The following is a 57,671-nucleotide window of genomic DNA, read 5'->3' as shown; positions in this document are numbered from 1 at the left end:
ACCAAAATCAGCTTTGGCGATGGTCGTCTGACGGCAACTGTTGTGGAAGAATTAGAACATGGTGGTCGGATTGTGACGTTTAAGTATGAAGGAATCTTTTTAGAAATTTTAGAATCTCTTGGAGAAATGCCTTTGCCGCCGTACATCAAAGAGCGTTTAGAAGATCCTGATCGGTATCAAACCGTCTATGCCAAAGAAAATGGGTCTGCAGCAGCCCCTACAGCAGGTTTGCACTTTACGCAGGAACTACTTGCTAAAATTCAGTCAAAGGGCGTGAAGCTTGTTTATTTGACCTTACACGTCGGATTAGGAACTTTCCGTCCCGTTAGTGTGGATAATATTTCAGAACATGAAATGCATAGTGAATTTTATCGTTTAACAGAAGAAGCCGCCGCTCAACTGAATAACGTTCGTAAAAACGGAGGGAAAATTGTTGCAGTAGGAACAACATCGATTCGTACGTTAGAAACAATCGGAACCAAGTTTGATGGACAAATCAAAGCAGATAGTGGCTGGACAGATATTTTTATTACGCCAGGATATGAATTTAAAGTCGTACAAGCTTTCTCAACGAATTTTCATTTGCCTAAGTCAACCTTAGTAATGTTAGTCAGTGCATTCGCTGGTAAAGAATTAACACTTGCGGCGTATCAGCATGCAATTGATGAACGTTATCGGTTCTTTAGTTTTGGAGACGCAATGTTTGTGAAGTGATACAAAATAAACGTCTAACAAAAAACTCATTCTATCTCTAAGTGAAGTGAGTAGGAAATAAGTGCAATCTGGTTCGCAGATTGTGCTTGTCCTATTTGTTCAAACTTAGAAATGAATGAGTTTTTTATTTTTTGGATTCGAGGTAGTAGCAATTATAAACCGCTTAAAAGTAATGTTTGGGATAATTCTCTTTTACGGACTGATCTTGGTAAGAAACAACGAATTTCATCTTCGTTGAAACCAATCTGTAATCTTTTTTCATCAATCATAATTGGACGACGAAGTAGTCCAGGATTATTTTGGATAAGTTCTAATAATACGTGCAAAGGGAGCTCATTAATATCTGTATCTAACTTTTGGAAGACTTTAGAACGAATCGAAATGATATCTTCTGTTCCTTCTTCCGTAAGGATTAATATATTTTTTAGTTCATCTAATGTAATAGGAGTAGTGCCAAAATTCTTTTCTTCAAATGGAATATCATGATCGATCAGCCATCTCCGTGCTTTTCTACATGATGTACAGCTATTTGTTGTATACAATTTTAACATAAATTTCAGATCCTTTCGAAAATATTGGTACATACCTCTTAATAACTATAATATACTAAAAGTAAAAGATTCACAAAATAAATGCTTACGAAATAGCTGTTTGTTTTTATCAAAAGGTAAATATAAATGAAAATTCACAAACTTTTGTTATTTTTGTGGGTCATTTCAATACCAATTGTGACATTAAGAAATCGGGCTTGTTATGTAAAGGCTTTATTTTAATGAGCGATTAAAAATGTCGCTATTCCTTTGACAAAGAAATACTGGATTTCGAGAGGTTAATTGTTGGAAATCATCATTTTTATGTTGTTAGAAGTAATAATGAAATAAACTTATGATAGTATTTTTCCTACTTTTTTATTATGATTATAAAGAAGACAGAAAATGTCAAAGGAGAGGGATCGCTGATGGAAGAATTAACCTATAGTTACGCTACAACAATATCAGAAAGAATCCAGTGTTGGAAAGACTTGGATGTAGAATCCGAGGATTATTTAAGACAGTGGCAAGCACGTAAAAGTTTATTGAAAATAGCCGATTATGATAAAATAGTTCAACATTATCATGTAGATAAACGAACGTTTGGCATGGGACTATTACCTTTTACTGAAGAACGTGCGACATTATTAATGCCGACTGTTGAAAAAAGTGAGTGGTTCCAACTTCACAGACAGCTATTTTCAGTTGAAATCCCAATAAAAGAAATGACATTAGTCACTGCATTGCGTTTTCATTTGTATTATTACGAAGAACATATCCGAACTATTTTACAAAAATTTCCGTCGCTTCACATACCAGAAAAAGTAGTGACAGAGCTAGTCGATCAATTATCCAATGAGTTCTTTTTTATTGCGCAAAAAACATTAGTCTGGGATGTCCATCAGATGATTGAAGAATATCAGCTTCAAGCTGAATCTAAAGAAGCTGAGTTCACTAAATACATCGAAGAATTTCTTGGTGATAAGGAACGAACCTATCTTTTTTTTGGAGAATATCCTACACTGGCTAGAATTCTTGCGGTCAGGTTGACTTTTGCGTGTGAAGTAATCGAGGAGTTTATCTCTTCTGTAAACGCTTCATCAGACTCTTTAACTGAAACGTTTGCTATCTCTACGCCTATGGAACTCACTAAAATTGAACTCGGACAAGGAGATAGTCATAATCGTGGGAGAACAGTGATCCAGTTTCAAGTGCAAGATACACCGCTGATTTTTAAGTTTAAGAATCTAGAAATAGGAGAGCGTTTTAATGCTTTATTGACCTATCTTGAAAGCTTAGATTCAACGTTGTCCTTTTATAAAATCAAGCGAATCATTCGCCCGACATTTACCATTGAGGAAAAAGTCGCATATCAGGAATGTAAAAATGAAGGGAATGTGACTGATTTTTATCAAGAGTATGGCCAGTTACTGGCAATCGTCTATTGGTTAGGGGCAACGGATTTACATATGGAAAACGTGATTGCTCATGGGCCACATCCTGTGTTGATCGATGTTGAGACGTTGATTCGGCCTGAAATGTTCAGCTTGACTCAACCAATATCGAAACAAACGCGAATAGAAAAACAATCTGTACTTGTATCAGGTTTACTACCGCAAAAAAAACAATGGAAACGTGAATTGGAAATGGACGCGTTATCTGGTACCAAGCAAAAATTACCAAAAAAGGTCAGAAGATTGAGAAATGATCGTTCTAGCGATATTGCTTTTCAATTAGAAGAAGCCTATATGGACGGCGCCCAGAATATTCCGCGTCTAGCTGGAAAAGAAGTTGATTATCTACTTTACCGTCAGGTGATCCAAACGTCGTTTGAAAAAATGAATCAACTATTACTAAAAAACAAAGCTAAATTTATTGAACAAGTCAAAACATTATTAGCAAATACAACGATCCGACTCATATACAGAGATACACAACAGTATGGGAATTTATTGAATTTTACTTTACACACAGATTGTATGTCTAATTATATTGAACGTGAAAAGGTCATTGAAAGTCTATGGAGGAGCAAAATTGTTCCAGAACCATTGATTCCTTTCGAAATAAACGCGATGTTAGATCATGATGTGCCTTTAGTGACAGCTAACACCTCATCAACAACGATTGGCATAAACGGTCATGAGCTAGAGCATTTATTAATACAGACCCCGTTAGAAGATACGGTAAAGCATATGGAGCAGATAACAGAGAAAACCAGTCATTTTTCGTATCTGTTACTAAAGGAAAGTCTAGGTACTCTAGAATATAATACGCAAGAAATAGTGATTCCAACAGAAAACGGTTCAATTGACTCCTCATTATTACAAAAAGCGGCCGATATTGGTGATAAAATCGTTGATCAAATGATGATAGATCCAGAATATGGCGATGTAACTTGGATGTCTGTTTTTCCAGAATCGGATGATGAGATAGGAATCGTGTATCCTGGAACAGACCTTTATGAAGGCAGCGGGGGCATGTACCTGTTTTTAGTATATTTGAACTACTTTGTTCCAAAAAAGAGCTACCAAGAGATGATTGATTTATTGGAAAAAGAAATTTTTCTAATTGAAAACGAATCAAAGACTTACCAAAGTGCTTTCTTCGATGATGGAATGCGTCTGACCGTTGCATTTTATGTGACAAGACTGCTCAAGGATGACAAGCATCGTTTATACATGGAAAATAGCTTAGCAACGTTAGAAAAGTCTCAGATAGAAGAACAAAATAAATGGAATGAATGGATTTATGGTAAAGCTAGCTTATTAACAGTTTTAGCAGCGGTCTATCAAACATTCCAGGAGCAAAAAGCCTACGAACTACTTGTAAAATATGTACAAGCAGTGACTTGTGACGAGATGGATGACAATAGCTTTGCTCATGGTTATGCGGGAGTATGTTATGGTTTGAGTAGAGCAGACCAAGTTCTTAATGACAAGAAGACAAAAGAAAAACTAGCTTGGTATCAAGAGAAGTTTGAAGAAAGGCTTGAAAAAGACATAATTGTAACTAAATCATGGTGTCGAGGAACATTGGGCATTATGGAAGTAGGAAAAGTATTGAACATCACTTTTACGAAGGAAATTCTTGAAAATGTAGAGGATGATTGTTTATGCCATGGAAATTTTGGAAATAACGATAATTATTTAAATGATATTAATTTATTAATGGGTAATGTCATTAAATTAAAATCTGATCCAGAATGCATTCCCATTGGTCTTTTTTGCGGCTTAGCAGGGATAGGGTTTCAATTGTTAAGAGCGTATGACTCGTTCAATGTTCATTCCTTGTTATTCGTTAAGTGAAACAATCTGAAAAAAGAACTTTACTTATTCGTGAGAACGTTTTATAATTTATGTATTGAAGTAAGGGGAGGAATATTATCATGAGAAAATTATCTATTGAAAAAATGGAAACTACAAAAGATTCCAAAAAAGTTGATGTAGTAGTAGGAGCTTCGTTTGAAAGAAGTAAGAACTCTGAAGATACTATGGATAGATCAGAAACAATCGTTGCAAATACTGTGGGCGGTTGGTCTCGGTTAGTTTGTTGGCCATAAACATGAATAGATAAAAAAAGAACTAACTCTTGTTAGTTCTTTTTTTTATCTATTAAATTGATTTCTTTAAAATCATAATACAAATAGCTTCAGTACCAGATATAATTAATACAGCAAAATTCAAAATCCATGAATATGCTAATTCATTGTACGATGCAATATCGTAGAATAAGTTACTTAAAGCAAATAGTATAATTAAAGTGATAATAAAAGAAATAAAACTTGCTGCTGAAATAATTTTCTTTCCACGTTCGTCTTTTCCTTCTTTACTAAAGAAAAAGTAAACAGAATATACGATAAACACAATGGATAGTGCAATAACCACTAGGCTAGACCAGTGATTGACAGGCAAGTTATCAAAAAAAGATTTAAGTGATTCAGTCATAATTTATCCTTTCCTTCCGTTAGTCGGTTTCTTCGTCTGTTTGCTCGTCTTCGGTTAATTTCTTGAAAGTGAAAATCTGTTCAATCGGCACTTCGAAAACGTCTGCTATGTCGTGAGCCAGTAAAAGGGAAGGATTGTATCTATTTCTTTCTAGTTGAATAATTGTTTGTCTAGATACTCCCACTTTGTCAGCAAGTTCCTGTTGGGTCATGCGTTTCATGGCTCTGTAGACGTGAATGGAACTCTCAAAAGATGAGTTCTTCTTTTTTGGCATTGCAAATCCCTCCAATAGTCTAATTTATGTATTAAATAAAAAGCGCATAGTCAATATACCATATCTTACTTTCACTTACAAATATCATGCAGATAAAATATAGAGAAAAAAGCCAAGCTTCTCGATTAGCCTGGCTTTCGTTTCTGGAAGGAATCAGTGTATCGAATGAGTTTTTTTTACTTTTCGTTATACATGCAAAGTAATTAGTTGAATTTCTTGTTCATAAACCAAATCTTGTCTTCATTACATTTTCTACATTTCGTTGCTTAAATTTTTTTTTGATTAAACAATCTTTATATGTGTTTTTTGATTTATTTGGATGAATCATCCAACCTTTTACACATACTCACTATTTGTAAAGATGTTTTTATGATTTTTATACTCTACATAGACACACTGTTTTGAAAGGTGAATCCTGTTCTGCTAACAATTTTGTGTTTATTCGTTTCGTGCTTCGAGAAATTCTTCAATCCAACTGATTAATCCTCCTTCCTTCTACAAGTATAATAACACAAAAAGAAAGCGTTTTCAAATAAAAGAATTTTATTTTTCACTTTCTCTAATTATTTAATGGCTGAGTGACTAATCAAAAAAAGTGTGAAGAAAAAATAAAAAATTAGCCATATTTATTGAAGTTTGAAAAAAAAACATGGTATAGTGAATGTAGATACTATATTAATAGAAGGAAAAAATAAGAATGGGGGGATAGGATGGAAGCATACAAACAACCTATCGAGACAATTATCAAAGAAGTGAACACAAATAAAGAGCAAGGATTGACGGAACAAGAGGTAAAGAGACGCCTTAATGAACATGGCGCTAATAAGTTTCAGGAAGCTAAAAAAGAATCGATCCTGAAAAAGTTTCTTCACAGTTTATCTGATTTCACCACAATGATTTTATTAGTTGCAGCAGCTATTTCGTTTTATACAGCAATTGCTACGGATCATGGAGATTATTTTGAAGGGATTCTGATTATCGCAATTGTGATCATCAATGCGGTATTGGCCATTGTTCAAGAAGGAAATGCTGAAAAATCGTTAGCAGCATTGCAGGATATGAATAAGCAAAGCAGTTCTGTTTTACGTGATGGCAAAGTAGAGACCATCGATGCAGAAGATGTTGTTGTTGGCGATATACTTGTACTAGAATCAGGCTCGATGATTACAGCAGATGCTCGTTTGATTCAAGCATCGCAACTTAGAGTGGAAGAATCTGCCCTTACCGGGGAAAGTGAACCTATTGAAAAAGATTCAGAGTACATAGGGAAATCTGATGCACCAATCGGGGATCAAATCAATATGGTATTTAAAGGTTGTACGGTTTCAAACGGTCGTGGTCGAGCAATCGTTACAGCAACTGGTATGCAAACTGAAATGGGAAAAATCGCTGGATTATTGAACGATGACGTGACACAGCAGACACCGTTACAAAAACGTTTGAATCAGTTAGGTAAGCGTATCAGTTTCATTGCGTTAGGTGCTGCAGCATTAGTGTTTATCATTGGTGAATTACAAGGTGAGCCAATGTTGGAAATGTTCATGACAGCAGTATCGCTAGCAGTAGCAGCGGTACCTGAAACATTGATGGTGATTGTAACATTAACACTCGCTTATGGTGTGCAGAAAATGGCTAAAAAACATGCAATCATTCGCCGTTTGCCAGCTGTTGAAACACTTGGAACTGCAAACGTTATTTGTTCTGACAAAACAGGAACGTTAACACAAAATAAAATGCGTGTTAGACGTGTCTGGTCTCGTGGAGACGAAGTAACGGATACCGAAGATGCAATGACAGATGAAGCGATGGAAGTTTTAAAAATGGCTTCTTTATGTACGGATGTTATTGTGGACAAAGAAGGAGACGACTTGGTTATCCAAGGGAATCCAACGGAGGCTGCAATTGTACGCGCAGTGGAAGAAAATTATCATACAAAAGCTGAATTAGAAGAAAAATACCCAAGAATCGGTGAAATTCCATTTGATTCAGAGCGTAAAATGATGACAACAGTCCATAAAATGGGGAAAAAATATATCTCTGTAACCAAAGGTGCGTTTGATGTTTTATTGACACGTTTCCGTTTTGGCGATTTAGATCAAGCAGCTGTAGTGAACGACCGATTTGGAAAACGGGCATTACGCGTTATTGCAGTTGGTTATGCAATCTATGATGAAGAACCAACTGAAATCACTTCAGAGGCTTTAGAGAAGAATCTGCGACTGTTAGGATTGATCGGTATGATCGATCCGCCGAGACCGGAAAGTAAAGGTGCTATTGCTAGAGCTAAAAAGGCTGGGATCAAAACAGTTATGATCACAGGGGACCATGTAGTAACAGCAGGAGCGATTGCGAAAGAATTGGGGATTTTAACAGATAAGAGTGAAGCTTTGACAGGATCAGAGTTGCAAAAAATGTCTGATGAAGAACTAGATTCACGAGTGAAATCACTTTCTGTTTATGCTCGAGTAACACCAGAGGATAAAATTCGTATTGTTAAGTCTTGGCAACGTACAGGAGCAGTTGTTGCTATGACGGGTGATGGAGTCAACGATGCACCAGCTCTAAAAGCAAGTGATGTTGGATGTGCCATGGGTATTACAGGAACGGATGTCGCTCAAGGAGCTGCGGATATGATTTTAACGGATGATAATTTTGCAACCATCGTTGATGCAGTAGGGCAAGGCCGGGCCGTCTATCGAAATATTCGTAAAGCGGTAAACTTTTTACTGAGCTGTAATATCTCAGAAATATTCATTGTATTGATCGCGATGCTATTAGGCTGGGGTGCACCATTTACGGCGGTTCAATTATTATTTGTTAACGTTGTGGCAGATGGTCTTCCAGGGTTTGCTTTAGGGAAAGAGCCAGCTGAAAAAGGGATCATGGATGAAGCGCCAATTCCAAGAAATGAAGGAATATTTGCCCGTGGTTTATGGCAGAAAATTGGGATCAATGCGTTTGTCTTCACGGTGATCACCTTGTTTGGTTTTTACTTAGGTGCAAATGTTGATTCAGTGTCATACTTTTTCGAAGCAAGTCATGAAATTGGTCAAACTGTTGCATTCTTGATTTTAGCTTATTCATCGATTTTACATGTCTTTAATGTTAGAAGTACAGAATCGATTTTTAGAGTAAAATTATCAACGAATAAATCACTGTTTGAAATGGCTGTGTTGGCTGTTATTATTACGACAGTTATTGCTTTATTACCATTCACACAAGATCTGTTCGGATTAGTTCCAATTGGAATGAATCACTGGTTATTAGTAATGGGCTTATCGATCGTGCCAATTTTTGTAAATGAGATGATCAAATTCCATTATTCACCAGAAGAAGAAACTGAATAAAAATAGAATAACTGCAACGCTTGATGTACTGATTCCTTAATAGAATTTAGTACTTCAGGCGTTTTTTTTGTAAATATTTAATTATGTGAAAGGGCGCTGTGAAAAGACTATTGAAATTATTTACATAAAAGGCTTGCTAAAATGGTAAAGGAGTATTATAGTTGTTATCAAAATCAGTTGTTTTGATTTTTTAGCGATGTTTTTTTAAATTAATTATAACTAAACAACCGATATTTTTATTTGGATGCCCAAATAAAAATCTTAGGGGAGTAGCAACATAGTTTATCTATGTTTTTAGATCAACAGCAAGTGTGAAAACACTGGTCTAAGAATGAAATTGCGAGACCTAAGTGTAAGGGCCAAGTGTCGTTTCACTTAGGTCTCTTGTTTTATTTAAAAATGGAAATTTTGGTACTGTGTTTTCATGCTGAAGCTGAATAAATACTTTGGCTTTTAACAACATCTAGCTTCGCAAGCTAACTCTTGGGAAAGAGAACGAACCCTTTTAGTGATAAAAAATGTCACACATAAAGGTCTCTATTCTACTGTCAGAGTTATACAAGCCTGCCTAGCTTTTAAATTGGAGGAGAATCTTGTGGTAGAGAAGTCAAAAGTTTCGCATCATCAGAAATTGACGGCTGCTGGTCTTTTAGTAGCGATGGGTGTCGTTTATGGAGATATCGGAACAAGTCCGCTTTATGTGATGAAAGCGATCGTGGGAGACAATGGTGGTCTTCAAAATGTTTCAGAGAATTTCATTATTGGTGCGGTATCATTAATCTTTTGGACATTAACGATTTTAACAACAATCAAATATGTTGTGATTGCTTTGAATGCGGACAACCATGGTGAAGGGGGGATTTTCTCTTTATACACGCTTGTGCGCAAAAAAGGAAAATACTTGATTATTCCAGCCATGATTGGTGGTGCAGCGTTATTAGCCGATGGCGTATTGACACCTGCGGTAACGGTGACTACTGCAATTGAAGGATTGCGGGGAATACCAGTTTTCTTTGATCGGTTCGGGAGCAATCAAAACATTATCGTGATGATTACCTTAGTTATTATTCTTATCTTATTTTCTGTTCAGCGTTTCGGAACGGATGCGGTTGGAAAAGCTTTTGGGCCGATTATGTTTGCATGGTTTACATTTTTAGGTGTCATGGGGTTACTCAATTTTGGGCAAGATTGGACCGTTCTTCGTGCGTTGAATCCATACTATGCAATCCATCTGCTTTTTAGTCCTGAAAATAAACTAGGGATCTTTGTTTTAGGAAATGTATTTTTAGCCACAACAGGTGCAGAAGCACTGTATTCTGACTTAGGACATGTTGGTAAACACAATATACGTGCAAGTTGGCCGTATATCAAAATTTGTTTGATTTTAAACTATTTAGGACAAGCAGCGTGGATCTTGAACGCAAAAAATGATCCATCTATTTTAGCGATTGAAAACCTAAACCCATTTTTCCAAATGATGCCAAATAGTATTATGTTTATCGGTGTTGTTTTTGCTACAGTGGCAGCAGTAATTGCATCACAGGCCTTAATTTCAGGTTCATTTACTTTAGTTTCAGAAGCAATTAAATTAAAGTTGTTTCCAAGATTGAAAATTATTTATCCAGGTGCGAATATTGGTCAAATGTATATTCCAGCAGTCAATATGATGCTATGGATTGTCTGTTCATTGATCGTGATCACGTTTAGAACCTCTACGCATATGGAAGCAGCGTATGGTCTTTCAATCACTGTAACGATGCTGATGACAACTATTTTATTGATGTTTTATTTACTACAAAAAGGTGTACCAAAATGGGTTGCCTATCTGGTTACCTTATTCTTTGGAAGTATCGAATCGATTTTCTTTGTCTCAAGTATTGCGAAATTCTTCCATGGTGGTTATGTTGCTGTCGGAATCGCGTTGTTGATCTTAGCGGTAATGACGATATGGGAATGTGGCAATATTATCAAAGAGAAAACATCGGATACCGTTCCGCTTAAACAATATGTTGAACAATTACGGCAATTAAAAGACGATACAAGCGTTCCGAAATCTCAAACAAATGTTGTTTTCATGACACCAGATACGATTGGGGACGAGATTGGACGACAAATCATCTATTCAATTTTAGATAAACAACCAAAAAGAGCAAATGTCTATTGGTTTGTAAATGTTGAAGTAACCGACGAACCGTTTACGAAGGAGTATTCTGTGGATATGATGGGTACAGATTTTATTGTGCAAGTACAGCTTTACCTTGGTTTCCATGTGGCGCAAGAGGTCAATGTTTATATTCGACAAATCGTTCACGATTTAATGAAAGAAGGTCGTTTACCTAAACAACCACAGAAGTATTCATTGACACCAGGTCGTGAAGTCGGAGATTTCCAGTTTATTATTATTCGTGAAGAGCTATCTAAAGTGACGGAGTTAAAGAAATGGGACCGTCAAATCATGCAATTAAAATTGGCAATCAAAAAAAGAACGACAACGCCAGAAAACTGGTTTGGTTTGGAATATAGTGAAGTAAAATATGAATCTGTTCCGTTGATTATTGGTGATACGCGGAAGACTAGATTAAGGGAACGAAAAGGGTTATCCTAAATAAAAATAGCCTAAATTAAACGGCGAGAAAAAAGTAGCTCTTTCGAATAAAAGTCGAAATTGTCGGAGCTAAATGCTTTTTTCTCTGCCTTTTTTCATTCGATAGTTCCTATTCGCGCTATTTTTAAAGGACAAGTATAATAAGTAAAGAGAATAAAAATGAGGTGTAAAAGATGCTTGCAATAAATTTTTTTATATTATTTTTAATGATTGCGATTACGGCTTTTTTTGTCGCGAGTGAGTTTGCTCTAGTAAAAATTCGTATGTCTAGATTAGAACAATTGAAAAAAGAAAATGTCAAAAATGCTGAGTTGGCGATCCATGTGACACATCATTTGGATGCTTATTTATCTGCCAGTCAATTAGGTATAACTTTAACAGGATTGATTATTGGGTGGGTTGGCGAAGGTTCGGTAGCGACATTGTTGCATCCGCTGATAGGAAATTTACCAGTCAGCGCTGCGCTTAGTCGGACGGTCTCAGTGATTTTAGGATTTGCAATTGTCACATATGTGGATGTTGTGGTCGGTGAGTTACTGCCAAAAAGTTACAGTATTGCCCAAACTGAAAAGGTTGTTTTAGCCATTGTAAAACCTCTGCATTATTTTTATAAAGTGATGTATCCTTTTATTTGGTTGTTGAACCATTCTGCAGCGAAGCTTGGGAAAATATTAGGGATAAAATTAGTTTCAGAAGGCGAAGAAACATTGACGCAGGAAGAATTGTTATATGTAGCCGTTGATTCGTATAAAAAAGGGGAACTGACTAAAGAGGAATATCATTATATGGAAAATGTGTTCGAATTCGATGATACCCTTGCTAAAGAAATTCAGGTCGATCGCACCTCAATGGAGGTTTTTGAAGCAGATGAAACGGTGGCGCAGGCTATTCAACACTCTTTGAAAAGAGGACATACTCGCTATCCAGTCATTGAGGAATCGAAAGATAATGTATTGGGGTATGTAACGTTGCCCGCCTTAATCAAAGAATCGTTTATCAACGATCAAAGAAAAGTCGGCGAATTAGTAGAGGAGCCAATCATTGCTTTGGCTACTATCCCAATCAAAAGTTTGTTAACGATGATGCGAAAAGAAGGAAAACATATTGCGATTTTAAAAGACGAATATGGTGGAACAACAGGAATGGTCACGATTGAAGATATTTTAGAAGAGCTAGTTGGAGATATCAGGGATGAAACAGATTTAGAAAATGCGTTGATTGCAAAAGAAGCAGATAATTCTTATATCGTCTCAGGGAAAATCACGTTGGATGATTTTGAACGCTATTTCAATGTTAAAATACCATTGTTTGAAAACTCTGAAATGTCTACGATAGCAGGCTTTATCGTGGAGCAAAAAAACAATCAAATTGTTGTAGGAGATCAAATAAAAATCGATCGTTTTACTTTTGAAGTGATGGATTATGAGCATGCCCATATTGATTACTTTAAGGTAATAAAATCAGCCGAATAACAATAGTAACACACGGAGAAAAAATAAATTCTCCGTGTGTTTTTATCCATTTTTGTACTTGTTGAGAAAACCCAAAAAGATGATTGACGTAAAGTCGTTATTCAGCTAGGATTAAGGAAAGTGAAATCAGAAATGATTGACGTAGATGCACAAATCTTTTTAACGAATAAACAAAAATTAAAAAACGAACGGGTTTACATAACGTTTTATTATATGGAGGCAATTCATTGATAAATGTAACAGAAATAACGGAGAAAATGTCTCCGAATCAGAAAATCAATTATGATCGTGTTTTGCAAAAAGTGATTGCAGAATGGGAAAAATTGGAGGTTCGTCCAACTATTTTGCTTCACAGCTGTTGTGCGCCGTGCAGTACCTATTCGCTTGAGTATCTAACGAACTATGCGAATGTTACGATTTTTTTCGCTAACTCCAATATTCATCCAAGAGCAGAATATCAACGCCGCGAAATCGTGCAACAAAAATTTGTAGAGAAATTCAATGAGCAAACCAATAACCAAGTTCAGTTTTTAGCGGCACCTTACGAACCAAATAAATTCATTCAGATGGTGCAGGAAAATAAATTGACAGAAGAACCCGAAGGCGGACAAAGATGCTCTGCTTGTTTTCAAATGCGCTTAGACATTGTTGCGGAAAAAGCACAAGAATTAGGCTATGATTACTTTGGGAGTGCACTAACACTCTCTCCGAAAAAAAATAGCCAATTGATCAATGAAATTGGCATTGATATTCAAAAATTTTATGCAACCAATTATTTGCCTAGTGATTTCAAGAAGAATAACGGATATAAGCGTTCAATCGAGTTGTGTAAAGAATACGATGTATATCGTCAATGCTATTGTGGCTGTATGTTTGCGGCAACAAAACAAGGTGTTGACTTAAAAGTGGTGAATAAAGAAGCAAAAGAATTTTTAGTGGAGCAATCAAAACAGTAAAATAGAACAAGGATGGGAGAGCAATGCTTAACTCCGAGAAATAAGAGAGAGTTGTTTATTCTCCTACCGTTTACTCGGATTACTTGAGGCTGAGATATGACTGTAGAGTTATGTCCCAGCTTATTTTTTTTGAAAGATGCAACGCAAGTGTATAGTTTTAAACTATATAAACTGATAGAAAATAAATGTTATTCTATATTTCTTTCACGTGGTAAAGTAGATTCAATACCTTATAGGAGGAAAAGTATGAAAACATCTATTATCGGGTTTCCACGTGTGGGAGAGTTGAGAGAATTGAAATTTGCAACAGAAAAATATTTTAGAAAAGAAATCTCAGCAGACGAATTAGAAGCAAAAGGAAAAGAATTGCGTAACAAACATTGGCAATTGTTAGTCGATCAGGGAATCGATTTTATTCCAAGTGGTGATTTTTCATTTTTTGATACAACATTAGATGCTGCAGTCTTACTGAATATCGTACCAGAAAAATATCAAGCGCTGCAATTATCCCCTTTAGAGACTTACTTTGCGTTGGCTAGAGGCTATCAAGGAGAAGCGGGTGATGTTACAGCTTTAGCCATGAAAAAATGGTTCAACACTAATTATCATTATATGGTCCCAGAACTCGATGATGAGACAGAACTTAAGCTGGTTGGAGATAAGCTTTTCACCAACTTTAAGGAAGCAAAAGAAGCAGGGATCATTACTCGTCCAACTATAGTAGGTCCCTTTACGTTATTAAAATTAGCTACGTATCACGGATCAAAACAAGCACATGATTTTTATGAAGCAGCGATTATTGCCTATGCACAAATCTTTGATCAGTTAACAGAACTAGGAGGTGAATGGCTTCAAATCGATGAACCAGCTTTAGTTTTGGATCTATCACCTGCTGAAGTTAAACAATTTAAAGAATTGTACCAAAAATTATTAGCGAAAAAAGGCAACGTAAAAATAGTAGTGCAAACGTATTTTGGAGACGTCCGAGATGCGTATCAGGAATTGATTGAATTACCTTTTGATGGAATCGGCTTAGATTTTGTTGAAGGAAGGAAGACACTAAGTTTACTTGAGGAACATGGATTTCCAGAAGATAAAATATTATTCGCAGGAGTCGTAAATGGGAAAAATATCTGGAAAAACAACTATCAAGCTACGTTGGCATTACTTGAAAAAATACAATCATTTGGCAATAGTGTGTTAAACACATCTTGTTCACTGCTTCATGTTCCGTTTACGTTAGCCAATGAATCAGCATTGACCGAAGAGGTGACAAATTATTTTGCTTTTGCTGTAGAAAAATTAGCTGAACTGACTGATTTAAAGAAAATAGTTGAGAATAAAAAAGACAATCAAGAGCTGTTGGATGCTAACACTGCGCTATTCGAGCAAGAACGCTTTTCTAGAAATAAACAAGTAGCACAGCAAGTTGAATCATTAACTGAGAAGGATTTTATTCGTTTACCCATCTTAGCGGATCGTGCAGCGATTCAAAAGGATAAATTAACACTACCCATTTTACCGACGACGACGATTGGTTCATTCCCGCAAACAAATGAAGTCAAACAAAATCGGGCGAAATTTAAAAAAGGTGAAATTACTGAAATTGAATATACTGCTTTTAACCAAGCAAAAATTGCGGAATGTGTCGCTTTTCAAGAAAACATCGGGTTGGATGTTTTAGTTCACGGTGAATTTGAACGCAATGACATGGTTGAGTACTTTGGTGAAAGTTTAGCAGGTTATTTGTTTACTGAAAAAGCTTGGGTTCAATCGTATGGAACTCGTTGTGTAAAACCGCCAATCATCTGGGGGGACGTTTCACGCTCAAATCCAATCACAGTTGCTTATTCTAAGTATGCTCAAACTTTAACGGACAAACCGATGAAAGGAATGTTGACAGGTCCTGTAACGATTTTGAATTGGTCATTCCCTCGTGAAGATATCAGCTTAAGAGAATCAACGCTTCAGTTAGCATTAGCGATTCAAGAAGAAGTATTGGATTTAGAGGCTAACGGAATTGAAATTATTCAAATCGATGAAGCAGCTCTGCGGGAAAAATTGCCATTACGTCAAACAGATTGGCACTCTGAATATCTAGATTGGGCGATTCCCGCTTTCCGTCTCGTTCACAGCAAAGTACAGCCGACAACTCAAATTCATACACATATGTGTTATAGCGAATTTGCTGATATTATTCAGGATATCGATAATATGGATGCGGACGTTATTTCATTTGAAGCTTCTCGTTCAAATTTAGACATTTTAGATGCATTAAAAGCAATTGACTTTCAAACTCAAGTTGGACCAGGAGTATATGATATTCACTCTCCGCGTGTTCCTTCAGTGGAAGAAATCGAAGAAACCATTCACAATATTCTCAATAAATTACCGACTGAAAAAGTTTGGGTCAACCCTGACTGTGGTTTGAAAACAAGAGGAGTACTAGAAACGGAATCCAGCTTGAAAAATTTAGTACTTGCGGCAAAAAAGGTACGTGGAGGGATTTAGATGAGAACGGATATCTTGTTCAAAAAAAAGACCGTCTTTTCTTATGAAATTTTTCCGCCTAGACGAACAGCACCCATTGAAACGATTTACCATACATTGGATCGTATGAAAGGACAACAACCTGATTTTATCAGTGTGACGTTAGGTGCGGGGGGAACTGGTGAAAACTTGAGTACCGCAGAGATTGCTCAGAAAATACAAGAGGAACAATTTTTGCCAAGTGTGGCACATTTGCCTGCTGTGAATTTTTCAAAAGATGAGATTCTTATTATTTTGGAAGAACTAAAAGAAAAAAAGGTAGAAAACATTTTAGCTTTAAGAGGCGATATTTTACCAAACAAAGAGCCCAAGAAAGATTTTTCCTATGCCAGTGATCTGGTCGCGTTTATCCAAGAACAAGGAGATTTTAATATTATCGGTGCTTGCTATCCCGAAACGCATGGAGATGCAGAGAGTTCTGTTGAAGATATTCGGAACTTAAAACGCAAAGTTGATGCGGGTGCTAACCAGCTGATTACACAATTATTTTTTGATAATAACTATTTTTATACATTTAAAGAAAAGTGTGATATTGCCAATATCAATGTGCCGATTCAAGCTGGTATTATGCCTGTAGTGAATAGAAAGCAAATCGAGCGTATGATAAAGATGTCGAGTGTTACCTTACCAACAAAATTTTTAAAAATGATGGAACGCTACGAGCACAATCCAGAGGCTATTCGTGATGCAGGAATTGCCTATGCCATTAATCAAATTGTAGATTTAGTTGCCCAAGGAGCAGATGGAATCCATTTGTATACGATGAATAATCCTTATGTCGCACAAAAAATTAGAGACGCAACACGCAGTTTATTTAATGCTTAGTTGAAAAATATGAAATTCAAAGAACTATACAATTCACCTGCCTTAGATAGGTGAATTGTGTGGTTTTTTATATATTCAGATGTTAAATTTTTATTTTTTTGATACTTTAAGGGTTATTCGATTCTTTTTATTTACTTTGTTTTATTTTTTATAAAATAACAAAAACGAATTTTGTCATTTTTGTTTATTTAAAGATTAGATAATTGTCTTTTTCACCTTTTTCAAAACGTTTATTATATGTTTTTTTTGCAAAAATGTTTATATATGAGAATAAAGCCTTTTCAAGCTGGGTTTTTATTTTTTTATTTTACATATAGATTAGTTTGAGTTCTTAATAGAAATTAAGTTTCCTCATTTAGTAAAAAATATTACAAAGAAATTTTCATATACTTATTGACATAAAAATAACAAGTGGTTATAGTTTTATATAGATGAGAAAATTATTATTTTAGTATATTTTTTAATTAGTTGCTGAAAAGTATGAATTTTATTTTTTTACAATAGAAAGTAGCCGTTAAGAATATCCAACTAAATGAAAGGAGCATATATATGCCGAGAAAAACGCCTGTCAGAAAGAGTGTACGTACTAAAGACGAAAAGGCTAGGCAGAGTACTCCGGAAAAGCGTTCGCGTGGATATACAGAATCTAAGAGATTATATTCGGAAAAGGTGAGAGAGGGACAGCCTAGAAAAAAGCCAAGATTACGGCCGGTAGCGCAAAGCTCCCGCGGTAAATTTTCTGAAAACCCTAGAGGCTCAAGCTATCAAGAATCTCCTCGTCAAGTAAGACCTCGTCGAACAGCTCAAGAACGAAAGGTGAGGGAGAACTATAGAGGCAAGCTCTCAAATCAGGCTCCTAAAAGTCCAGGACTATTGGTATTTGCTTACCTAGGTAATCTGATTTTTTATGTTGTTATCATTGGCATTATTTTGATGTCTGTAATGTTTTCATTTAGCTCAAAGTCGACAGCATCGATTTTTGGTTATCGATTTTACACCGTTTTGACTAATTCTATGGTGCCACAAGAAAATGGACCAAAAGGTGGTTTTTACGCTGGAGATATTGTTATTGTTAAATTGATGGATGGCGATAAGGTAAAAAAAGATGATATTGTCACGTTTGGTGTGGGCGATGGTTCACGGTATCTGACTCATAGAGTAGTAGAACGCAAAGGTGAGTTAAATGGAGAAAAAGGAGATTACCTTATTACCAAAGGAGATGCCAATAAAACCAATGATCCACCCGTAGAAGCAGATCGAGTACTTGGAAAAGTAGTATTTGCAGTGCCAAAAGTAGGGAGCGTTATAGAATTTGCTCGTGAAGAATTTTGGGCTTGCTTGGTTTGTATTTTGTCATTATACGGCTTTTTCTTAGTGCTTAAAGCCTATTTATTTTCACCCAAAGAAGAACCTGTTAGGCGAAAAAACAGAAGACGCCCAGCATATGAACGATGATATTACCACTTTGCCTTATCTAATAAGGTAAAGTGAGAATATATATATTATATTTTTATAGGAGGATTATTTAAAATGAAAAAAAACAAAAAGAAAAAGCTGGTAGCTGCAGCGTGTCTAGCATTATTAGCTGCAGCTGCAGGTACCTTTGCGTGGATCAATTCTCAAGACCAACGAATTAACCGTGTGAAAACTGCCGCAATTAAAGATGGTAGTGTCAGTGTTGAAGAAAATTGGAAGCCAAAACCAATCGTTCCAGGTACGGATGCCACAAAAGAAGTAGCGGTTACGAATTCTGGTGATACTCCAGTGTTTGTGCGTGTTTCATACGAAGAAGTATTAAAACATTTAACAGAAAAAGGCGCTGTAACGAATCGTACGACAGGTTGGAAAGCGAATGAAGTCTTGTCTTTATCTGATGATATTCCAGTCGAATATGATGGAGAAAAGTATACGGGTCCAGAGAGCGACTACATAGATGTTACAGCTAAGGTAAAAGATGGCTCTGATGCCGCTTTACCAGCAGGTGTTAAAGTTTATGCAAAAGGTTCAGTTACTAAAGATCCTGTAACTGGTGCTGAAAATACAACATTCAGTTATTCTGCATTCTTTGAATACGCTAGTGGTAAATACCAAGCGATGGAAACAGAAGTATCTGTGGCAGGCGGAAATGCTGTTGGGTCACAAATCGAAGATTGGAACTTTGTGATGTCAAAAGCTGAATATTCAGTTTATAAAGGTGGCTATAGCAATATGGCAACAAACTGGGCTGCTTCTTCTTTAGAAGGTGCTTCAGCAGATGCGACTACAGCTAAAGCTTCACTTTTAGGTAGTGCAGGCAAAAAATATGATGTTGATTACGATTACACAAGTAAAGCTTTAGGGTTAGATGCACTTCCTGCAGTAACACCAGCAACAGATGGTGATCAAATTCCAGTTGCAAATTCAGAGAAAAAAGGCGTTCAAGCGGATAAAGTAGCTCTAGGAGTGAGTGGAATCAGAGTAGAATATGGTACAGATATGGTGACAACTGCTGCATTAGCTAAAGATAAATGGGCTTACAACAAAGAGGATGGCTATTTCTACTTCACGAGTCCAGTTATCTCAGGTGCGACAACACCGCATTTGTTGAAAAAACTAATTTTTACAAACGATATTGGAACAGAATATACAAATGCAACATATGATTTAATTGTAAAAATGGAAGCTATTCAAGCAACTAAAGAAGCGTTAACTGATAGCACTGGTTGGAACTTAAATGGAGCAGACGACTCAGAAACTAAAAAAATTACAGCTTATTTAGATGAACAAGCAGCAAGCTAAATTCTAGTTATGAAAAAGTAAAGGGAAGGGGATAAAAAGATGCAGCAATATCAAGTACAAAAACGTCTACTATTATTGGTTTTATACAGTTTATTAAGTGTTTTTATCACTTTCACAAGTGGAACGTTACTAGCTATTGCCAGTCAAACCCTTCCTCCAGGGGTGGTCATTGGCGATGAGACAGGAATATCTGCCTCTTCGGAAGGAGAATATTATGTTGATTTGCCGAATGTCTTACCTGGAGAAAGCTATGAAAAAACGATTACGATTCGTAGTCTGGATGTAAAAGAACCGTTTGAATTAGGAATCTTAGTAACCCCAGATAATAAAAAAGGGGTGATTGATTTTGACAAATCGATCACATTGACCTTGTCCATTGACGGAAAAAAAATTTATCAGGGACCGTTATTAGGGAATGGAGAATTTGATTGGACAGTTCAACCATTGATAGTAGGAACATGTGAATATGGTAAAGATCAAATTTTAACTGCAGTGTTCGAGGTTGATAAAGACTTGAACCAGGCAGATTATAAAGAAGAAAGCCAGTTGTTGTATCACTGGACTTTTGTCGCAACTAAAAATCAGACAAAAACGTCAGAGACTAAAGATAGTAGTACAGATCGACCAAGTAAACCAGCATCTAAAGGGATGTTCCCGATGACTGGCGAAGAAATTAAAAATTTGATTTATAAAACATTGGCAGGACTTTTATTGATGTTAATTGCAATTTTATTATGGAAAAAACGTAAAGAAGAACAAGAAAACGTAGAGTAGAGGAAGGGGGAGACAATTGAGTAGAAAGAAAAAATTGTTGAAAATAATCAATCAAAATAAACCTTTTTTGGCTGTATTTTCTGTATTTTTAAGCCTACTACTTGTAGTAGGAAGTACATACTCGTGGATTACCTATAGTGATGAAAAAATCAATCAAAGCAATCCTAATACTAAGAAACTATCCGCGGCAATCGATGAAGTCTTCACCCCAAATCTACAATGGGCGCAAGGGAAGACTACTGAAAAGAAATTGCTAGTGAGGAACAACGGACAAATGCCAGCCATCGTTCGGATATCTTTGTATGAATTTTTTGCCCAGTTTGAGCTTGATATGACTGATGGCGTTGGTAATGGTAACCAAAAAATTGTAAGTAGTTCAAGTGGATCAGATTTAACAATGGAAGATACTGCTACTTGGGAAAAAGGCAGTACATATAAGATTGCTTCTGAAACGTATTATGTAGCTTCAGAGGTTTACAAAGCCGATAAAAAAAACACAAGTACAGCTTATGTCTACAAAGGAACTCGACCGATCGAAGCACTGAAGTATTTAACGATTCAATTTAATGATAATGACATTTATGATGAAAATAATAAACCAATGCCTGAAACACAAAATTATTGGTATTATTCTGATGGGTATTTTTATTATTCAGAAGTATTGCAGCCAAAGGAAAAAACGACATTGCTTATCGAAAGTATTACGTTAGATCGAATGTTACCAAACAAGTATAAGAGTTCTTTATATCAGTTGATTCCAGTTATGGATGCTCACGATGTTACAAAATCTCTAATGGAGAACTGGAATATTCCTTCTAGTTCATATCTGGAAGCGATATATCGTGAAAAAGTTCATTAGGAGGGGATTCAAAATGAAATCAAAGAAAAAAGTTGTTCATTTTTTATGGATACTGCCTGTCCTTGCTGTGCTTTTACTTATTGGAAGTGTAACAGCATATGCAGCGATGATGATGAGTGAGGAGAAAGTTAATCTTTTTCAGGTTGGCAATCTTCAGACGAAAGTGAAAGAAGTTTTTACGGAGCCAACAACAATTAAGCCAAATGAATCAGTTACAAAGGAAGTATCAGTAGAAAATACAGGAACAGTAGATCAGTTTGTCCGAGTGATGCTTCAGCCTGAAATTCGTTTAGAAAATGGCGAAAGCACGCGATTATTACCCTCAAAGATTGGAGAAGAGGTTCTTTTAGAGCTGAATCTTACGGATTGGACATTAGGTGAAGATGGTTATTATTACTATTTAAATGTTTTAAAGTCAGGCACTCCCAATAATACTACTAAAAACTTATTCACTGAGGTCAAATTAAAACAAGATTTAGGACTAGAGTATCACAATGCAACTTTTAACTTATTAGTAAAAGTAGAAGCGATTAATTGTGCTAAATATGCTTATCGTGATGCATGGTGGCAAGGGTCTACACCTAGCAGTGGAGCGTTAGAGGCAATCGATAAAAAGTTAGCTGAACATGCGGAGTAAGGATAGGCACATGGAATAATTATTCCATGCATGCCTATTTCAATTCAACACTCATGAAATGAGTGTTTTCTAGGAAGAAATCATTGATTTGATAAGTTTTGAAAAGAAGGAGATAAAATGAAAAAGCAGAGACAGAAATTGAAGAGTAGAAAGAAAAAAATGAGTCTTTTTTTACTACTTGTTTTATTTGTTATTAGCGGCTATCTTTTTGTGGGGCAAGGTGATTTGAAGGCTTCTACTGTAGTAACTAAAAGAGATTTTAGGTTAAAAGCTGAAAATAGATGGAGTGGACTAGATAAAAAAAGTTATGCTGATCTAGAATGGGATAGTGTAAAGGGCTTGAGTAAGTCAGGATATCAACTATATCAATCGGAAGATGGCAATTCTTGGAGTGTACGTTCCCTAAATTATGGGAAACCAATAAAAGTTCTGAATATTTATCCAGATATAGCAGGATCTAACACACTGAAAAGCTGGATGGATGGTTTAAATTTAAAAAATTCTAGTGGCGAAAAATTAATTAATGTTAAGGCCGTAAGTCAAAACAACTACGGAACTAATCCCAATGGCTATCTAAAGGACGCAAAAGGCGAATTTCAATATGATGTTATCATGTTTGGTTCTTGGGATTACAATAATCATTTAGATATCTCGGTTACTGCAAAAAACGCAACACAAGAATTTATTGATTCTGGAAGAGGCGTTCTTTTTGGGCACGATACGATTACCCCTAATGATCGTGGTCATACTAATTTTAATAGCTTTGCGGGTCAATTAGGGTTTAAATTGCAAGCAAAGTCTTTTCAAATTGGAAGTACAAATGTAAAAATAACTAATAATGGCTATTTAATGAAATATCCGTACGAGCTACAGAATGATATGGAATTAAAAATTCCACTTACACATACGTGGGGGCAAGGGATTTTGCCTAACTCAAAAACAACTAAATGGTTAGAATTTGAAGCACCATTTAATTGGGATAAACCGGGGGATGGCAGTGCAGATCCAACCTTTTATCTAGCCACCACTAATAATCTTGGTATGATCCAAACGGGTCATAGTAATGGAACATCTACTTCTGATGAACGAAAAATCATAGCAAATACATTATACAATTTAGCTCAGGTTTCTTTTGAAACAACGGCACAAGATCAAACTGTTAAAGATGATCGAGCGCCAGCACTGGCAAATGCTGTACAGAAACCGGGTGGTAGCGTAGATAATTTTGACATTGAAATTGATAGTATGGATCAAGGGAAAGAGTATCAGTGGTATATCGAAGCAGATACGATATCCAGTGGCTTAAAAAAATCAGATGTCGTAAAAGAGACCATTATGAGTAATATAGCTGGCTATTTTTATAAAATCGACAACTCTGCGACTTCAACTTTAGCAGGGACTGTTGAAGGATATAAGGATGAATTCGGTCGGATTGGTTCTAGTAAATATGATATTTATGTGGCACCAACAGGAAGTACAAATCCAGCAGATCCAAATTATGATCCTACACAAGACGCGAACTTAGTCGACTATGATACCAAAGGGACAATTTCTGGCATCAATGGAATAACTGATTTGGAAAAATATATTCATATAGTATCAGTTGATCGTTCAAATAATGTGAGCAAAGTAAAAACAATTCAAATCAAGGATTTGATGAATGAGTTTCGTGTTTTTGAAAAGTATTTCGATACCGAAGGAACACAACTTCAGGCTGATTCATATCAAGATATTCCTAAAGACAGTAATTATGAAAAGATAGTTATGAACATTGATAATTATGTCATAGATAGTTATAAAATTGACGCTGGAACTGACGTAGCAACGGGTCCAGATGCTAAAGTATCTATTGAGAAGGTAAACAAAAACTATACCGTAACTTACTACTACAACAAGCTGATACAATTGAATGTTAGACAGATGATAGTATCAGGCAATAGTGAAGTAATTTCACCGAGTGACGGGTACGTTCAGATAGATAATGGAAAAATAGATAAAAATAGTAATCTATTTAATTTAGCGGTGACTTCAGGAAAAGATGGGGAAGATATTGATTACTCATCGGTAAAATTAGCTAAGAGTGGCGGCCATCATCAATTATTAGTAACCTTAATGGTCCCAGAATATTATCGTTTTAGTGGATATATAGCGACAACAAGTGATGTGCCACATGATAAAAAAGTGAAAAGAGACGGTGAAATTAAATTAGATATTACGGAAGATACGAATTATTGGCTGACAATTTACGTAGAACCAACTGTTGATTCTACTATTTCGCCAACACCATACAGTTGGAATTATAAGGAGAATCAATTAGGGAAAATTGAGAATAGTGGACAATAAGAGCAAGTTTATGAAATGCCAAGTAGAAAGCGTTGGATTCTTAAATCTAATAGAAAAGGAAGATTCTTTGTGTATTTACTATTAATTGCTCTTGGAATAATCATATTTATCCATAGCCTCTTGCTCATGACTATCATTCAAAAAAATACAGAGATGACAAAGAAAATTGCCCAACTTGAGAAGCGAAATTCTCTTTCAAAATCCAGCGGTCAGCGGCAATTTCCAAATGAGCGCAAGACTAAATTAACGAAACGAGGAAGTAGATAACGATGAATATAGGCTATGCTCGTGGAAACAAATTGAATCAGCAATTTGATGTTTTAGAATCGTACGAATTAGACGAAATTTTTTCAGATGACAATCATAGTTATGACGTATTCCAAGATCCTGACAGTAATTATCAGAGATTATTGGATTATACGGAACCAGGTGATTGTTTAGTCATTGCTTTTTTAGAAGTTATTTCCAGAGATTACCAGCAACTACTTGTTTTTTTTAATGAATTGGAAGATTTAGAGTTAGATTTAATTGTATTGACTTCACCAGAGCTGACGTTAAATGATTGGCGGGAAGTGCTTTCGTGGGTTAGTCGTAATGATCAGTTACTACATCCACGTTTAATCAAGCTAAACTTAAAGCCAGGAAAAAAGCAAACGAAAGAAACTTATTCTGTATTTACCAGAAATGCAGAAGCTAAACGAATCTATCGTGATGTCATGTGGCAATTAGTCGGTAAGAATAAACTACGAACGATTGCTAAACAAAAAGGCGTTCCAGTTGAGACGGTTTATCGAATCCAGCAAGAATTTAAACGAGTAAAATTAGCAGTTATCTTAGCAATGTGTTTCTTTTTGACAATTGCTACAATTAAAATTACTGAGAACTTTTCGGACAATATACTGATTCAAATCGTGGTCTGTGTTGTTTCAACAGTAGTTATTCTTTATAACACTTTATCAGATAGCGAACAGCAGTAATAGAAAATCAATTAAAAATAGTTTTGCTTTTTCCATTAATTCACTAGGAAAAAGCAAAACTATTTTAGTTTAAAACGTCATTTTTTCGATTCGGTCAAAGGCTTCTTTCAAAACTTCTATATTTTGTGTGGCTGCTAACCGTACATAATCGTCACCAGTTGTTTCACCAAAGGCTTTTCCAGGAATCATCAAGACATTCGTTTCCTTTAAGACTTCTTCAACAAATGGGACAGAAGTTAGGCCTGTTTTAGAAATGTTGATAAACGCATACATACTTCCTTTAATTGGGTGAAGCGAAAGAAATGAGATTTTGGCAATTCTTTCTTCCAGATACTCCAATCTTTCTTTAAAAACAGACACAACACTTGGTATTAATGTTTCAGAATGCTTTAAGGCATAGATTCCTGCTTGTTGGGAAGGACTTGGTGCAGAGTAAGTAATACTTTCGTTGATTAATTTTGCTGCATCATTGATATAATCAGGTGCAATCATATACCCGATCCGCCAACCAGTCATTGCAAATGCTTTTGAGAAACTACTGAACGTAATTGTATTTTCAGGAGCAAAAGTAGCCATTGGTATGAAATCATCATAGAAGCAAAAGGCCTCATATACCTCATCAGAGAGGATGTAAAAATCATTCTCGATAGCTAAATCAGCGATTGCTTTAAACGTTTCAGGAGAAAATACAGCGCCTGTTGGGTTATTTGGCGAATTGATAATAATCGCTTTTGTTTTATCAGTGATAGCTGCTTTCAATACATCGATATTGATTTGAAAACCATCTTCTTCATAAGTTGGAATAAAAACTGGTTTACCTCCAGCAAATAATACTTGGTCTTTATACGGCGAGAAATAAGGTTCGTGAATGATTACTTCATCATCAGGATCGAGTATTACTTGCAGTGTTAGGTACATACCATGTAATGCACCGACCGTTGCACGCACTTGGCTAGGTTCAAAGGACAGATCATATTGTTTTTGATAAAAATCTACTACGGTTTCAATAAAGGCTTGACTGCCACCGGATGCAGTGTATTTCGTATGACCATTTTTAACATCTGTAAAAGCCGCTTCAATGATTTTTTCATCTGTGATCAAATCGGGATCACCAATCGATAAATCTAGTAAATCAGGTACTTGTTTCGCTAAGGTGGCAATATCCATCAAGATATTCTCCGTAGGTTGTTGATGTTTTTTTGCAATGTTTGAACGATCCATGTTTTTACCTCCGATTTCTTTATTCATATACTATTTTTTAAGAGGACAAAACAAGCTTATTTATACTTGCTTTGTCCTCTTTCGACTGTTATAAAACTTTTCTTAAAAAATCTTGGGTTCTTGGATTTTTCGGTTCGCCAAAAATTTCTTCAGGTGTCCCTTCTTCCTGAATGATTCCAGCATCCATGAAAATCACACGATCGGCAACTTCACGTGCGAAGCCCATTTCATGTGTAACAACGACCATTGTCATGCCTTCAACTGCCAAAGCTTTCATAACGGCTAAAACTTCACCGACCATTTCTGGATCAAGTGCAGAGGTTGGTTCGTCGAATAACATGACATCAGGATTCATTGCTAAAGCACGAGCGATCGCTACCCGTTGCTGTTGTCCGCCAGATAAGCTTGAAGGGTAACTTTCGGCTTTTTCTTGTAAACCAACTTGTTCTAATAGAGCCAGTGCTTTTTCTTTCGCCATATCAGGTGCTTCTTTTTTTACTTTGACTGGACTGATTGTTAAATTGGCTAAAACGGTTTTATGTGGAAATAGATTGAAATTTTGGAATACCATACCCATTTTCTGGCGTAGAGCATCAATATCGGTATCTTTGTCCAATAAATTTTTCCCTTCAAATTCAATCGTTCCATCTGTTGGTTGTTCTAATAAGTTTAAGCATCGTAAGAAGGTACTTTTTCCACTACCAGAAGGCCCGATGATTACGACAACTTCTCCAGCTTTAACATCTAAGTCGATCCCTTTTAAGACTTCATTTTTTCCGAAGGTTTTGTGTAGATTTTTAATATTAATCACTAGTACTCATTCTCCTTTCAGCAACACCTAATAGGCGTGAAATGGTAAAGGTTAAAACAAAGTAAATCAATGATACTACTAAATAAGGTAAGAATGGTTTAAAGCTAGCTCCTTGAACATTGCCGGCTTGGAAAATCAATTCTGAAACACCTATAACTGAAACGACAGATGATTCTTTGATTACAGTTACAAATTCATTTCCTAAAGCAGGTAAGATATTTTTGATTGCTTGAGGTAAAATGATGTAACGCATTGCTTGTGGTTGGTTCATACCTAGAGAACGCGCAGCCTCTAGCTGACCTTTGTTGACTGCATTGATTCCAGCACGAACGATTTCAGCAACATAGGCACCACTGTTCAATGCAAGAGCAATACAGCCAGCAGCGATTTTCGATAAATCAAGCCCTAAAACACCCGTGCCAAAATAAACAATAAAGATTTGGACTAGTAATGGAGTACCACGAACATATTCAATATAGCAGATGGCGATACCACGTAAAATTTTTGATTTAGATAATTTCATCAAAGCAAGCAGTCCACCTAAAATAGCACCAAATAATACGCCCATAAAGGCTAAGAAAATCGTATAACCAGCACCGCTGATATAGAATTTACCATATTTTCCAAGGAAACTTTCATCATCTGTAAACATTAATTTGCCTGCTTCTTTCTTATAACCCTCAAGTAAATTGTTATCATTGATTGTTTCGATCGAAGCATTGACTTTTTGTTCTAAAACAGGTGCATTTTTAGGAATCGCAACGGCAGCATCTTTTTGGCCTTGTTCAAATGAAACGTCTGCAAACGTCAAGTCTTGATCACGATCAACGTAAGCTTCAGCAACTGGGCCTTCCAAAACAGCAGCCTCTACTTTTTTATTTTTTAAATTCATGATGATGTCTGGTACTTTTTGTAAAGAAGTAGGAATCGAACCGATAAGTTCCGTCTTAGCTAATTCTTCTTGTGTCGTTTGCTTTTGAACGCCAACTTTCACACCATCAAAATCTTTTGTTGATTGAAAGTTATCTTTATCCGCTTTTCTAACGACTACTTTTTGTTGGACGTTCATATACGGAGTTGAAAAATTAACTTCTTGCAGTCGTTCAGGTGTCGGTGCCATACCTGAAATGATTAAATCGATTTTACCTGTTTTCATTGCACCTAATAATGCATCAAAACCCAATTCTTCGATTTTTAATTTAACGCCCATATCATCTGCAATTTTTTGTGCAATTGAGATGTCAAAACCAACGATTTGGTCTTTACCGTCAACATCTGCGTGAAATTCATATGGTGCGTAATCAGCAGACAAACCAACAATCAGTTCCCCACGTTTCATGATGCTGTCATAAACTGGATCAGGTTCTTCAGCGATTACTGTAGTTACTGGGATAAAAGTCAGTAGTACCAGCAAGATCGGAATAATAAGTGCTAGGGTTTTTTTACATAATTTCATTTGTTCTTCTCCTTTATAATAGAGTAATAACAGTTGAGTATGCGCAACTGCTTGTATTCAATAAATATTCTAAAAAACGTGCATAAATGTATAAAAATTTATTGTTTTTGGATGTGTTTTATCATATCATAGATTAGGAGAAAGGAAAAGTGAATTTTATCAAAGAATTTATAAAATTTCACTTTTGCATAAAAATTAGTAAAAAATGAAAGGTTGGGACCAATGAATCAATCGTTGATAGTAAGAGGAGCGCCACAAGAATATGAATGCCGTGTTGGTGCGTGGGATGATTTAGAAGAACATTTAAATAGAAGAAAGCTTAAACGTGTGATGATATTACATGGAAAAGATTCGTGGGAAGCTGCCAAGCCATATTTTCCAACATTAATGACTATAGATACATACTTTGTATATTATGGAGGAGAATGCACGGATGAGAAAACAATAGAGCTGAAACAGCTTTTTGAACAAAAAGAACTGGAAGGTATCATTGCTGTAGGAGGCGGAAAAATTGCAGATTTAGGTAAAGCAGTAGCGAATCAATGTACTAAACCTATCTTGATTTTGCCAACCTTAGCAGCAACTTGTGCTGCGTATACACCGTTAAGTGTGATATACGAAAATAATGGTGCAATGAATCGCTATGATATTTTTGCGAATAGCAATGCCCTAGTTTTAATCGAGCCTAAGGTTCTCTTAGATTCACCGATCGAGCTGATGATCGCAGGAATTGGTGACACGATCGCTAAATGGTATGAAGCCGATGCGATGATCTCGCAATTAGCGGTACAGCCGATTGAAATCCAAGTCTCTGCTTTCGCAGCCAAAAAATGCAGAGATGTTTTACTCGCTGACAGCCAAGAAGCGCTAAAAGCAATGAAAGAGAAAGAAATCAATCAAGCTTTTTTAAATATTGTAGAAACAATTATCCTACTTGGAGGAATGGTGGGAGGCTTTGGTGACGATTATGGTCGGACATCTGGCGCTCACTCAATTCATGATGCACTCACTATTTTACCTGAAAGTCATCATCAATTACATGGCAATAAAGTCGCGTACGGTGTTCTGGTTCAATTGGTGATCGAAGATAAATGGAATGAAATCGAACAACTAATGCCATTTTACTCCAGTCTTGATTTACCAACTTCTTTAAAAGACATGAAAATGAACTTAACAGAGGATGATTATCAGCGAGTGGCGGAGCGAGCTGCTGAACCACATGAAACAATCCATTATATGAAAGAGAAAATTACACCAGAAGTTGTAAAAAAAGCAATGATCAAACTTGAAGCAATAAAATAAGAGAGACTAAAAAACAAAAGAACTGGAGATAAAAGAGTTTGAACTCTTATCTCCAGTTTTATTGTCTAAGGATATACTAAAGAAAGCCCGTAAAACCTTGCAAATACGAACAAAAAAAAGTATGATGAGGAAAGTGTAAATATACAAAAGAAAGTAGGAGAATGAATGACAGAACCAGCCATTCGTTATCGTTTAATAAAGAAAGAAAAACATACAGGTGCCCGTTTAGGAGAAATCATCACCCCTCACGGAACGTTTCCAACACCAATGTTTATGCCTGTAGGAACGTTAGCGACAGTAAAAACAATGTCACCAGAAGATTTGAAAGAAATGGGCGCAGGAGTGATCCTGAGCAATACGTATCATTTATGGCTTCGTCCGGGAGATGATCTGATTGCAGAAGCTGGTGGCTTACATAAATTTATGAATTGGGATCAACCAATTTTAACTGATTCTGGTGGTTTTCAAGTATTTTCATTAAGTGATATGCGTAAAATCACGGAGGAAGGTGTTCATTTTAGACACCATTTGAATGGGTCAAAACTATTTCTTTCACCAGAAAAAGCAATCAACATTCAAAATAATCTAGGCTCTGATATCATGATGAGTTTTGATGAATGTCCGCCGTTTGATGAAAGCTATGAGTATGTGAAGAAATCGATTGAGCGTACATCACGCTGGGCAGAACGTGGCTTAAAAGCGCATGCTAATCCAGATCGTCAAGGCTTATTTGGAATCATTCAAGGCGCAGGGTTTGAAGATCTACGTCGCCAAAGTGCAAAAGAGTTGATCAGCATGGACTTTCCAGGATATTCCATTGGTGGTTTATCTGTAGGGGAACCAAAAGCGGAGATGAACCGTGTACTAGATTTTACAACACCTTTGATTCCAGATAACAAGCCAAGATACCTAATGGGTGTGGGAACAGCAGATTCATTAATCGATGGTGTGATTCGTGGGATCGATATGTTTGACTGTGTCTTGCCAACTCGTATTGCTAGAAATGGAACGTGTATGACATCGAAAGGTCGTCTGGTTGTTAAAAATGCGCAATACGCAAGAGATTTCCGTCCCTTGGATGAGAAATGTGATTGCTACACTTGTAAAAACTATACGCGGGCTTATATTCGTCACTTGATCAAGGCTGACGAAACATTTGGGATTCGTTTAACGTCTTACCATAATTTATATTTCCTATTGAATTTAATGAAACAAGTTCGTCAAGCAATTATGGATGATAATTTATTGGAATTTAGAGAAGCCTTTTTTGAAGAATATGGTTTCAATAAAGAGAATGCGAAAAGTTTCTAAAAAAACGAACAAAAGACTAGTGTTGTAAAAGAAATTTTGTTACAGTAAACTAGTGATTATAGGATAGAGAGGTGAATAGATAATGGGCGGAGGACTTTCGTTTATTTTACCATTAATTCTTTTAGCAGGAATGATGTTTTTTATGACACGTTCGCAAAAGAAACAACAAAATGAACGTCAAACACTTTTGGATGCAATGAAAGTGGGCGATGAAGTTGTAACGATCGGCGGTTTACACGGCGTGATCTCTGAACTTGATGCTGACAAAAAAACTGTATTGATCGATTGTGAAGGAATTATCCTTGAATTTGATCGTGCAGCAATCAAAACAGTGAAGCCAGGTACAGTTGTTGCAAATGATAATGATGTAACTGTAGTTGAAACGAAGGAAGAAACAGTTGTTGAAGAACCAACTGTAACAGAAACTTCTGAAAACAACGAAACGAAAGAATAAATTCCAGCTTGCTGGAATTTTTTCTTTCTAAAACATATAAGAAAGTACATAGGTCATTCTTTAGAAAGAAGGGGAGAACCATCGAAAAGCTATCGTGGCATCAAAAGTTCTTATTGAAAAAAGAATTAAAAATCAAATGCCGATCTTTTCAGCAACTTGGTTATTCATCTGTTAATGAAACCGAATTGATGAACTATCTTGTTTCTTATCGGTGGAAAAAGAACGCTCCATCATCGATCAAAGCTTGTCGTGAAGACATTTTACATATTGAGCCAAATGAATTTTTTGATTATCAGCAGTTGATTGCTCAAACAAGTAGTTTGACCATTAAAGATTGGCATGACTTGACGGATCTATTCTAATTTTGAATAGGTTCTTTTTCTTTTTATAAATTAGGAAACGCTTGCTTTAGTAGATGAAATAAAAAAAGCGTTAAATGTGAAAAAAATCACAAAAAAACTATTTACAAGAAAAAAATATTGTTGTATGATGTGTATGTGAAATAGTTAACAAGAAAAAATTAATTTATTTATTTTTCTAGGAGGATCAAAATGGCTAAAACAATGAAGAGAGAAGATACTAAAAAGACTGATGTAACAGCAATGATCGACGAATTGGCAAAAAAAGCAAATGTTGCTTTAAAAGAAATGGAAGACTTTGATCAAGAAAAAGTTGACCACATTGTGCACCAAATGGCAATGGCTGCTTTAGATCAACATATGCCTCTAGCAAAAATGGCTGTCGAAGAAACTGGCCGTGGGATATACGAAGATAAAGCAATCAAAAATATGTATGCCTCTGAATATATCTGGAATAGTATCAAACATGACAAAACAGTGGGTGTCATCAATAAAGATGACCAAACAGGTTTAATCGAAATCGCTGAACCAGTTGGGGTGGTTTGTGGGGTTACACCAACAACCAATCCAACATCAACGACAATTTTCAAAGCGTTGATTTCTATCAAAACACGTAACCCGATTGTCTTTGCTTTTCATCCAAGTGCACAAAAATGTTCTGCTGAAGCTGCTCGAATCGTTCGCGATGCTGCAATCAAAGCAGGGGCTCCTGAAAACTGTGTACAGTGGATCGAACAACCTTCTTTAGAAGCAACTTCAGGTTTGATGAATCATCCTGGAATCGCGATTGTTTTAGCTACTGGTGGTAGCGCCATGGTTAAATCGGCATACTCAACTGGTAAACCAGCGTTAGGTGTTGGACCAGGGAATGTTCCTTCATATATTGAAAAAACAGCAAAAATCAAACGTGCAGTAAATGACTTGATCGTTTCTAAATCATTCGATAATGGTATGATCTGTGCTTCTGAACAAGCTGTGATCGTAGATAAAGAAGTTTATGCAGCTGTAAAAGCTGAATTTGAAGCACACCAAGTATACTTCGTCAAACCAAACGAATTACAAAAACTTGAAGATGCCGTGATGAATGAAGGGAAATATGCAGTAAATCCAGCAATTGTTGGGTATTCTGCTGAACATATAGCAGAATTAGCAGGAATCAAAGTACCAAAAGGCACAAAAATTCTAATTGCTGAACTTGAAGGAGCAGGAGCGGAATACCCACTTTCTCGTGAAAAATTATCGCCAGTTTTAGCCATGATGAAAGCGAAAAATACAGATCATGCCTTTGATTTATGTGAAGCAATGCTTGAATTAGGTGGTTTAGGTCATACAGCAGTGATTCATACAGAAGATGAGGATCTACAAGTGAAATTTGGTTTGCGTATGAAAGCTTGCCGTATCTTAGTGAATTCTCCATCAGCTGAAGGCGGAATCGGGAATATCTATAACGAAATGATTCCTTCATTAACATTAGGTTGCGGATCTTACGGTAAAAACTCAGTCTCTAAAAACGTATCTGCTGTTAACTTGATCAATGTCAAAACTGTAGCGAAACGGAGAAATAATATGCAATGGTTTAAATTACCGCCAAAAATTTTCTTTGAAAAAAATTCATTACAATATCTACAAAAAATGGAAAATGTTGAACGTGTGATGATTGTATGTGATCCAGGAATGGTTCAATTTGGTTATGCTGATACGGTTCGTAAAGAATTACAAAAACGTAAAAACGACGTTCAAATCGAAGTATTCTCAGCAGTTGAACCAAATCCATCTACAAATACAGTGTATGCTGGAACAAAAGTCATGGTTGATTTTGAACCAGATACAATCATCGCTTTAGGTGGGGGATCTGCAATGGACGCAGCTAAAGGCATGTGGATGTTCTATGAGCACCCAGACACAGAATTCTTTGGCGCTAAACAAAAATTCTTAGATATCCGTAAACGCACATACAAAATTGAAAAAGCAGTTAAAACGCAATTTGTATGTATCCCAACAACATCAGGTACAGGTTCAGAAGTCACACCATTTGCTGTTATTACAGATAGTGATACGCATGTGAAATACCCATTAGCTGATTACGCATTAACGCCAGATGTTGCGATCATCGATCCTCAATTTGTGATGTCAGTTCCAGCTTCTGTAACGGCAGATACTGGTATGGACGTTTTAACACATGCAATTGAGTCTTACGTTTCAGTCATGGCTTCTGATTACACGCGTGGATTAAGTTTACAAGCGATTAAATTGGTATTTGACCACTTAGAAAACTCAGTGAAACGTCCGGATGCAGAAAGTCGTGAAAAGATGCATAATGCATCAACAATGGCTGGTATGGCTTTTGCCAACGCATTCTTAGGAATTTGTCACTCAGTCGCACATAAAATTGGTGGAGAATACGGCATTCCTCACGGACGTACAAATGCGATTTTATTACCGCATATCATCCGTTACAATGCCAAAGATCCTTCAAAACATGCAATGTTCCCTAAATATGACTACTTCCGTGCAGATACAGATTACGCTGATATTGCGAAATTCTTGGGTCTTAAAGGCAAAAATACTGCAGAATTAGTGGATGCACTAGCAACAGCTGTTTATGATTTAGGGGTATCAGTTGGAATTGATATGAACTTGAAAGCACAAGGTGTAACACAAGAAATTCTTGATTCAACTGTTGATCACATGGCTGAATTGGCTTATGAAGATCAATGTACAACAGCTAATCCGAAAGAACCATTGATCAGTGAATTGAAACAAATCATCATTGATGCATATAATGGTTAAACGTCTATAAAAATACTAAGTGCTTGGGACATGATGACTTCACGCATCATGACCCAAGCACTTCTTTTTTTACGAAAAGAGATATAATATTAGTAAATGAAATTGGGGGGCTAGATAATGACGGTAAGAGAAGCGTATGAAAAAGGAGTGGATTTCTCCACTCCTTAAACGTCTAACTTTTGGGGATACTACATAGAGTGTAAACTCAGTATGTTTTTTTATCTACTTCTCTTAGCAAATGGCTGATAAGCAATGCCACGGCTTTCACACCACCGAATGATCTCACTAGAAAAAATAATATCTGTTGTTGTAAGGTCAGTTGTTGTTTGTTTCCCAAGTAAGGTATATAACATTTTAAGTTCATCTTCCCATTGTTGGATAAGCTCAATCGTTTCTTCAAGACCATGTGTCATCAGCTGATTTAAAATAGTTCCAGCTACACCAACACTTTTTGCACCTAAACTAAGTGATTTAACGATATCCAACGATTGTCGGGCACCACCAGAAGCTAAAACAGTCAGGTCACGTTGCCAATTTATCGATTCTAAGAGTGAGAGAACTGTTGACTGTCCCCAATCTGTCAAAAAGCCAAGTTCTCGTTTTTTGCGACGGGCATTTTCAATTTGTGTAAAACTAGTGCCGCCTTGACCACTGACGTCAACAGCTTTTACACCGCGCCAAACCAATTGTTCAATGGTTTCACTACTCATGCCAAAACCAACTTCTTTAACAATGACTGGAACAGACAAATGAGAAACAATATCTTCAATGTTATCTAGCCAACCATGGAAATCACGATCCCCCTCAGGCATTACTAACTCTTGAGGGAGATTTACATGAATTTGCAATCCGTTAGCTTGAAAAAGATCAACAGCTCTTTTGGCTTCTTCTAAAGAAAGTCCAGCGCCGATATTTGCTAAAAGTACACCGTTTGGATTTTCCTTGCGTATGATTTGATAAGTGTCTGCCAAATCAGGATTTTTTAAGGCAGCATTCACCGATCCTGTCGCTACCAGGATTCCCGTTTCTTTCGCGATAATGCCTAGTTGCTGGTTGATTTCTTTTGCGCGGTCACTACCGCCTGTCATAGCATTGATGTAAAATGGTTGCTTGAAGGAGAAATCAAGAAAAGATGTTGAGATATCAACGTCATCCATCGCTATTTCTGCAAAAGAATGATGAACAAAACGGATTTGATCAAAGTCGTTTGTTTTGTCTTTATGAAAGGCTTTCGCTAAAGAGATATGTTCATCTTTTCGATTCATTTTTTTCCTTCTTTCCGTAAAAATATACATGTAATGGTAACGGAGTAATGCCTTCTTTCTCCCAAGAACTCATCAAAGGTAAAATACCTGATTTTTGCTTAAATAAGACAATTCCACAGTCACCACCACCTGCACCAGATGATTTAGCTGCACCGCCATAGGTTTGTGCTAAATTACATAGTTTTTTAAGAGCAGGGGTTTCGATCGTAACTCCTGTGATCGAGGTTAATTGTTGGAGTAATTTTCGGTTTTTTCGTATTTGCGCTTGAATCAATGAGATATTTTCTGAAGTAAAGCCTGTAATCATTGTTTCAACACACGTTTTACTGTCATCTAAAAATCGTTGGTATGCTATTTCTTGTACTTCTTTTGACTGGTTGACTTGATCAACTAAATCAGAAGTAGAAGCAGGGCTGCCAGTCCAGCCGATCAATAGACGTAATTTTTTAGGAACAGTCAAAGGTTGGATCATTAATTTTGGCCATGTTGTTTGGAGTAATGTGGTCAGCGTTTGCTTTTGAGCTTGTTCGTTGACCCATTGATGATCAAACGTTGAAAAAGCAATCCAACCGCCATAGCAGCTTGCTGCAATATCTCCACAAGAACCATTTCCTTGAACTTCTAAATGAGCCAGTGCAGAGAGTTTGAATATTTCTTCTTCGTTCAATTCTAAACCATAAAACAGACTCAGAGCTTTTACAGTTGCGACTGTTACAGCACCGCTCGAGCCTAATCCATATTTACGTCCGTTTGAATTGTCTAACTCACTAGTGACTTTCAAGTGGTAAAAAGATAATTCTTTGTGTTGTTCTTGTGCATATTTTTCAGTTAAGCGAATTGCTGCAAGTACATAATGAAAGGGATTTTCCCGAATATCTAGAACCAGTTCATTGTTTCTTCTCGTCCAACGAACAGGTAGTGAACTAAACTGAGCTGATTGGATACTGCCGACGTTTTCTGCTGTTTCGAGAGTAACAGTTACAAATTGATCCACTGCAACGATGATTGCCGGATGTCCAGGTTCAACAACGGCATATTCACCAGCAATAAATAGCTTGCCTGGTGTGGAAACTTCTATCATAATTCTTCCGACCTTTCTATAGGAATCATTTCTATTCCTGGTCCTGCGTATGCGGCAATTAGCTGATGTTCAGCAAAATGCTTTCCTAAAAATTCTTTTAACGCAGATAAATTTTTCTTTTCTACTAAAATCTTCACATTCGGCCCAGCGTCCATTGTGAAGTAACAAGGTAGACCTTCTTTTCTGGCTAAACGCACTAACTGCATGACGTTTAAGCTTTCAGGTGACCAATAAGTAAAAGGCGGTACGGCAGCTAAGGTGGTTCCGTGCATGCGTAAGCCATTTGCTTCAGTGACTTGACCAAGCTTATTAAAATCTTTTTCGGTGATTGCTTGTTTGGCTGTAGCCAAATCTGTTTCGACATTTTCTAACCAACCAGGATAAAAGCTTGATGTTTCTACCGTTCGTTTCATACCATCACGACTGGAAATATCTTTTATACCATCATCGACTAAAACGAAAAGCATTGCTAAATCATCTTCCCATTTATCAGAAGGAATAACGTGTGCAAAGGATGTCTGATCAGAATCCCCTTTTTGCCACTCAGCAAATCCGCCGAAAATACTACGACAGGCTGAGCCAGAGCCGAGTCTAGCTAAGCGGGACAATTCTGTTTCGGTCAATTGTAAATTCAACGCTTCACTACAGGCACCAGCCAGAGCGGCTAACCCACTAGCAGATGAAGCTAAACCAGCAGCTGTCGGAACAAAGTTTTGGCTGTCAACTTTTGCAAATAAAGTCAACTGTTGTTTTTGACGAATAAGGTCTAAGAATTTAGAAATTTTGGCTGTTTGTTTTAAATCTTGTTTTTTTCCATCTAAAAAGAAAACATCCTCAGTTAATGTTTCATCAAAAGATACGCTAGTTTCGGTATAAAATGCATCCAATGTTAAAGATAGACTGCTGTTCATAGGTAGTATTAAGCGCTCATCTTTTTTTCCCCAATATTTTATCAACGCTATATTCGTATAAGCTCGTGCTTTTCCAGCATACATTAATTTTTCACTCCTAATGATTGAATCCAAGTGGCTTTTGCACCTGCTGCTTCTATTGCTGTAGCAATTTTTACCGCTTGCTCTTTAGAATCTGCTAAGGCAATCATACAACCGCCCCGACCACCGCCGGTTAATTTTGCCCCTAAGGAGCCATTTTCCCGAGCCGTAACGACTAATTGATCTAATTGGTCATTGCTAACGGTCAATGCTTTAAGCTGAACTTGTGCTTGATTCATGATTTTGCCTAATAAATAAACATCATCTGTTAAAATAGCTTGTTTTGCAAGCTTAGTCAAGTGGCCTAACTCAGTAATATGTTGTGAAACGCGTTGTTTATTTTGCTCAAAAAGATGTGCAACGTCACTTACAGCAGCTCTGGTTTGCCCTTTGATGCCAGTATCAGCCACTATTAAATAAGCATTAGAAACATTCATTGGAAACGATTCTATCGGTTGACCTTTTATGAAAAATAGCGAATCGTTTCCACTAGTTGCCGCTGCATCAATGCCACTAGGATTGCCATGGGCAATTTTTTCCGCCCGATTGACTAATGGAAGTAGCTCTGATTGGGTGCAAGGCATGTCAAAATAATCAAATAATGCTCGAACGATAGAAACGGCCGCAGCAGCACTTGAACCCATTCCACGTTCTGCTGGAATGGTACTGGTAATAGTGATTTTAAACGTTTCCTTTTCTTTGTGAAGTACATTCAAGGTTTGCTTGATAACTTCTTTGACACTCTTTAGCTGAGGAGGTACTTCTGACAATTCTCCGCAAAAATAATGACAATCTACTAACATATTGGTATCAGGTTCAACTTTTGTTGAAATATACGTTTCTTGAAAGGGAAAAGCAATTGCAGGTTCACCGTAAACAACAGAATGTTCACCCATTAAAATAATTTTCCCAGAAGCTCGTCCATGACCAGTTTTTTCTTTCTTCATTCTAATAACAGTCCTTTTATTTAAATATCAAATGCGTGGTGATCCAAGGCGCAGCATAAAGAATCATAAATTGAACACCGTAATTAACGCCCATTTTATTAAGAGTACCACAAACGATTCCTACCAGCAAAACACCAAAAATATTGATCAATCCGGCATCCATATAAGCCAATAATAAAATAAATCCAATAAATAAACCTAATATTGCTTCATGCGGAATCTTTTTTAAGACAAATACGGTCATCTGACGAGCGTATTTCATTGCTATAAAATAAGTTACGACAGAGGCAAGGATTCCAGCGAATAAAATAGCAAAAACAAATTCACTTGTACTCAATAAATGATGAAGATTATGCTCTAATGTAAAAACGGGTGGCGCGTTGAACAGGGCATTGGCGGGTCCAACAGCTACCGGTGATAAAGGAATTCCTAAAGCAATCAATGGAATGATCAAACCTGATAGATATGTTGCATGAGACAAAGCACTCATTGAGGTAATCGCCATACTGGCTTTTTTTACTGGATCTTTTTCTTTATTTGATACAGCTTCACCAAACAAAATCGTTAGCCCAACAGGACTTAAAAAAAACAGAAAATTTGATAGTAATGATACAATAGCGCTCGTTCCAGCTTCTTTTTTTGTGATCGTTCCAAAAGGATTGAGTAACGTTTGCTTTTCATCTACCTTGTTCAGCTTGATTTTATTCTGTTCATGTCGAGGCAAGGAATCCCGATTTTGTTTGTTTAACAACCCTAACAATGAAACAAGTAATGGCCCAATTGTGATTCCAAGAAAGAAGGAAACTGTCACATTTTTTTCTTGTGGAACTGCTCCGAGTCCCCAATACAAATAGCGCAGACCTTGGAAGAGCAATCCAAGTGGAATGATACTGATCAACGCTAATAGCTTATTTTTCCCGATCAAAGATAAAAAGACTGCACCAAAAACAAACAGTAATGGAGCATATTCCTTAACCGAATCTGAAAAAGGAGCTAAGATGTTGGCTAAAAGTAAACTTACAGGTATTGCAACTGCAGTTCCGATGATGGAACCTGTCGCCATTTTTTTAATACTGGTGGCTGCCATACCACGTTCTTTTAAATACAGTGCATGCTCGATCATTGGCGTGGATAACACACCACCGGGCAAACCGACCAGTGCCGTCGGGATTGCATTCATTAAATTTAAAGTAATAATGGCAGCTATAAAAAACGTTAGAACGACGATAGGCTGAACGCCAGCTAAAACGACGGCTAAAGTGACTGGCATCAAAACAGACGTCTCATCTGTTCCTGGTACAAATCCAATGAATGTATATAAAATAATTGCGCCCAAAACGGCTAGTAGCATTTGAAAGATTAGCCCTGCATCCATTAGTTGTCTTCCTCCTCGATAACTATTCGTTTAGGAGTAATTAAAAAAGTACTGATCATAAAGCCAAGGACAGCTCCACCTAGGCCGAAGAATAATTGTTTTGTTGTATCTTGTGTAGGAGCTAGAAAAAAGCCTCCCATCGTTGTTACACTGCAAATGCCAATGGCTATAATCAAATCTTTTAAATCAACTAGGTCACCCCAAAGCTCGATAAGATTCTTTTTCATTTAAAAGCCCTCCAATGTATTGAGGTTGGGACAGAAGCATTTTACAGATTCAGTGTCCCAGTCACTCTGTTAGTTTACCAAAAAAATATATGAAGTGAAATTGTTAGTTTCTGTCTAAGTAAAAAATTAATATCTCAGTAATAACTGCAAGCAAAAAAGAAAGCTTAGAGCTAAAACCTCAAGCTCGGCTCCAACCTTTCTTCTTATTTATTCTTTAATAACTAACCCTAATCCTGCAGCAATCGTAATCGCTTGTTCTTGCGTAACCTTTAATCCTCGAAGTAGCTCTTGAGAGAAGGCAATCTTTTCAAAAGTACTTTTGGTAAGGTCAAGACCGGCCAATTTCGTATGGAACCAATTACTTCCAGTCAGTGAACAGTTATCTAAAAGGAGATTACTCCAAGTCACCTCAACAAATTCAGTATCCTTTAGACTTGTTTGATGAAATTGAACCACTTTTTGATTTGTCGCACTAAAAGAAACATAATCAGCTAAGCAATCTTCAAAAAAACAATCCCGTAAATAACTCTCAGCAAAATTTGTTCCCGTTAACTTACACTGACGGAAATGAACTTGATGAAAACTAGCTCCGATCCATTCCGTATTAGAAAGATCACAATGATCAAAAATCACATTACTACAGTCAAAACGTTCAAGGTGATTTCGATTCATCGTTATTTTATCAAAACGGCATTCTCTAAAAACTAAATTACGCACATCCTGATAACTAAGGTCTTGGTCTTTTAATACTAAGCCTTCAATAACGAGCTCATCATCTAAAGAAATAAAATCAGTCTCAGTCAGCTGAGGCAAAAGAGGTGCAACAGGCTTTTTGATTTTCATAAATATAACCTCCAAATTTTTTATGATAAAGTGGGCCACATTATTCTGTTTCTTTATCTAAATTTTCATCTAATTGATACGCACGATTATAAAATTTTAAACAAGTCGTTAATACAAATGCACCCAAAAGACCTAAGAGACTACCTAAAACAATCCCGATTAAGCGATAATTCAGCAGACTCACCAAATATTGATGGCGAGCTAAATTTGCTAATAGTAAAGACATTGGCGTTGTAAAAAAGTTTGCGATCGCGTAATTTCGTCTAATAAAAAATTCTACCGTTAAAAAGAAAAAGCAAATTAGAAAAATGGTTTCTAATGAAGTAAATGAAATACTCAATAAAAGTGCTGCAATCAATAAACCAATCATTGTACCAAAAATTCTTTGAACATTACGATGCATGACAGCTCGTAAATTATCACCTTGTAAAACAGCAGCACATGAAACAACCATCCAATACGCATTAGTTAAATGCAGGGACTGGCTGATATAGGTCGCTAAAAATAAAATAGCGGCATAATGTAGAGCATCTAAAAGTGCTGCAGGGTCGGTGTAAAGACGTTCTTGTAATGAGATGGTCTTCTCTGGCTCCACCGTTTCTCCTTCAACAAAATACAAGAGAACAGCCACAACAAGAGAGGTCAAAACACCTAATAAAACATAACTCATCATGGTCGGAACTTTTTCCAAAGGAATCTTTGTTCCACTGCCCATTGCGGTTACCATGACAATAAAAAAAGCCCCCGGCTTAGCAATTCGGTATAATCTAAAAATGATTCGGGCCAAAAATGCCATCAAAGCAATAACGATTGGGATAATCCAAGGAATATGAGTACTAAGAACGCCTACTAGATTTCCAAAAAGTAAAAATGCGCCAATGGAACTCAAACGAATGAGTAGATTTTTCAAAGGTAGTGTTTGATAATAAAGAAAAGTAAAAATCCCCAGTGAGCCAAAACTACCGATTAGTAAATTATTTGAAAAATAACCGATGAATAAAGGCACTGCCATACAAATACCTGCACCAATCAAGCGAAAAGGTGCTTTTTGAGGCTTGTGAAACGTAGTTAGTTCTTTGAAGAAAGATGAATGGTGCATCTAATCACTCCTTACTATTTATTGTGAACTATTGAAACTAATTTTTTAAACAATACTATTGAACCAAAAAGTATTTGCTTCTACTATGGTATGTTTCTTCCTATACTAATCTAACATACTTTTTTGTAAGAAGACAATCGCTTTTTAAGCTTGTTTCTAAGAAATTACTTTTAATGATGATATAATTTAATGATGTGAGTATTAAGAAAAAATAAGATTATTCTTGATTTTTTAATTTAAAAATTGTAAACTATACCTCAACACAATAAATAATTATTAAATTCTGATTTTTCAGAAAATATTTAGGGTCATTTAGGGAGGAAAAAAGAATGAAGTTAAAGAAGTCATTTGCTTTTGGATTCATCACTTTATTTAGTTTAACATTAGCAGCATGTGGTAACGGCGGAGCAAAAACAGACGATTCAGGCAGCTCAAAAGCAGCCGACGGTAAACCAAGCGGAGAGCAAATTTTCCGTGTCAATGTTTTACAAGAAATGCCAAGTGCCGATTTATCATTAGCGACAGACGTTATCAGCTTTACTGCACTAAACAATGTATACGAAGGTATATATCGTTTGAATTTAGATAATAAACCAGAACCTGCCGGAGCTAGTGAAGAAGCAGAGGTCAGTGAGGATGGTACTACTTATAAAATCAAACTAAATGAAAAAGCGAAATGGTCAGACGGAAAACCCGTAAAAGCAGAAGACTATGTCTATGGGTGGCAACGTACGGTTGATCCAGCGACAGCTTCAGAGTATGCTTACCTTTACGAATCTGTAAAAAATGGTGCAGATATCGCAGCAGGTAAAAAAGACAAAGCTGAATTAGGAATCAAAGCGACAGGTGATTATGAATTAGAAATCACCTTAGAAAAAGCAACTCCTTATTTTGATTATCTATTAGCCTTCCCGTCATTCTTCCCGCAAAGAAAAGATATCGTGGAAAAATATGGTAAAGACTATGCTTCAAATAGTGATAACTCAGTCTATAATGGTCCGTTTGTATTAGATGGTTTTGATGGAGCAGGAACAGATACTGAATGGTCATATAAGAAAAATAAAGAATATTGGGATGTAGATTCTGTAAAATTAGACGAAGTAAAAACGAATGTTGTGAAAGAAGCACCAACTTCATACAACTTATTCCAAGACGGACAAGCAGATGATGTAACCTTGACTGGTGAATTAGCACAACAAGCTGCCAATGATCCAGCTCTTGTGATCCAAAAAGAAGCATCGACTCAATATATGGAATTAAATCAAATCGACGAAAATTCACCTTATAGAAATGAAAACTTAAGAAAAGCGATTTCTTATTCAATCGATCGTAAATCTCTCGTTGAACAAATCTTAGGTGATGGTTCAGTAGAACCTAAAGGCTTAGTTCCAGCAGATATGTCTAAGTCTCCAGATGGAAAAGAAGACTTCACTGATGCAGCGGAAGATAAAATTGCTTATGATAAAGAAAAAGCAAAAGAACATTGGGAAAAAGCGAAGAAAGAATTGGGTATCAAAACATTAGATATCGACATCTTATCTTCTGATGCAGATTCTTCTAAGAAAACAGTCGAGTATATTCAAGGTGCAATTCAAGATAGCTTAGAAGGGACAAAAGTAACGGTAAGCCCTGTACCATTTGCCGTTCGTTTAGACCGTTCTAACAAAGGTGACTTTAAAGCTGTTATCGGTGGCTGGGGAGCTGACTATGTAGATCCAAGTAGTTTCTTAGATTTATTCCAAACGGGCGTTCCTTATAACCGTGGCCACTATAGCAATGCTGACTACGATAAAGCAGTCAAAGCAGCGGCAACAACCAATGCTAATGATCCTGAAAAACGTTGGGAGAACTTAGTAGATGCAGAGAAAATAATCATGGGCGACATGGGTGTGATTCCTCTTTACCAAAAAGCTGAAGCTCACTTACGTGCTGAAAAAGTGAAAGATGTTGGTTTCCATCCAGCAGGTGCGCAATACGATTACAAATGGACATACATTTCAGAATAATCTGAACTAGTTTTTAATAGTAAAAGTGACCGATACAGAAGCAAACAACTCCAACGAACCGAATGGTTTAAGGGAATAAAAAGAAATTCACGAAAATTGGGTTTCCAATTTTCGTGAATTTCAACTTATTTCTAAAGGAGCTGCTTCTGTTTCGCCATTTATTCAGATTTTGAGCAAGTTAGCAAAAATCAGAGAATTTTATATTTCTCTCTCTTGCTATCTTTGCTTATAAAAAGTAAAATAATAAAGAAACAACAGCGACAATCAGTAAAATACCCCCAGTTTCAAGCCAGTAAAGCTGATGTGCTTTACCGATTTCTGAAAATGGAATGAATTCTTTCGGCTCATTTTTCTTTCTAAAACGAAAATGCATTTTCATAAAACGTTGGAAATTATCAAAAAATCCTGAGGACATGATCCATAAGGCTAACCCGATAATCAGAAAGAATAACGAAACGATGAAAAAGGTATCTGATACAGAAAGGATAGTCAGTGACTGTTTTATCAATAGGTAAGTAAAAATACCGATGCTTGAGACCGCTGAGGTAATCAAGGGCCATTTTAAATTTTTCATGTGCTCATCCTTACTTAATTTTCTATCCTTACTTTATCGAAAAAAGCTGATGAAGTCAAAATAATCTCGGAGGTGTCATTCTTGAACAGTTTTGGAAAATATTTTCTTAAACGGGTCTTTTTTATGATCATCACATTGTGGCTGATCGCAACGATTACTTTTTTCTTGATGCAATTATTACCAGGTACTCCTTATACCAACCAAGAAAAACTTAGTCCAGAAACAATTGCTATGTTGAATAAGCAATCCGGTTTAGATAAACCTGTGATCGTTCAATATGGAATTTACTTAAAAAATCTTCTAGTTGGTGACTTTGGTATTTCATTCCAATTCAAAAACCAACCAGTAGCAAAACTTTTAGCAGGTCGTATTGGACCGTCAGTACAATTAGGTGCACAAGCAATCGTTTTTGGTACACTAGTTGGTATTTTATTAGGGATCATTGCGGCAATGCGCCAAAATACATGGGTTGATACATTGGCTACTTTAATGGCTATCTTAGGTCGTTCGATTCCGAACTTCGTCTTTGCCGTATTGTTACAATATATCTTTGCTATGAAATTAAAAGTGTTACCAATCGCAATGTGGAACGGTTTTGCTTATACGATTTTGCCGACAATAGCTTTAGCTATGAGTCCGATGGCCGATTCCGCCAGGTTTATACGAACGGAAATGGTTGAAGTTTTACATAGTGACTATGTAGAGTTAGCGCGTGCTAAAGGCTTGAGCCGTTGGCAAGTTGCCGTTAGGCACGGACTTAGAAACAGTTTGATCCCATTGATTACATTGTTAGGACCATTAGCAGTTGGTTTGATGACAGGATCATTAGTTGTAGAAAATATTTTTGCCATCCCGGGTATTGGGGAGCAATTCGTAAAATCAATCATGACCAATGACTATCCAACGATTATGGCCGTAACGATTTTATATTCTGCATTATTAGTATTTGTAATCTTGATTGTTGATTTACTTTATGGATTGATTGATCCAAGAATTCGTGTTTCAGGAGGTGCCAAAGGTTAATGGAAATAGTTGACTTGAACAATGTCCCAGATAAAATTAAAGAAATACCGACAGATGAATTCCAACCTTTGGATACATCAACAACAAAGGAACGTGAACGAATCGCAACGCCGTCACTAAGTTTTTTACAAGATTCTTGGCGTCGTTTGAAAAAGAATAAAGCGGCTGTAATTTCCTTGATCCTTTTGGGAATCATCATCTTTATCTCAATTATCACTATCTGGGTTTCGCCTCATGACCCAACACAACAAAATGTAGCATATATCAATTTACCACCACGTATTCCGTTTTTAGATAGTATTAATGGATTTAACGGTACAGCAAATGTTGCGGGTAAAATGGTAGATAAGTATGCACAAGCAAATGTTCCTGATAACGTGAATTTCTATCTTGGAACAGATGGCCTAGGTCGTGATGTATTGAGTCGTTTATTTATGGGAACTCGTATCTCATTGTTGATCGCGTTTATCGCGGCATTACTTGATATTACGATCGGTGTAACATATGGTTTGATTTCAGGTTTATTAGGTGGACGTGTCGATACAGTGATGCAACGTATCTTAGAAGTTCTTTCTGGAATTCCTAACCTTGTTGTGATGATTTTGATGCTGACTGTTTTTGATCCAGGTATTTTATCAATCGTGTTAGCGATGGTGATTACCAACTGGATTTCAATGGCCAGAATCGTCCGGGCTCAGACCTTGAAATTAAAAGATCAAGAATTTGTTTTAGCTGCCCAAACGTTAGGAGAATCTCGTTTAAAGATTGCTATTAAACATATTTTACCGAATATCTCAAGCGTGATCATCGTTCAAATGATGTTCAGTATCCCGTCGGCCATTTTCTTCGAAGCGTTTCTAAGTTTCATCGGTTTAGGATTAAGACCGCCGACCGCTTCACTTGGAACATTATTAAATGAAGGATATAAAACGTTCCGTTTCCTTCCATATTTGATGTGGATTCCTGCCGTAACTTTGTCAGTCGTAATGATTTGCTTCAACTTGTTAGCTGACGGACTACGTGATGCCTTCGATCCTAAGATGAAAGAGTAGAGTGAATGACTATGGAAAAAGTATTAGAAGTAAAAGACTTACAGATTTCTTTTGATACGTTTGCTGGAAAAGTAAATGCTATTCGTGGTGTGAGCTTTGAGCTGTTCAAAGGAGAAACTCTTGCAATCGTAGGAGAATCTGGTAGTGGGAAATCAGTAACTACTAGAAGTATCATGCGATTGTTGAGCAGCAATGCAAATATCGACAATGGAGAAATTCTGTTTAAAGGTGAAGATATCGTACACAAGACGGAAAAACAAATGCAAACCATTCGTGGGAAAGAAATTGCTATGATTTTCCAAGATCCAATGACATCATTGGACCCAACAATGCCGATCGGCAAACAAGTAGCTGAATCGTTGATCAAACACAATAAAGTATCGAAAAAAGAAGGTCTGGATCAAGCACTAGAATTACTAAAACTAGTAGGGATTCCAAACGCTGAAAAACGTTTGAAAAATTATCCGCACCAATTTTCAGGTGGGCAACGCCAACGTATCGTGATCGCGATTGCGTTGATCTGTTACCCAGAAGTTCTAATTGCTGATGAGCCAACAACAGCTTTGGACGTTACGATTCAAGCGCAAATTTTAGAATTATTAAAAGATCTACAGCAAAAAATCAGCACATCAATCATCTTTATCACACATGATTTAGGTGTTGTAGCGAACGTTGCGGATCGTGTAGCAGTTATGTATGGTGGACGTTTAGTAGAAGTGGGAACGTCAGAAGAAATCTTCTATAATCCACAACATCCATACACATGGGGACTACTTGGCTCAATGCCAACAATGGAAGGAACCGAAGATAAGTTATATGCAATTCCTGGTTCACCTCCAGATCTGTTAGATCCACCAAAAGGAGATGCTTTCTATCCGCGTAACGAGTTTGCGATGAAAATCGATGCAGAAGAAGCACCACCCTATTTTGAAGTATCACCAACTCATAAAGCTGCAACGTGGTTATTAGCACCGCAAGCACCAAAAATCACCCCTCCAGCTGAAATTGTAAGACGTTGGGCGATTTATGCTGAACGCCATAATACGACTGCAGGAGGCGTTAAATAATGAGTGAAAAAAGAAAAGTACTTTTAGATGTTAAAGGACTAAAACAATATTTTAACGTTGGACGCCCTGACGAAGTTAGAGCTGTTGACGATATCAGTTTCCATATCTACGAAGGTGAGACGTTCGGTTTAGTTGGAGAATCTGGTAGTGGTAAATCAACAACTGGTCGTAGTGTGATTCGTTTATACGATCCAACGGGTGGCGAAATCGTTTTTAACGGTGACGATATCAGTAAAATTCGTTCGAAGACAGCGATGCAAGCATTTCGTCGTGAAGTTCAAATGATCTTCCAAGATCCGTATGCTTCATTGAACCCAAGAATGAAAGTTAACGATATTATTGCTGAGGGAATCGACATCAACCATTTAGCTAAAGATACAGCTGAACGTGAAGCAAAAGTCAACGAGTTGTTAAAAGTCGTTGGGCTTGACCCGAGTCATGGCACACGTTATCCACATGAATTTTCAGGTGGTCAGCGTCAACGTATCGGGATTGCTAGAGCGTTGGCTGTTGATCCACGCTTTATCATTTGTGACGAGCCAATTTCTGCGTTGGATGTGTCGATCCAAGCACAAGTTGTCAATTTATTACAAGACTTACAAAAAGATGCTGGGTTGACGTATCTGTTTATTGCCCATGATTTATCAATGGTAAAACATATCAGTGACCGTATCGGTGTTATGCATAGTGGTAAATTATTGGAAATGGGTTCTAGTGATGATGTATATAACTTTGGTGTACATCCGTATACTGAAAGTTTACTGTCAGCTATTCCACTACCAGATCCAGATTATGAACGTACACGTAAACGTATTGTGTATAAACCACAACCAGAAGATAACAAAGAACGTAAACTAAGAGAAATCACACCAGAGCATTATGTTTATTGCTCTGAAGATGAAGTCGAAGTGTATCGTAAAAAAATTGAAGAGAAAAAAGCTAAAGCAAATCACGAATAATCGTATTGAACAAGAAAGACTAGCTAAGAAAAGAATTCTTTTTCTTAGCTAGAATTTTTAAACCTAAGATGAATGAATCATTTTTCTTTGTGACACAATCATTTTAAAGTAGCTTTAGGGGCTGGCTTCTCGAAAAAAAATAACCTAAGAGTGAGACGAAAAGTGTCACAATCTTAGCTTCCTATTTTTCAGTCGAAGGTGAACAAGCTCATTCAGCTTTTATTGGTAGGGTGGTATTCTAATGAAGGTATTAAAGGCGTATAAATATAGACTTTACCCTACGTTACTACAAGAAGAATTCATCAAAAAAACATTTTCTTGTGTTCGACTTGTGCATAATCTTTTATTACAGGAAAGAATTCAGCTTTATAAGGAGTTGAAGAAAAATCCTGATTTAAAAGTAAAGTTACCCACTCCTGCTCATTATAAAAAAGAGCATCCTTGTTTAAGGGAAGTGGATAGTTTAGCATTATCAAATGCGCAGGTTTACTTGGATCGAGCATTTAAAAAATTTCATAGAGAGAAATCAGTGGGATTTCCTAAGCTAAAACAAAAGAAGAACGCTGTCAGATCTTACACAACGAACAATCAAAATGGAACGATTAAAATTATTGACGATAAATATTTGAAAGTGCCTAAATTGAAGTCGTTGATTAAAATGAGAATGCATCGTCCAGTAATAGGGAAAATAAAATCAGCAACAATTTCTTTGACCCCTAGCAATAAGTATTTTGTTTCTATTCTTTGTGAAGAGGAGATTCCTAGAATTGATAAGACGTATTCAGCAATCGGGATAACATTAGGAGCTTCGGAATTTGCTGTATTATCTAATGGTAGACGTATCGATAATGATAAATTTACGAAAGAATTTGAACAGCGGATCACTAGAGAAGAAAGAAAACTAAAACGGCGAAAAGAAATTGCTAAATTAAAAGGAACAGAATTATCTCGGCAAAAAAATTATCAAAAGCAAAAGCTAAAAGTAGCGAAAATGCGAGAAAAGTTAACGAATCAACGAATCGATTTTCTGAACAAAATTACAACAGAAATTGTTAAGAAATATGATTTGATCTGTATTGAAGACATTCAGCAAGCAGATTTTTTCAGAAATTCTAAATTACAACGTGGATTTTCAGATGTTTCGTGGGCGTTATTTGTCTCAAAACTCGAATATAAAGCAACATGGTATAATAAAAGGATGATCAAAGTTTCAGCATGCGGGAAATGTTCGGAACATTCAGATAATAATCCAGTGAGTCAGATATTTATGCAAGATATCAATGAGAAAACAGGACGGCATGATCCTGAGACGGCTGCTAGTATTCAAGTGTTGATGCAAGGATTAAAGGAAATAATGACTTATTAAAAAAGTAAAAAACTGTAGGGACTACAGGGCTAGCCTAGGGTATATAAGATAGATATAACGTTTAGTCGATTATTTATCTTTTTCTAGGAAATTTCTAACTTCATAGAAATAGTTCACTAATTATAAGTGTATGGAAAATAAAAACTCGAACTTTATTCTCTTTGTTTTGACAAGCATTTGTTTGAACAAAATAGAATAAAGTTTTTTTACGCTATGGGCTAAAAAGTATAGTACAATATTAAGTAAGAAAAGATATGAAAAAGAGGGAAGTTATGAACCACTACAAAGCACTTGTTTTTTTTGATTTAGATGGAACATTACTGGATGCTGATTATAAAATTTCTAAAGAAAATCACCAAGCTATCTTAACATTAAAGAAAAACGATATCTTGCCTTTGATTGCAAGCGGTCGTTCTCCAAAGGAAATCAACCAAATCACAAAAGGAACACCAATTGATTCTTTTGTAAGCTTAAACGGACAGTATAATGTTGTTGAAAATAAGGTTGTCTCCAAACATGTAATACCTTTGAAGCTGATTAAAGAATTAATGCGATTTTCTGAATCATTCGGTCATTCCTTGGCCTGTTATACAGAAACTGAATATGCTACACGTTATTTGACTGAAAGTATGGAAAAATTATATCAATTAGATCATGCACCATTACCACAGATTGCACCAGACTTTTATAAGGAACATGAAATCTATATGCTTTATCTTTTTTCAGAGGAAGTCGCCAAAGATGTATTATATCAAGAAAAATTCTCCGATATATTCACCTTTTTCAGAGATAGTCCTTATTCCTTGGCGGTCGTGTTAAAAGGGCAGTCAAAAAAAGCTGGTATCAAAGAAGTGATCAAAACATTGGATTTAGACGGTGTCCCAACCTATGCATTTGGAGATGGAAATAATGATATAGGGATGTTTGAAGCCGTGGATACGGCCATTGCGATGGATAATGCTTCGGCACATGTAAAAAGTCACGCTGATTACATTACCAAGTCTCATATAAAGGATGGTATTCGTTTGGGATTAAAACAGTTTAAATTATTAGACTGAAAGGAAGTAAAATAATGACAGTGAAAATGATTGCAGTAGACATGGATGGAACGTTTTTGAATAGTCAACAAGAGTACGACCGAGAAAAATTTAGTCAATTATATCAAAGAATGAAACAACAAAAGGTTCGTTTTGTGATAGCTAGTGGCAATCAATACTATCAACTAAAATCATTTTTTCCAGAAGTAGAGAACGAATTGGCGTTTGTAGCTGAAAATGGCGCATATGTTATTAGTGAGGGTGCAGAACTATTCACGGGTGAAATCGATCCAGAGCTAGTTCATGACGTGCTGACTATTTTAGCGGCGTTCACAGAAGGGCATACGATTCTTTGTGGAAAAAACAGCGCTTATGTTGCTGAAAATGAACCTGAGTCCTTTATTGAACATGGTCGGAAATACTATCATCGCTTAAAAAAAGTGCCTAATCTATTTGAGGTAAAAGAGGACACTTTGTTTAAATTCGCTTTGAGTTTTCCTGTAGAACAAGTATCAGAAGTTCTTGAACAGTTACATGATACATTAGGAGAGAAAGTGATTCCTATTTCTAGCGGGCATGGTGATGTCGATTTGATCATTCCGGGCATCCATAAAGCACATGGGTTGATGAAGCTACAAGAAGTTTGGGGCATAAAAAATCACGAAGTTGCCGCTTTTGGCGATAGCGGTAATGATCTGGAAATGTTGAAGCATGCCGGATTTAGCTATGCGATGAGTAATGGACAACCAAAAGTCAAAGCTGTCGCTAAAGAAATCATTTTATCCAATGACGAAAATGGTGTATTGACTAAAATAGAAGAATTACTTGGAAATTAGAGTGTAAAAGATTAAGACAGAAGTCTACTTTTCGATCCTCAAAGGTTTCTGTCTTAATTAGAAAAAAGCATTGACAAGGTTTTGAAAATATCGTATACTATTAGAGTTGAGAAATGAAAGCAGAAGCACCCGCTTCTCGCCTTAGCTGACAGTGTCACTGGGCTGGATATAGGATTGTTTATATCAATCGATATAAATCCGAAAATCGCGGGATCTGTATACAGAGCCTGTTTTTTATTGTATTTTTTAGAATAACAGACTCTTGGAAAAAGAGTTTCAGTATTGATTTTCTCTTAATAAACTTGGAGGTGAATGACCATAGCAAAGGATATGATGGTGAACGACGGCATTCGTGCACGCGAGTTACGTTTGATCGGACAAGATGGCGAACAATTAGGGGTAAAAACAAAAGTGGAAGCATTACAAATTGCTGAAACAGCTAATCTAGATTTAGTTCTAGTAGCACCTACTGCAAAACCGCCTGTTGCGCGAATTATGGATTACGGTAAATTCCGTTTCGAAACGCAAAAGAAAGAGCGTGAAGCTCGTAAGAAACAAAAAGTGATCAACGTAAAAGAAGTTCGTTTAAGTCCAACAATTGACGTAAATGACTTCAATACAAAACTTCGTAATGCACGTAAATTCTTAGAAAAAGGCGACAAAGTAAAAGCGTCGATCCGTTTCAAAGGCCGTGCCATTACCCACAAAGAAATTGGTCAGAAAGTTCTTGATCGCTTAGCGGAAGAAACTGCAGACATTGCTACAGTGGAACAAAAAGCGAAAATGGACGGACGCAGCATGTTCCTAACGCTGGCACCGAAGAATGAAAATTAAGCTAATAAGCTGATAACTAGTTAATCAAATTTTTTTAGGATGCTAGTTCAACTTTTTCAACTAATTTAGTTGAACTGTATGCGAAATGAAAATGTAGGAGGAAAATTAGTCATGCCAAAACAAAAAACACACCGCGGATCAGCAAAACGTTTCAAACGTACTGGTAACGGCGGGTTAAAAAGATTCCGTGCGTTTACAAGTCACCGTTTCCACGGTAAAACAAAAAAACAACGTCGTCAATTGCGTAAAGCAGGAATGGTTTCATCAGGCGATTTCAAACGTATTCGTCAACAATTAGCAAGAATGAAGTAAAAAAAGCGTAGGGGACTCAATCAGGCATCGAGTAAATTAGGAAATTTTTTTAAAGATTCTTTCTATCTTTAAAAAGAATTTATCTATTTATCGAGAGGCCTAGTCCACGAAGCTAGATTAGTGAAAAAGCTTGCTGAATTTGAGAAAGTTGAAATAATTCATGCAACAACTTAGCAATTAAAATAACTCATAGAGATAACAGATATTTAGGAGGAATTAACCATGGCACGTGTTAAAGGTGGCGTAGTAAGCCGTAAACGTCGTAAAAAGATCCTTAAGTTAGCGAAAGGCTATTACGGATCAAAACATACTTTATTTAGAACAGCAAAAGAACAAGTAATGAAATCTTATAGTTATGCATACAGAGATCGTCGTCAAAAGAAACGTGATTTCCGTAAATTATGGATCGCTCGTATCAATGCAGCGGCTCGTATGAATGGCTTGAGCTATTCTAAATTAATGCACGGTTTGAAATTGGCAGAGATTGATATCAACCGCAAAATGTTAGCTGAATTAGCAGTGAATGATGCAGCAGCATTTACAGCATTAGCTGAACAAGCTAAAGGTGCTTTAGCTAAATAATGACTGAATAAAAGTGTTCCTTTCGTATGAAAGGGGCATTTTTTTTTAATAGAAAGTTATGATTTATTATTTTAATTATTTTTTACATTTTTATTCTACTAAATGCTATAATTATTTTGATTAATCCAAAAATAATAAATAGAAAGCAGGTTTTTAAGTGAAAAAGAAGATGTTTGTGGTAGTTGTTCTTATTTTGGGTGTTTTATTTTCATTTGGGGTGAAAACAGAAGCAGCCTCAATCAATGATCTAAGATTTGGTTCGCATGTTCAAGATTATGGTGATACTGGTTTTAGTAGAGATAAACGTTTGAGAACAATAAGTGAGATGGGGCCATATGGAACAGGAAGTGGTTCTACTCGAGAATCTAAAAGAATGGAAGCGATGTTCATTCGAGGAACAAGTGACATCATGATCAATACACATATTGAAAATATTGGTTGGTTATCTGAAAAATTGACGGCAAAAGAGAAGAGTGCAGGTATTTCTAAACGTACTATCAAAGGCCGTAATACAACGATTTACTACCAAACAGGCCGTGGTGGGACTGCAGGAGGTGCATTGCGAGTAGAAGCAGTAGAGTTTACCTTGAAAGGTAGCATGGCGCAACAATACGATATGTATTATTGTGTTCACGCACAAGATTATGGTTGGTTAGGTTGGTCAAGAGCTAAAATAAAAACGGAAGACAGTAAATCAACAGCACATAAAGCAGGGACAGCGGGTGTTGCAAAGCGCCTTGAAGCCTACAAAGTCGTACTTGTACCAAAAGGCTCACCAGCTCCACGAAACTTTAGTGGACAGAAGAACTATCAATATGTAGCAAAAGACTCATTAGGTCGAGTTTATGCTTACAAAGACGGTAAGCGAGTCGCTAAATAACTGAATTAACTATTACATCCAAGCTCGTTTTACTCTGTAACTGTAGTCTGGTAAGATAAAAGTGGTATAAAGAAGGTTTTTATAAAAGGAGAGTAATGCGATGGTGTATGTAAAAAATTTTTTTATTTTAGTTGGTTTATTTCTAGTAAGTCAAATTAGTATGATGGCATTTGGTATAGCCAAAGAATTTTCTCAAGGAATGGGAGAGACAAATTTGTCTTTGGTTGCATCGATTATGCTGATAATTATAGTTATTGGCAATATCTGGGTGTTGATATTTTTAGGAAAGAAACTGGTTTTTTTTAACTTGAAATTGGATTTTTTCACTAAGAGAAATGTTGGAATTATTTTAGGTGGTTTTATTTTAGCTCGAGTAATCGCTATTGGAGGAACCTTTTTATTAAATACTCAGGGAACAGAATCAACAGCAAATGATGCAGCGATTCAGACTATGTTTTCAGGAGAAAATCCTTTATTGATTATATTATTGATTGGAATCTCAGCACCTATTATGGAAGAAATTGTTTTTAGAGGTGGAATTATTGGGTTTTGGTTAGGGAAATTTCCAATACTTGGTATTGCAGTGAGTTCTATTTTGTTCGGTTTAATGCATGGTCCTACGAATTTGATTAGTTTTTTATTGTACGGTTTGGTAGGTTTGATTCTTTCTGTGGCTTATTACAAAACACAACGTTTAGAGATCAGTATATCTATCCACTTTTTAAATAACATACTTGCCGCAATCGCGATGGCTTTTGGGTTGATTTAGTATAACAGAATAAATAAAAAAGGGTTCGGGACAAAAGTAAACATCATTTTGATGTGCACCCTAAATGCGAATAAACGGTGGGAACAGAAGCAATCCCTTCTTATTTCTCGGGATTAAACGCTTCTGTCTAAGCCTCTTTTTTAGAGTGTGAGACAAGATAGTAAAAGAATCATGATCAAACTATTGCAACTATAGTTTCATTTTTCATCTAGACTTTTTACTATGATTTTTGCGGAAAAAGAGGCTAAGTAACTGATATGCGTGCGTTTATTCCAGATTTAGATTTTTACATCATCGAGAAAAAATGTTATATTATTCTTATAATCAAATAGTTGTAGGAATCTTTAAAGAGAGTGATGCAACTGCATTATATTGTTTAACCTTATAGGCTAGCGCGTTTCGGGAAAAAGATAAAATTTGACAAAGTACTACATTCTGATTTTACTACTTTTCAGTCGGAGCAAGTCTGGCTTGGTACGCTTTTAAATTTAGGAGGAAAAAAATGAAAGAAGAACAGAGATTTGGAATCATGAAGAAATATGTCAATTGGGTATTGGATGTTGTTCTAGGAGTACTTGCCCTACTTATTTTGATTTTCATGATTCGTCAATTGATTGATATTGGAACATTTATCAACAAACCTATGACACCTAAAAACTTATCGATCGTGATGCAAGAAGTTGTGGCATTTTTCATGTTATTTGAGTTTATTATGATGGTGATCCGCTATATTCAAGAAGGACATCATATTCCGATCAGATATTTGATTTTAATTTGTATTACGGCCATTTTAAGACAGTTAATGGTATTACATGGCGATGCAGTTCAAACTTTATTATTATCTGTATCGATTTTGTCACTCGTTATTGTATTGTTTGTACTTAATTTAAGTGGCAATAAATCCTATGTTGGTTTTAAGCCTCATGCAAATGAGAGTCAAAAAACAGAGAACTAAAAGTAGAAAAGGTCACTCAATAAAATGTGGCTCTTTGTCAACTAATGTTGGTGAAGAAATCCAAAGAATTAAATCACTAATGAAGCCTAGAGGGGAATTCCTCTAGGTTTTTCTATTTGATTGAAAAAGAACAGTGCCAAAGCATAAAGTAATTCTCAATTTAAAATTATAGAAGTTACGGAAGCCATAGGCGTTTCTCTTTAATACTTTTATATGGTTATTCAAGCATTCTAATGGTCCGTTGGAATAAGGCAAATTCAACGCATTTTTAATGCCCGTTTGAACTTTTTTAAAGGTAGTA

The 57,671-nt window shown here is 36.3% G+C and carries 51 protein-coding genes (1 of these 51 running past the window's edge); 35 read left to right on the top strand and 16 right to left on the bottom strand.

Annotated elements, in window-relative coordinates:
* A protein-coding gene (gene queA / locus BCR22_RS04845) for a tRNA preQ1(34) S-adenosylmethionine ribosyltransferase-isomerase QueA (protein ID WP_069653854.1) crosses the window boundary here: on the top strand, positions 1-714 show its 3' portion. The gene continues 318 nt to the left of window position 1, outside the view; 714 of the gene's 1,032 nt are visible here — the last part of the coding sequence; the start codon falls outside the window, past its left edge; the stop codon is at positions 712-714.
* A 152-nt stretch (positions 715-866) separates the two neighbouring features.
* Here queA and spx read toward each other — a convergent pair whose 3' ends face one another.
* The gene (gene spx, locus BCR22_RS04840; RefSeq protein ID WP_069653853.1) at positions 867-1,265 is read right to left on the bottom strand and encodes a transcriptional regulator Spx; all 399 of its coding nucleotides are present in this window, start codon (positions 1,263-1,265) and stop codon (positions 867-869) included.
* A gap of 407 nt (positions 1,266-1,672) precedes the next feature.
* On the opposite strand from spx, the gene lanM reads away from it, so the two are divergent.
* Together lanM and BCR22_RS15370 are read left to right on the top strand one after the other, a co-directional pair.
* Positions 1,673-4,549, top strand: a complete 2,877-nt coding sequence (gene lanM, locus BCR22_RS04835) for a type 2 lanthipeptide synthetase LanM (protein WP_240485853.1) — start codon at positions 1,673-1,675, stop codon at positions 4,547-4,549.
* An 80-nt stretch (positions 4,550-4,629) separates the two neighbouring features.
* The gene (locus BCR22_RS15370; protein ID WP_167351504.1) at positions 4,630-4,803 is read left to right on the top strand and encodes a hypothetical protein; all 174 of its coding nucleotides are present in this window, start codon (positions 4,630-4,632) and stop codon (positions 4,801-4,803) included.
* Positions 4,804-4,855: 52 nt separating this feature from the next.
* Here BCR22_RS15370 and BCR22_RS04830 read toward each other — a convergent pair whose 3' ends face one another.
* Together BCR22_RS04830 and BCR22_RS04825 are read right to left on the bottom strand one after the other, a co-directional pair.
* Positions 4,856-5,188: a hypothetical protein gene (locus tag BCR22_RS04830; protein ID WP_069653852.1), complete on the bottom strand. Its 333-nt coding sequence runs from the start codon at positions 5,186-5,188 to the stop codon at positions 4,856-4,858.
* A gap of 19 nt (positions 5,189-5,207) precedes the next feature.
* Positions 5,208-5,462 (bottom strand): helix-turn-helix transcriptional regulator, encoded by a 255-nt coding sequence (locus tag BCR22_RS04825; RefSeq protein WP_069653851.1) that lies wholly within the window; start codon positions 5,460-5,462, stop codon positions 5,208-5,210.
* A 710-nt stretch (positions 5,463-6,172) separates the two neighbouring features.
* Between BCR22_RS04825 and BCR22_RS04820 the strand changes: the two genes are divergently transcribed.
* The 13 genes from BCR22_RS04820 (at position 6,173) to BCR22_RS04755 (ending at position 25,585) form a co-directional block, all read left to right on the top strand.
* Entirely contained in the window at positions 6,173-8,809 is a 2,637-nt protein-coding gene (locus tag BCR22_RS04820) for a calcium-translocating P-type ATPase, PMCA-type (protein ID WP_069653850.1), read from the top strand.
* Between the two features lie 658 nt (positions 8,810-9,467).
* Positions 9,468-11,414, top strand: coding sequence for a KUP/HAK/KT family potassium transporter (locus BCR22_RS04815; RefSeq protein ID WP_167351505.1), 1,947 nt, complete (start codon positions 9,468-9,470; stop codon positions 11,412-11,414).
* Positions 11,415-11,587: 173 nt separating this feature from the next.
* A complete protein-coding gene (locus BCR22_RS04810) occupies positions 11,588-12,886 on the top strand; it encodes a hemolysin family protein (protein WP_069653848.1) in 1,299 nt (432 codons plus the stop codon).
* A gap of 227 nt (positions 12,887-13,113) precedes the next feature.
* On the top strand, positions 13,114-13,842 hold the full coding sequence (locus tag BCR22_RS04805; RefSeq protein ID WP_069653847.1) for an epoxyqueuosine reductase QueH: 729 nt from the start codon (positions 13,114-13,116) through the stop codon (positions 13,840-13,842).
* 246 nt (positions 13,843-14,088) lie between these two features.
* On the top strand, positions 14,089-16,353 hold the full coding sequence (gene metE, locus BCR22_RS04800; protein WP_069653846.1) for a 5-methyltetrahydropteroyltriglutamate--homocysteine S-methyltransferase: 2,265 nt from the start codon (positions 14,089-14,091) through the stop codon (positions 16,351-16,353).
* Complete coding sequence (gene metF / locus BCR22_RS04795; protein ID WP_069653845.1) at positions 16,354-17,217, top strand: methylenetetrahydrofolate reductase [NAD(P)H]; 864 nt, start codon at positions 16,354-16,356, stop codon at positions 17,215-17,217.
* A 549-nt stretch (positions 17,218-17,766) separates the two neighbouring features.
* Positions 17,767-18,672 carry a signal peptidase I gene (locus BCR22_RS04790; protein ID WP_069653844.1) on the top strand — a complete coding sequence of 302 codons (906 nt, stop codon included), beginning with the start codon at positions 17,767-17,769 and terminating at the stop codon, positions 18,670-18,672.
* A 75-nt stretch (positions 18,673-18,747) separates the two neighbouring features.
* Positions 18,748-19,995, top strand: a complete 1,248-nt coding sequence (locus BCR22_RS04785) for a hypothetical protein (RefSeq protein ID WP_069653843.1) — start codon at positions 18,748-18,750, stop codon at positions 19,993-19,995.
* A gap of 39 nt (positions 19,996-20,034) precedes the next feature.
* Entirely contained in the window at positions 20,035-20,769 is a 735-nt protein-coding gene (locus BCR22_RS04780; RefSeq protein WP_069653842.1) for an LPXTG cell wall anchor domain-containing protein, read from the top strand.
* 16 nt (positions 20,770-20,785) lie between these two features.
* A complete protein-coding gene (locus BCR22_RS04775) occupies positions 20,786-21,628 on the top strand; it encodes a BsaA family SipW-dependent biofilm matrix protein (protein ID WP_069653841.1) in 843 nt (280 codons plus the stop codon).
* Positions 21,629-21,641: 13 nt separating this feature from the next.
* The gene (locus BCR22_RS04770) at positions 21,642-22,265 is read left to right on the top strand and encodes a TasA family protein (protein WP_069653840.1); all 624 of its coding nucleotides are present in this window, start codon (positions 21,642-21,644) and stop codon (positions 22,263-22,265) included.
* Between the two features lie 117 nt (positions 22,266-22,382).
* A complete protein-coding gene (locus BCR22_RS04765) occupies positions 22,383-24,608 on the top strand; it encodes a hypothetical protein (protein ID WP_069653839.1) in 2,226 nt (741 codons plus the stop codon).
* A 269-nt stretch (positions 24,609-24,877) separates the two neighbouring features.
* Complete coding sequence (locus BCR22_RS04755) at positions 24,878-25,585, top strand: recombinase family protein (RefSeq protein WP_069653837.1); 708 nt, start codon at positions 24,878-24,880, stop codon at positions 25,583-25,585.
* 69 nt (positions 25,586-25,654) lie between these two features.
* Here the strand turns inward: BCR22_RS04755 and BCR22_RS04750 are convergent, their stop codons facing one another.
* From BCR22_RS04750 to BCR22_RS04740, 3 genes are all read right to left on the bottom strand, one after another.
* On the bottom strand, positions 25,655-26,806 hold the full coding sequence (locus BCR22_RS04750; protein WP_069653836.1) for a pyridoxal phosphate-dependent aminotransferase: 1,152 nt from the start codon (positions 26,804-26,806) through the stop codon (positions 25,655-25,657).
* Positions 26,807-26,894: 88 nt separating this feature from the next.
* Positions 26,895-27,617 carry an amino acid ABC transporter ATP-binding protein gene (locus BCR22_RS04745; RefSeq protein WP_069653835.1) on the bottom strand — a complete coding sequence of 241 codons (723 nt, stop codon included), beginning with the start codon at positions 27,615-27,617 and terminating at the stop codon, positions 26,895-26,897.
* A complete protein-coding gene (locus BCR22_RS04740) occupies positions 27,610-29,073 on the bottom strand; it encodes an ABC transporter substrate-binding protein/permease (protein WP_069653834.1) in 1,464 nt (487 codons plus the stop codon). The genes BCR22_RS04745 and BCR22_RS04740 overlap by 8 nt, the downstream gene beginning before the upstream one ends.
* Positions 29,074-29,295: 222 nt before the next feature.
* Between BCR22_RS04740 and BCR22_RS04735 the strand changes: the two genes are divergently transcribed.
* The 5 genes from BCR22_RS04735 to adhE all read left to right on the top strand — a co-directional run bounded on the left by BCR22_RS04735 (position 29,296) and on the right by adhE (position 35,289).
* Positions 29,296-30,375: an iron-containing alcohol dehydrogenase family protein gene (locus tag BCR22_RS04735; RefSeq protein WP_069653833.1), complete on the top strand. Its 1,080-nt coding sequence runs from the start codon at positions 29,296-29,298 to the stop codon at positions 30,373-30,375.
* A 165-nt stretch (positions 30,376-30,540) separates the two neighbouring features.
* Positions 30,541-31,686, top strand: a complete 1,146-nt coding sequence (gene tgt, locus BCR22_RS04730; protein WP_069653832.1) for a tRNA guanosine(34) transglycosylase Tgt — start codon at positions 30,541-30,543, stop codon at positions 31,684-31,686.
* A gap of 82 nt (positions 31,687-31,768) precedes the next feature.
* Entirely contained in the window at positions 31,769-32,140 is a 372-nt protein-coding gene (gene yajC / locus BCR22_RS04725) for a preprotein translocase subunit YajC (RefSeq protein ID WP_069653831.1), read from the top strand.
* Between the two features lie 80 nt (positions 32,141-32,220).
* Entirely contained in the window at positions 32,221-32,502 is a 282-nt protein-coding gene (locus BCR22_RS04720; RefSeq protein WP_069653874.1) for a post-transcriptional regulator, read from the top strand.
* 189 nt (positions 32,503-32,691) lie between these two features.
* A complete protein-coding gene (adhE, locus tag BCR22_RS04715; protein ID WP_069653830.1) occupies positions 32,692-35,289 on the top strand; it encodes a bifunctional acetaldehyde-CoA/alcohol dehydrogenase in 2,598 nt (865 codons plus the stop codon).
* A 218-nt stretch (positions 35,290-35,507) separates the two neighbouring features.
* Here adhE and fni read toward each other — a convergent pair whose 3' ends face one another.
* From fni to BCR22_RS04675, 8 genes are all read right to left on the bottom strand, one after another.
* The gene (gene fni / locus BCR22_RS04710) at positions 35,508-36,554 is read right to left on the bottom strand and encodes a type 2 isopentenyl-diphosphate Delta-isomerase (RefSeq protein WP_069653829.1); all 1,047 of its coding nucleotides are present in this window, start codon (positions 36,552-36,554) and stop codon (positions 35,508-35,510) included.
* Entirely contained in the window at positions 36,538-37,635 is a 1,098-nt protein-coding gene (locus tag BCR22_RS04705) for a phosphomevalonate kinase (protein ID WP_069653828.1), read from the bottom strand. The genes fni and BCR22_RS04705 overlap by 17 nt, the downstream gene beginning before the upstream one ends.
* A complete protein-coding gene (gene mvaD, locus BCR22_RS04700; RefSeq protein WP_069653827.1) occupies positions 37,632-38,630 on the bottom strand; it encodes a diphosphomevalonate decarboxylase in 999 nt (332 codons plus the stop codon). Before mvaD ends, BCR22_RS04705 begins: the two co-directional genes overlap by 4 nt.
* Positions 38,630-39,574, bottom strand: coding sequence for a mevalonate kinase (gene mvk, locus BCR22_RS04695; protein ID WP_069653826.1), 945 nt, complete (start codon positions 39,572-39,574; stop codon positions 38,630-38,632). Before mvk ends, mvaD begins: the two co-directional genes overlap by 1 nt.
* Positions 39,575-39,590: 16 nt before the next feature.
* Positions 39,591-40,949, bottom strand: a complete 1,359-nt coding sequence (locus BCR22_RS04690; protein ID WP_069653825.1) for a tripartite tricarboxylate transporter permease — start codon at positions 40,947-40,949, stop codon at positions 39,591-39,593.
* The gene (locus tag BCR22_RS04685) at positions 40,949-41,176 is read right to left on the bottom strand and encodes a hypothetical protein (RefSeq protein WP_069653824.1); all 228 of its coding nucleotides are present in this window, start codon (positions 41,174-41,176) and stop codon (positions 40,949-40,951) included. The genes BCR22_RS04690 and BCR22_RS04685 overlap by 1 nt, the downstream gene beginning before the upstream one ends.
* A gap of 207 nt (positions 41,177-41,383) precedes the next feature.
* Complete coding sequence (locus tag BCR22_RS04680; RefSeq protein ID WP_069653823.1) at positions 41,384-42,019, bottom strand: pentapeptide repeat-containing protein; 636 nt, start codon at positions 42,017-42,019, stop codon at positions 41,384-41,386.
* Between the two features lie 40 nt (positions 42,020-42,059).
* Positions 42,060-43,118, bottom strand: coding sequence for an FUSC family protein (locus BCR22_RS04675; protein WP_069653822.1), 1,059 nt, complete (start codon positions 43,116-43,118; stop codon positions 42,060-42,062).
* A gap of 329 nt (positions 43,119-43,447) precedes the next feature.
* On the opposite strand from BCR22_RS04675, the gene BCR22_RS04670 reads away from it, so the two are divergent.
* Entirely contained in the window at positions 43,448-45,124 is a 1,677-nt protein-coding gene (locus BCR22_RS04670) for a peptide ABC transporter substrate-binding protein (protein WP_069653821.1), read from the top strand.
* 226 nt (positions 45,125-45,350) lie between these two features.
* Here the strand turns inward: BCR22_RS04670 and BCR22_RS04665 are convergent, their stop codons facing one another.
* A complete protein-coding gene (locus tag BCR22_RS04665; protein ID WP_069653820.1) occupies positions 45,351-45,698 on the bottom strand; it encodes a DUF3899 domain-containing protein in 348 nt (115 codons plus the stop codon).
* Between the two features lie 81 nt (positions 45,699-45,779).
* On the opposite strand from BCR22_RS04665, the gene opp1B reads away from it, so the two are divergent.
* The 13 genes from opp1B (at position 45,780) to psiE (ending at position 57,370) form a co-directional block, all read left to right on the top strand.
* Entirely contained in the window at positions 45,780-46,721 is a 942-nt protein-coding gene (gene opp1B, locus BCR22_RS04660) for an oligopeptide ABC transporter permease Opp1B (RefSeq protein WP_069646331.1), read from the top strand.
* Positions 46,721-47,773 carry an oligopeptide ABC transporter permease gene (gene opp3C, locus BCR22_RS04655; RefSeq protein ID WP_069653819.1) on the top strand — a complete coding sequence of 351 codons (1,053 nt, stop codon included), beginning with the start codon at positions 46,721-46,723 and terminating at the stop codon, positions 47,771-47,773. The genes opp1B and opp3C overlap by 1 nt, the downstream gene beginning before the upstream one ends.
* Before the next feature lie 5 nt (positions 47,774-47,778).
* Positions 47,779-48,840, top strand: coding sequence for an oligopeptide ABC transporter ATP-binding protein Opp1D (gene opp1D, locus BCR22_RS04650; protein WP_010771135.1), 1,062 nt, complete (start codon positions 47,779-47,781; stop codon positions 48,838-48,840).
* Positions 48,840-49,799 (top strand): ABC transporter ATP-binding protein, encoded by a 960-nt coding sequence (locus BCR22_RS04645; protein ID WP_069653818.1) that lies wholly within the window; start codon positions 48,840-48,842, stop codon positions 49,797-49,799. The genes opp1D and BCR22_RS04645 overlap by 1 nt, the downstream gene beginning before the upstream one ends.
* 241 nt (positions 49,800-50,040) lie before the next feature.
* Positions 50,041-51,165: an RNA-guided endonuclease TnpB family protein gene (locus BCR22_RS04640; RefSeq protein WP_069653817.1), complete on the top strand. Its 1,125-nt coding sequence runs from the start codon at positions 50,041-50,043 to the stop codon at positions 51,163-51,165.
* 272 nt (positions 51,166-51,437) lie between these two features.
* The gene (locus tag BCR22_RS04635) at positions 51,438-52,223 is read left to right on the top strand and encodes a Cof-type HAD-IIB family hydrolase (RefSeq protein WP_069653816.1); all 786 of its coding nucleotides are present in this window, start codon (positions 51,438-51,440) and stop codon (positions 52,221-52,223) included.
* Positions 52,224-52,237: 14 nt separating this feature from the next.
* A complete protein-coding gene (locus BCR22_RS04630; RefSeq protein ID WP_069653815.1) occupies positions 52,238-53,038 on the top strand; it encodes a Cof-type HAD-IIB family hydrolase in 801 nt (266 codons plus the stop codon).
* Positions 53,039-53,350: 312 nt separating this feature from the next.
* Positions 53,351-53,872, top strand: coding sequence for a translation initiation factor IF-3 (infC, locus tag BCR22_RS04625; RefSeq protein WP_010763961.1), 522 nt, complete (start codon positions 53,351-53,353; stop codon positions 53,870-53,872).
* 111 nt (positions 53,873-53,983) lie between these two features.
* Entirely contained in the window at positions 53,984-54,184 is a 201-nt protein-coding gene (gene rpmI, locus BCR22_RS04620; protein ID WP_010762697.1) for a 50S ribosomal protein L35, read from the top strand.
* 222 nt (positions 54,185-54,406) lie between these two features.
* Entirely contained in the window at positions 54,407-54,766 is a 360-nt protein-coding gene (gene rplT / locus BCR22_RS04615) for a 50S ribosomal protein L20 (RefSeq protein ID WP_069653814.1), read from the top strand.
* 157 nt (positions 54,767-54,923) lie between these two features.
* Positions 54,924-55,646, top strand: coding sequence for a hypothetical protein (locus BCR22_RS04610; protein WP_069653813.1), 723 nt, complete (start codon positions 54,924-54,926; stop codon positions 55,644-55,646).
* 100 nt (positions 55,647-55,746) lie between these two features.
* Positions 55,747-56,415 (top strand): CPBP family intramembrane glutamic endopeptidase, encoded by a 669-nt coding sequence (locus BCR22_RS04605; RefSeq protein WP_069653812.1) that lies wholly within the window; start codon positions 55,747-55,749, stop codon positions 56,413-56,415.
* Positions 56,416-56,917: 502 nt separating this feature from the next.
* Complete coding sequence (psiE, locus tag BCR22_RS04600) at positions 56,918-57,370, top strand: phosphate-starvation-inducible protein PsiE (protein ID WP_069653811.1); 453 nt, start codon at positions 56,918-56,920, stop codon at positions 57,368-57,370.
* A gap of 102 nt (positions 57,371-57,472) precedes the next feature.
* On the opposite strand, the gene BCR22_RS14880 is transcribed toward psiE, so the two are convergent.
* Positions 57,473-57,671, bottom strand: a 199-nt coding sequence (locus BCR22_RS14880) for a transposase (RefSeq protein ID WP_141706533.1), incomplete at its 5' end; no start/stop codon positions are given.

It is taken from the genome of Enterococcus plantarum (assembly GCF_001730295.1).
In the GTDB taxonomy this organism is placed as follows: Bacteria; Bacillota; Bacilli; order Lactobacillales; family Enterococcaceae; genus Enterococcus_L; species Enterococcus_L plantarum.
Note: the sequence above shows the minus strand (reverse complement) of the source record. Positions and strands in the feature narration are given on the sequence as shown.

Excerpts from the sequence above, each read along its gene's own strand:
- metE (WP_069653846.1), top strand. The coding sequence starts at position 14,089 with ATGAAAACATCTATTATCGGGTTTCCACGTGTGGGAGAGTTGAGAGAA.
- metF (WP_069653845.1), top strand. The coding sequence starts at position 16,354 with ATGAGAACGGATATCTTGTTCAAAAAAAAGACCGTCTTTTCTTATGAA.
- rpmI (WP_010762697.1), top strand. The coding sequence starts at position 53,984 with ATGCCAAAACAAAAAACACACCGCGGATCAGCAAAACGTTTCAAACGT.
- BCR22_RS04675 (WP_069653822.1), bottom strand. The coding sequence starts at position 43,118 with ATGCACCATTCATCTTTCTTCAAAGAACTAACTACGTTTCACAAGCCT.
- mvaD (WP_069653827.1), bottom strand. The coding sequence starts at position 38,630 with ATGTATGCTGGAAAAGCACGAGCTTATACGAATATAGCGTTGATAAAA.
- BCR22_RS04680 (WP_069653823.1), bottom strand. The coding sequence starts at position 42,019 with ATGAAAATCAAAAAGCCTGTTGCACCTCTTTTGCCTCAGCTGACTGAG.
- BCR22_RS04765 (WP_069653839.1), top strand. The coding sequence starts at position 22,383 with ATGAAAAAGCAGAGACAGAAATTGAAGAGTAGAAAGAAAAAAATGAGT.
- lanM (WP_240485853.1), top strand. The coding sequence starts at position 1,673 with ATGGAAGAATTAACCTATAGTTACGCTACAACAATATCAGAAAGAATC.
- BCR22_RS04685 (WP_069653824.1), bottom strand. The coding sequence starts at position 41,176 with ATGAAAAAGAATCTTATCGAGCTTTGGGGTGACCTAGTTGATTTAAAA.
- tgt (WP_069653832.1), top strand. The coding sequence starts at position 30,541 with ATGACAGAACCAGCCATTCGTTATCGTTTAATAAAGAAAGAAAAACAT.
- BCR22_RS04770 (WP_069653840.1), top strand. The coding sequence starts at position 21,642 with ATGAAATCAAAGAAAAAAGTTGTTCATTTTTTATGGATACTGCCTGTC.
- rplT (WP_069653814.1), top strand. The coding sequence starts at position 54,407 with ATGGCACGTGTTAAAGGTGGCGTAGTAAGCCGTAAACGTCGTAAAAAG.
- BCR22_RS04820 (WP_069653850.1), top strand. The coding sequence starts at position 6,173 with ATGGAAGCATACAAACAACCTATCGAGACAATTATCAAAGAAGTGAAC.
- BCR22_RS04825 (WP_069653851.1), bottom strand. The coding sequence starts at position 5,462 with ATGCCAAAAAAGAAGAACTCATCTTTTGAGAGTTCCATTCACGTCTAC.
- BCR22_RS04640 (WP_069653817.1), top strand. The coding sequence starts at position 50,041 with ATGAAGGTATTAAAGGCGTATAAATATAGACTTTACCCTACGTTACTA.
- BCR22_RS04830 (WP_069653852.1), bottom strand. The coding sequence starts at position 5,188 with ATGACTGAATCACTTAAATCTTTTTTTGATAACTTGCCTGTCAATCAC.
- fni (WP_069653829.1), bottom strand. The coding sequence starts at position 36,554 with ATGAATCGAAAAGATGAACATATCTCTTTAGCGAAAGCCTTTCATAAA.
- BCR22_RS04690 (WP_069653825.1), bottom strand. The coding sequence starts at position 40,949 with ATGGATGCAGGGCTAATCTTTCAAATGCTACTAGCCGTTTTGGGCGCA.
- opp1D (WP_010771135.1), top strand. The coding sequence starts at position 47,779 with ATGACTATGGAAAAAGTATTAGAAGTAAAAGACTTACAGATTTCTTTT.
- BCR22_RS04605 (WP_069653812.1), top strand. The coding sequence starts at position 55,747 with ATGGTGTATGTAAAAAATTTTTTTATTTTAGTTGGTTTATTTCTAGTA.
- BCR22_RS04750 (WP_069653836.1), bottom strand. The coding sequence starts at position 26,806 with ATGGATCGTTCAAACATTGCAAAAAAACATCAACAACCTACGGAGAAT.
- BCR22_RS04785 (WP_069653843.1), top strand. The coding sequence starts at position 18,748 with ATGAAAAAAAACAAAAAGAAAAAGCTGGTAGCTGCAGCGTGTCTAGCA.
- BCR22_RS04755 (WP_069653837.1), top strand. The coding sequence starts at position 24,878 with ATGAATATAGGCTATGCTCGTGGAAACAAATTGAATCAGCAATTTGAT.
- infC (WP_010763961.1), top strand. The coding sequence starts at position 53,351 with ATGACCATAGCAAAGGATATGATGGTGAACGACGGCATTCGTGCACGC.
- BCR22_RS04670 (WP_069653821.1), top strand. The coding sequence starts at position 43,448 with ATGAAGTTAAAGAAGTCATTTGCTTTTGGATTCATCACTTTATTTAGT.
- BCR22_RS04645 (WP_069653818.1), top strand. The coding sequence starts at position 48,840 with ATGAGTGAAAAAAGAAAAGTACTTTTAGATGTTAAAGGACTAAAACAA.
- BCR22_RS04740 (WP_069653834.1), bottom strand. The coding sequence starts at position 29,073 with ATGAAATTATGTAAAAAAACCCTAGCACTTATTATTCCGATCTTGCTG.
- adhE (WP_069653830.1), top strand. The coding sequence starts at position 32,692 with ATGGCTAAAACAATGAAGAGAGAAGATACTAAAAAGACTGATGTAACA.
- mvk (WP_069653826.1), bottom strand. The coding sequence starts at position 39,574 with ATGAAGAAAGAAAAAACTGGTCATGGACGAGCTTCTGGGAAAATTATT.
- BCR22_RS04815 (WP_167351505.1), top strand. The coding sequence starts at position 9,468 with ATGGGTGTCGTTTATGGAGATATCGGAACAAGTCCGCTTTATGTGATG.
- spx (WP_069653853.1), bottom strand. The coding sequence starts at position 1,265 with ATGTTAAAATTGTATACAACAAATAGCTGTACATCATGTAGAAAAGCA.
- BCR22_RS15370 (WP_167351504.1), top strand. The coding sequence starts at position 4,630 with ATGAGAAAATTATCTATTGAAAAAATGGAAACTACAAAAGATTCCAAA.
- BCR22_RS04790 (WP_069653844.1), top strand. The coding sequence starts at position 17,767 with ATGCCGAGAAAAACGCCTGTCAGAAAGAGTGTACGTACTAAAGACGAA.
- BCR22_RS04735 (WP_069653833.1), top strand. The coding sequence starts at position 29,296 with ATGAATCAATCGTTGATAGTAAGAGGAGCGCCACAAGAATATGAATGC.
- BCR22_RS04810 (WP_069653848.1), top strand. The coding sequence starts at position 11,588 with ATGCTTGCAATAAATTTTTTTATATTATTTTTAATGATTGCGATTACG.
- BCR22_RS04630 (WP_069653815.1), top strand. The coding sequence starts at position 52,238 with ATGACAGTGAAAATGATTGCAGTAGACATGGATGGAACGTTTTTGAAT.
- opp3C (WP_069653819.1), top strand. The coding sequence starts at position 46,721 with ATGGAAATAGTTGACTTGAACAATGTCCCAGATAAAATTAAAGAAATA.
- psiE (WP_069653811.1), top strand. The coding sequence starts at position 56,918 with ATGAAAGAAGAACAGAGATTTGGAATCATGAAGAAATATGTCAATTGG.
- BCR22_RS04705 (WP_069653828.1), bottom strand. The coding sequence starts at position 37,635 with ATGATAGAAGTTTCCACACCAGGCAAGCTATTTATTGCTGGTGAATAT.
- BCR22_RS04635 (WP_069653816.1), top strand. The coding sequence starts at position 51,438 with ATGAACCACTACAAAGCACTTGTTTTTTTTGATTTAGATGGAACATTA.
- yajC (WP_069653831.1), top strand. The coding sequence starts at position 31,769 with ATGGGCGGAGGACTTTCGTTTATTTTACCATTAATTCTTTTAGCAGGA.
- BCR22_RS04665 (WP_069653820.1), bottom strand. The coding sequence starts at position 45,698 with ATGAAAAATTTAAAATGGCCCTTGATTACCTCAGCGGTCTCAAGCATC.
- BCR22_RS04780 (WP_069653842.1), top strand. The coding sequence starts at position 20,035 with ATGCAGCAATATCAAGTACAAAAACGTCTACTATTATTGGTTTTATAC.